This is a genomic window from Clostridium thailandense, assembly GCF_019207025.1.
Classification (GTDB): Bacteria; Bacillota; Clostridia; order Clostridiales; family Clostridiaceae; genus Clostridium_AM; species Clostridium_AM thailandense.
In genome coordinates, this window is record NZ_JAEEGC010000101.1 from 1 (window position 1) to 48224 (window position 48224).

Sequence of the window (48224 nt, forward strand, 5' to 3'; positions counted from 1 at the left end):
GACTATGGGTGTCTATATAGACAAACAATGAGAATACTTAATTTATAGTTCGGTATACAAATCCATATTTATGTCAAGAATTTAGCAGAGGTGATATTATGGCAGTAAAAATAAATGCTGCTACCTTTACTGGAATAGAAGGAGTAATGGTTTCTGTAGAGGTTGATATTGAGAGAGGACTACCTTGCTTTAATATTGTAGGACTTGCAGACACATCTGTTAAGGAATCAAAAGAGAGAGTTAGAGCAGCTATAGTAAATTCTGGTTTTGAATTTCCTATAAATAGAATAATAATTAATCTTGCTCCAGCTGATGTAAAAAAGGTAGGCTCATTATTTGATTTACCTATTGCTATAGGAATATTGATGGCCACAGAGCAAATAAGTTTTGAAGATTCAGACGATTTCTTGATAATTGGAGAATTATCTCTCTCTGGAGATTTAAAAGGAGTTAAAGGAGTATTACCTATTGCAATGGAAAGTAAAAACAACGATTTAAAGAATTTTATTATTCCTTTTGATAATTCAGAAGAATCCTCCATTGTAAATGAAGTGAATATTTATCCTTTTCAAAATTTGAGAGAAGTAATTTCTTATATTAAATATAGAGATTTAATGCCATATTCTTCTAAGCAATTAAAATACGACAGTGAAAGTAAAGTGGATTTTCAAGATGTAATAGGTCAAGAAAGCTGTAAAAGAGCTGTGGAAGTTGCGGCTGCAGGAAATCACAATATGCTAATGGTTGGACCTCCAGGAAGTGGAAAAACTATGATAGCACAGAGAATAGCAACTATTTTACCGCCATTAAGTTATGAAGAGGCTTTAGAGGTGACTAAAATTTATAGTGTTTCTGGAAATTTAGAAAAAAACATAGGACTTATGTACAAAAGACCTTTTAGAAGTCCCCATCATACAGTTACTTCTACAGCATTAATAGGTGGAGGAACCAATTTAACGCCTGGAGAAGTATCCTTAGCACAAAATGGAGTATTGTTTTTAGATGAGGTTCTAGAATTTAAAAGGAGTGTTTTGGAAGTTTTAAGGCAGCCTATGGAGGATGGAAATGTTAAGATAAGTAGGTTATCAGGAACAGTTACTTATCCAAGCAATTTTATGACTATTATTTCCACTAATCCTTGCAAATGTGGTTTCTATGGCTCTCCGCGAACCTGTACTTGTAGTGAATATGAAAGAAGGAAATATATAAATAAACTGTCAGGGCCTTTATTAGATAGAATAGATCTATTTACTTTTGTAAGCTCCCTTTCTTTTGATGAGATTAGGAATAAGTCTAAACATAAAGTAGAATCATCAAAAAATATTAGGGAAAGAGTTGAAAAAGCAAGAAAAATACAAAAAGAGAGATTTAAAAATGATAAAATATATTGTAATTCCCAAATGGATAGTAGACTTATAAAAAAACATTGTAAGTTAAATAATAAATCAAGCAGAATAATAGAAAAAATATATAATAGATATTCATTAAGTACAAGGGCATATAGCAGGATATTGAAAGTCTCTAGGACTATAGCAGATTTAGATAATAGGGAAAGTATAGAAGAAAGCCATATAGTAGAAGCTCTTCAATATAGAAAATTTTTGAATGAAGAAATTATTTGAAGTCTATTTTATAATACATAAAAATGTGTTATGAAACAATTTTTTTAGTTTTATTATGCATATAAGTTCATATTTTTAAGATATAAACTTATATGTATAATAAACTGTTATTTTTCAGTGATTTTCTTTTTGGGAACTATTATATCTTCGCTGTTAACGAAACAATTGCAAAAAGAACAATGAAAAGATTTTGTTATAATCTTTACAACATCTCCATTATTATTGGTCTCTTCTCGTTCACATGTACTCTCTATCATATCTCTTAGTAAACCGCATTTAGGGCAAATATCAACAGACATTAAAATTACCTCCTTAGTTCATAAAAGTTAATTTATCTGATTATATTATACAATTTATTACAATAATTATAAAGTATTACATGTATAAAAAATACATATAAGTATAACTTATATGTAACTCAATTGAGATAAACTTTTTGTCTTAAGAAAGCTCAAGGTATAATGGGCTTTCTTTATATATTGGAAAGTTTTTCATAGGTCTCTTTTAATAGAAGAGCATCTTTCTCCAGTATAGGACTTTCACAGATTATACAGCCTTTTATATTAAAGTCTTTTAAGGCTCTTAAGCAAGCAACAAAGTTAAAGTCACTCTCTAAAAAAGGAAGATGATTTCGCTCTCCTTTTTCACTATAATTTATTCCAGATAAGTGAATATGCAAATCTTCTAAGGCTAATTTACCTAATTCAATTTGTATGTATTGTAGAATCTGAGCAAAATCATCGTAACTTTTTAGCTTACCGTTATGTCTTGCATGTATATGAGAAAAATCTATACATAGTTTGCAAGTAGGTATTTCTTTACATAGAGAAACTAATTCTTCAAGACTTCCAAATTGAGTTCCTTTTCCAGTAGTTTCTAGTCTGTAATCTACACCATTAGAGGGCAATTTAAGTAAATTTTCTTTTATAGTTTTATAAGTCTCTTCTTTAGAATCTTTTAGATAAAAACCGGGATGAAAGATTAGGCTTCTGCCATCTACTTTTGAAATTCCATTAGCACCTTTAATTATTCTTTCAATAGATTGTAATTGCTTATCCTCTTCATCTGCATTTAGGTTTATATAATATGAACCGTGAGCAGAAAGATAAAAATCGTTTTCTAACTTTGTTTTTAATATTAAATCCTTATTTTTATCAGTAACGTTAACAGAGCGTACAAATGGAAGTTCCATAGCATCAAGACCAATAGATTTTAGGTACTTAATACCAGAAGAATAGTTAAATTTTTGTGAACCATCGCCAATCGGTATTCCGGATATTCCAAACAATAATTTATCCATTAAAAATCATCCTTTCTAAACTTAAAGGTATAATATTTCAAGATCATTAGGAACAATAATATTACCTTGGAAATACTTGCGGCCTTCTTCAAAATAAAGTTTCTTCTTTTTAAATATATTATTATCTTCAGTATGAATTAAGATTAAATTTTTTGCATTTAATTTAGAGGCATTTTCACAAGCATCTTTAACTGTAGAATGAAACTTTTCATAAGGTTTAAAAGTATTTCTTTGAGAGTATAAGCAAAATGCCTCATGCATTAGATAATCTACATTATAGGTGTAATCATACAATTTGTCATTGTATGGTTCATCGCCTAAAAAGGTAAAGGTTTTTCCGTTAAATAATTTTGTAGCAAAACCAAATTGAAGATGTTTTTTACTTTTAATATCAAAGAAGTTTATGTTATAACCTATTATGTTAACTGAAAAATCATCAGAAATTTCTTCAAAAAGTATTCTATTATCAATATAATCAGTAAATTTTTTTTGAAGTAATAAAGAGGATATGGTTTTAATTATATAAACTACTTCTTTATGACAATAAATATGTAAGTTGCCTTCATAATTTTCATTTAATATCTGCTGAGCAACAGCTCTAATCACCCATATTATTCCAGTTATGTGATCGTTATGACTATGCGATATAAAAACATTATGAATTCTGTTAATAGGTATATTAGTTTTCTCTAAATTTGAAAGTATTGTATTTCCACCACCAACATCTACCAAAAAATGCTCATCATTTTTAGAAAGTGTAAAACATGTGTTGTAGCATTTAGTGACCATTGCAGATCCTGTACCTAATATAACCAGTTTTTCCAATAGTAAAAACTCCTTTCATTTGATAAGACAATGTTAATGCTTTTTTATAAACAAATAATAATATAACATAGAATTAAAGAGAAAACTAGAACATTTATTATATATATAAAACATGTTGGGTAAGATGAATAAAAGTATATGATTCTGACAAGAATTTTACATAATATATCAGTATAAGGAGAAAAAAATGAATATATATGATTTATGGTTTTGCTCAGCAAAATTATCAAGTAAAATAAAAATTGAATTGGTTAAAACTTTCAATACTTTAGAGGAAATATGGTATTACAGTAATTGTGAAAAATCAAACATATATACAAAAAAAGAAGATGAGAAAATTAAATTTCATTTAAAAAAAGCATGGGATAAAGAAAGATTAGAGAGTTTATATGAGCAAATTAAAAACAAAAATATAAGCAGTGTGAATTTTTATGATAATAAGTATCCTAAAAAATTAAAAAATTATTCAGATTCACCTTCAGTGATATTTTACAAAGGAAACATTAAAAAACTTAATGAAAACTTAAATATAGCGATAGTTGGAGCAAGAAATTGCAGTACATATGGAAGAAATGTAGCAAATATGATAAGCAAAGAACTTTCTGAGCACAATATAAACATTATAAGTGGTATGGCAAAAGGAATAGACTCATATGCACATAGAGTGTGCTTAGAATCTAAAGGATACACTTGTGCTGTATTAGGTTGTGGGGTAGATGTAATATATCCCAAGGAAAATAAAAAATTATATAATTACATGTTGGAAGATGGATGCATTATTTCGGAGTTTCTACCAGGGACGCAACCTTTCAGTTATAATTTTCCAATGAGAAATAGAATCATTAGTGGCTTGAGTGATGTAGTGATTGTTGTAGAAGCAGCAGAAAGGAGTGGATCATTAATAACTGCTAGTTTAGCTTTAGAACAAGGTAAAGATGTTGTTGCAGTACCAGGATCTATTTTTTCAGAGCAAAGTAAAGGCACTAATAAATTAATTAGAGATGGAGCATATCCCTTTACAAATTTTTATGATTTATTCCAAATATTTAATATTCAATATGTAGCAGATAATAAAGACAATATTAAGAAAATAAGCGGCTTACAGAGGAAAATTTATGATATTTTAACTAACGAACCTATACATGTAGACGATATATTTAAAAGAACAAATATTGACATAAAACAATTATATGAGGTATTATTTGAATTGCAGCTTGGAAATGAAATATTAAGTCTTCCAGGAAATTATTATGTAAAAGTGGAAAGAAGGGTATGATTAGGTCAATAAATAAGGTATATTTGTTTAGATAAAGAATAGTATTTATTAAATGTAAAGAAAATATATAATTAGTACATAATTAGTTAAAAATAAGGGGGTGCAAACACTTCGGTAGATTTAGTAATTACCGGAGCACGAAATGGGACAAAAATTAGTTATAGTAGAATCACCAGCAAAAGCAAAAACCATAGGAAAGTATTTAGGTAAAAACTATGTAGTGGAAGCATCTATGGGACATGTAAGAGATCTTCCTAAAAGTCAATTAGGAGTTGATATAGAAAATGAATATAATCCTAAATATATAACTATAAGAGGTAAGGGAGAGTTACTTGATAAATTAAAAAAAGAAGCTAAGAAAAGTGAAAAGGTATACTTGGCAACAGACCCTGATAGAGAAGGTGAAGCGATTTCATGGCATTTAGCGCATATATTAAAATTAGATGAACAAGAAAAGTGTAGAATAGAATTTAATGAAATTACTAAAAATGCTATTAAGAATGCTATAAAAGAGCCAAGGCAAATAGATATAGATTTAGTTAATGCACAGCAAGCTAGGAGAGTTTTAGATAGATTAGTTGGTTATAAAATCAGTCCTATACTTTGGAGAAAAGTAAAATGGGGCTTAAGTGCAGGAAGAGTTCAGTCGGTTGCCCTTAGAATGATATGTGATAGAGAAAAGGAAATATTAAATTTTATACCTAAGGAGTATTGGACAGTTGAGTGTTCGCTTTACAAGGAAAATTCTAAGAAAAGTTTTAGCGTTAGGCTTACTACATTAGGAAAAAAGAAAATTGAAATTAGCAGTAAAGAAGAAGTAGATAAAATTATAAAAGAATTGAAATGTGGAGAATTTGTAGTAAAGAGTATAAAGAAAACATCAAAAAACAAAAATCCGCTTCCACCTTTTACTACAAGTACTTTACAGCAAGATTCTTATAAAAAGTTAAATTTTGCTACAAAAAGAACTATGTCAGTTGCACAACAATTATATGAAGGCATGGATGTGAAAGGATATGGAGCAGTAGGTCTTATAACATACATGAGAACGGACTCTGTTAGAATATCAAATGAAGCTCAAGACGTATGTAAAAGTTTCATATCAGAACAATACGGAGATGATTATGTACCTAAAGAAGCTAGAGTGTATAAAGGTAAAAAAAATTCGCAGGATGCGCATGAAGCTATAAGGCCAACGCATGTAGAAATAACACCTGAAATTGCTAAAGCTAACATGAAGGATGAACAGTATAAATTATACACTTTGATTTGGAATAGGTTTGTTGCAAGTCAAATGTCTTCTTGTATAATGGATATTACTTCAATAAATATAGTTAACGGAGAATATGGACTTAAGGCAAGTGGTTCAATTGTAAAGTTTGATGGGTTCATGAAAGTGTATGAATATTCTACTGAAGAAGAAAAGGAAGATATAACTTTACCAAAACTAGAGGAAAATGAAAATCTTATAAAAAAATCTATAGATGGAAAACAACATTTTACTCAACCACCAGCAAAGTTTTCTGAAGCTTCTCTTGTTAAGACTTTGGAGGAAAATGGTATAGGAAGGCCGAGCACTTATGCCCCAATTATATCTACTTTATTAGAAAGAAAGTATGTTGAAAGGGAAAAGAAAACATTAAAGCCAACAGAACTTGGAGAAATAGTAAATACCATATTAAGCGAATACTTTAAACAAATAGTAGATTTAGACTTCACTGTGGAAATGGAAGAAAAATTAGATAATGTAGAAGAAGGAAATGAAAATTGGAAGAAGGTTGTAAATGAGTTTTTTACACCTCTTAAAGATGCTATAGAGATAGCAGAAAAAGAAGTAGCTAAAATTACTATAGAGGATAAAGTTACAGATATAGTATGCGAAAAATGTGGGAGAAATATGGTAATTAAACAAGGGAGATTTGGGGATTTTCTTGCTTGCCCAGGATACCCTGATTGCAAAAATACTAAACCATTAGTGGAAGAATTAGATGTTAAGTGCCCTAAATGTGACGGAAAAGTTTTAGTTAAGAGAAGTAAAAAAGGAAGAAAGTTTTATGGGTGTAGTAATTATCCAGAATGTGATTTTGTAAGTTGGTTTGAGCCATCTGCAGAAAAGTGTTCAGTTTGTGGAAGTTTAATGGTTAAGAAATATAATAAATCTAAAGGTAATTATCTAGAATGTACTAATGATGAGTGCAAGAATAAGGAATATAAAATAAAAAATACAAGTAATGCTTCAGATGATAATAATAATGAATAATAATAGACAGAATGCAAAAAATAATAATAATTGTGTCGAATCTCATAAAATTACTGTTGAAATGTAATTACTATTATGTTATCATATTAAAGAATAAGAAATAATTCTAAATATTTTAAAAAGTCTAAATTGTTAGTATAATCATCTTGCTTATTTTAGAAAACAATAGAAAAAGATATACAGGTCTTATATAGCACTTAATGATTTGAAAATTTGAATTTTATATATGAAAGAAGATGTTTAAGGAGGAATAAAAATGACATCATTATTAAATAAAACAAGAATGTTAAATAAAATACTGCAAAAATCAGGCACAGAACCAGTAGTTTTTGATGATATATGCAAACTATTAAGTGAAGTATTAAATTGCAATGTTTATATAAGCAGTAGAAAAGGAAAAATACTAGGTTATAATTTTTCAACAGGTTTTGAATGTGACGAAGTGAAAGAGAAAGTAATAAATGAAAAGAGATTTCCAGAGCAGTACAATAATAAATTGTTAAATATTCATGAAACATTACCAAATTCAACAACTCACGGTAATTGCGTGTTTGAGGAAGGTAAGTCCTGTGGTATCGAAAACAAACTAACTACAATTGTACCTATTATTGGAAATAGAGAAAGACTAGGAACTTTATTGATTGCTAGATTTGATGAAGCTTTTACAGATGAAGACTTAGTTTTATCTGAATATAGTGCTACAATTATTGGACTTGAAATATTAAGAGCTAAGCATGATGAAATTGAAGAAGAAGCTAGAAAAAAGGCAGTTGTACAGCTTGCAATAGGCACCCTTTCTTATTCGGAATTGGAAGCAGTAGAACATATCTTTAATGAATTAGATGGAAATGAAGGTTTACTAGTAGCTTCTAAAATAGCGGACAAAGTTGGTATTACAAGATCTGTTATAGTTAATGCATTAAGAAAATTTGAGAGTGCTGGAGTTATTGAATCAAGATCTCTAGGAATGAAAGGTACACATATAAGAATACTTAACGAAAAATTACTTGATGAATTAAAGAAAATAAAGTAATCAAAATGGAGAATTATATTAATTCTCCATTTTTGATGTATTGAAATATTCAAATTGTATAGCATAAAATTGTAAATTTTAGATAATAATAATAACTAGAGTATAAGGTTAGTAAATATTTTATGATTATATTACATTAAATAATTTTAAATTTATCTATGTAAAATTGAAAATTATTGTTGAATAGCTTTAACTCATATGATATACTACAAAAGGTAGAAAAATACACACACTACCCAATTTATAAAATGGTGCCAAACAAGGTATTTTATAAATATGACGGTAGTGGAGGAGAAACCTAGGAGGGAAAATATTATGTCAGTTATTTCAATGAAACAATTATTAGAAGCAGGTGTTCATTTTGGACATCAAACAAGAAGATGGAATCCTAAAATGGCTCCATATATCTTCACAGAAAGAAACGGAATCTACATAATAGATTTACAAAAAACTGTTAAAAAAGTTGAAGATGCTTATAATTTCGTAAAATCAGTTTCAGAAGAAGGAAAAGATGTCCTTTTTGTAGGAACTAAAAAGCAAGCACAAGAAGCTATTGGAGAAGAAGCAGTAAGATCAGGAATGCACTTTGTTAATAATAGATGGCTTGGTGGAATGTTAACAAATTTCACAACAATTAAAACAAGAATAAAGAAACTAGAAGAATTAGAAGCTATGGAAGCAGATGGAACTTTTGAAGTTCTTCCAAAGAAAGAAGTTATAAAGCTTAAGAATGAACAAGAAAAATTACAAAAGAACTTAGGCGGAATAAAAGAAATGAACTCAACAAATATAGGAGCATTATTTGTTGTTGATCCAAGAAAAGAAAAAAATGCTATATCAGAAGCTAAAATTCTTGGAATTCCAGTAGTAGCTATTGTTGATACAAACTGTGATCCAGATGAAGTTGATTATGTTATACCAGGAAATGATGATGCAATAAGAGCTGTAAAATTAATAACAGCTAAAATTGCTGATGCTATAATTGAAGGAAGACAAGGCGAACAATTAGCTGAATAATTTAATTAGGGTAGATGAAGATAAATTCTTCATTTACCTTTTAAATTAAGTTTAAATAGGAGGAATTTACTATGATAACTGCACAGATGGTAAAAGAATTAAGAGAAAGAACTGGAGCAGGCATGATGGACTGCAAAAAGGCTTTAAATGAAGTTAATGGAGATACTGAAAAAGCTATAGAATTATTAAGAGAAAAGGGATTAGCAGCTGCGGCTAAAAAAGCTGGAAGAGTAGCAGCTGAGGGATTAGTTAAAACATATGTTTCTGAAGATGGAAAAACTGCTTCAATAGTAGAAGTAAATTGTGAAACAGACTTTGTTTCGGCTAATGAAGCATTTGTTGAATTAGCTGATAATGCTGCAAAACAAGCAGCAAAGTCAAATGCTAAGACTATAGAAGAATTAGTTGGAGAAAAATACATAGCAGATGAAAGCATAACACTTCAAGATGCTGTAACTGCATTAATTGCAAAACTTGGCGAAAACATGAATGTTAGAAGATTCCAAAAATTAGTTGTTGAAAATGGAGCAATTGAAAGCTATATCCATGGTGGCGGAAGAATCGGTGTTCTTGTTAAAGTTGAATGTGAAAAAGAAAGCCCAATTCTAAAAGAAGTTGCTAAAGATGTAGCTATGCAGGTTGCTGCAACTAATCCTTTATTCTTAAATAGAGATGCTGTAGATAATGAATCTCTTGAAAAAGAAAAAGAAATTTACAGAGTTCAAGCTTTAAACGAAGGAAAGCCTGAAAATATAGTTGAAAAAATGGTTGTAGGAAGAGTTCAAAAGTACTACAAAGAAAACTGTTTAGTAGAACAGGTTTGGGTAAGAAATGCAGATTTAACTATTGAAAAATACCTTAAGGAAAAATCAAAAGAAGTTGGAGCTCCAATAACAGTAGCTGCTTTTGTAAGATTTGAAAAAGGCGAAGGAATCGAAAAGAAGGAAGAGAACTTTGCAGAAGAAGTTCAAAAGCAGATGCAAGGTAAATAGTAACTGAAAAGAGGACACTGCGTGTTCTCTTTTTTTAAGGTATAGCCTTAATATATATGTAATTTATGACAATTTGGAGGTATAATATATGTATAATGCTAAATACAAGAGAGTTATGCTAAAGCTTTCAGGCGAAGCATTGGCAGGAGAAAAAGGGTATGGCATAGATTTTGATGTTACTAAAAAGATAGCTATAGAAATAAAAGCATTAGTTGATATGGGTGTAGAAGTAGGTGCTGTAGTTGGTGGAGGAAATATTTGGAGAGGTAGAAGCGGAGAAGATATGGATAGAACTACTGCGGATTATATGGGTATGATGGCTACATGTATAAATGCCCTAGCTCTTCAAGATTCACTTGAAAACATTGGAGTCAATACGAGAGTGCAAACTGCTATAGAAATGAAAGAGGTAGCAGAGCCTTTTATTAGAAGAAGGGCCATGAGACACCTAGAGAAAAATAGAGTTGTAATATTTGGAGCCGGAACTGGAAATCCTTACTTCTCAACAGATACTGCAGCTGCGTTAAGAGCTGCAGAAATTGAAGCAAATGTTATACTTCTTGCAAAAAAAGTTGATGGAGTTTATGATAAAGATCCTCATAAATATAGCGATGCTAAAAAGTTTGATAAATTAAGCTATATTGAAGTGCTAGAAAAAGGACTTCAAGTTATGGATTCTACGGCGACATCATTATGCATGGATAACAACATACCTATTTTAGTATTTGGCTTAGATGATCCAGCAAACATAAGAAAAGCAGTAATAGGAGAATACATTGGTACTTTAGTGAGCAGACAATAAAATAAATTATAAGGAGGTATATTTTCAATGATTAAGGACACTTTAAAATTGGCAGATGAAAAAATGAATAAGACCATTAATGTATTAAAGAAGGAATTAGCTTCAATGAAGGCAGGAAGAGCTAATCCAGCTATGTTAGACAGAATAGAAGCGGAATATTATGGAGCAGTAACACCACTAAATCAATTAGCGAATATATCTGTTCCAGAATCAAGAATATTAGTTATTCAACCATGGGACAAAAGCTCAATAAAGGCTATTGAGAAGGCTATATTAAAGTCAGATCTTGGAATTAATCCTTCAAATGATGGCGAAGTAATAAGACTTGCTATTCCAGAACTTACTGAAGAGACAAGAAAAAATATAGTTAAGAACATAAAAAAACTTGGAGAAGAATCGAAGGTAGCTATAAGAGGAATAAGAAGAGATTGTAATGACAAAATAAAGGTATTGAAGAAAGATGGCGAAGTGTCTGAGGATGAAATTAAAAAAGGTGAAGATGAAATTCAAAAGAAAACAGACAATTTTATTAAAGAAATAGATAAAATGGTTGAAATTAAAGAAAAAGAAATTATGTCAATATAGTTTTAAAAATTTTAAACCTGCGAACTCGCAGGTTTTTATTAACAAGTAAGAAACTTACTATAATTTATGAATGGAGAGTACATATGTTAAATTTTTTCGGTTCAAAGAAAAGTGAAAATGTCGCCGTTGAAGATATACATATAGACTTAAATAATATACCTAAACATATTGCAATAATAATGGATGGAAACGGAAGATGGGCAAAAGAAAGAATGCTTCCGAGAACTATGGGGCATAAAGCAGGGGTTGAAGCTATTAGAGAGATTGTAAAAGAATGTAGTAAATTAGGAATAAAATACTTGACCTTGTATGCTTTTTCTACAGAAAATTGGGTAAGGCCTAACGAAGAAGTGAATGCACTTATGAATTTGTTGGTTCAGTATTTGAGAAATGAATTTAAAGAATTAGATAAAAATAATGTTGTAATAAATCATATAGGTGATATATCTAAGTTGCCTAAAATATGTCAAGATGAATTAATAGATGCCTATAATAACACAAAAGATAATACTGGCTTAACTTTAAATTTAGCCTTAAATTATGGTGGAAGAGATGAACTTCTTCGCGCGTTTAAAAAGATTTACGAAAATATTACTGAAGGAAGACTAAGTAAAGAAGATATAAATGAAAATACCCTATCTAGCTATTTAGACACTAAGGGTATGCCGGATCCAGATATAATAATAAGACCTAGTGGCGAGCAAAGACTTAGCAATTTTTTACTTTGGCAGTGTGCTTATTCTGAGTTTTGGTATTCTAACATAAAGTGGCCTGATTTTAAAAAAGAAGACTTACACAAGGCAATTTATGATTTTCAAAATAGAGATAGAAGATTTGGAGGCGTGAAGTAAAATTATTGCTGGGAGTTGGTTATATGAATAATAGATATATAGGAGCGTTAATTATTGCACCTTTCATAATGTTTTTATTTATAGGTGGAATATATTTAAAATACGGTGTTATGATTCTATCTTTATTTGGCATGTATGAGTTTTATAGAGTAATAAAAGAGAAGAATATTCAAGCGATAAGTATAGCTGGTTATATATTGTGTATAATTTATTATATAACATTAGACAAAACTGTTGATTATAGAATGCATTTTTTCTTTTTGATAATAACTATGTTTATTATTATGTGTATTCCTATATTTGATGTAGAATATAATTTTATTGATATATCTACTACTATAATGGGATTTTTATATGTTGCTGTATTCTTTAGTTTTATTGTTTTAGTAGATAACAAAAATTATGGTAACTACCTAGTATGGCTTATATTCATATCTTCTTGGGTTTGTGATACTGCAGCTTATTATGCAGGAAGGGCTTTTGGGAAAAGAAAATTATGTTCTAAGGTAAGTCCAAAGAAGACCATAGAAGGTTCCATTGGTGGAATGATAGGAAGTACACTAGCTTGTGGAATATTGGGATATTTGATTCATTCTAGAATAGACTTTATACCTATATATCATTTTTTTGCGATTGGAGCAATATGTGGAGTATTTTGTCAATTTGGAGATCTTACAGCTTCTTCTATAAAAAGATATGTTGGAGTCAAAGATTACAGTAATCTCATACCAGGACATGGAGGAATACTAGATAGATTTGATAGTATACTTTTTGCATCGGTGGTAGTTTATTATTACTTAACCTTTATTGTGGGAATTTAATATAAAATTAAAAGGTTCAAAGGCTAACTCGATATGCTTTTGAACTTTTTTCACTTTATTACCAGGAATACTTGAATTTTTATTGAGAAAAATAATTCATATAATATACAATATAAGCAGTATAAGAAATGGAAAAGAATTCACATAAGAGGTGATGTAACGTGTCATGGTTAGATGATTTGTTTGGCGTTGATAGTAATTCCAATGATGAAAATGACTCTAGCGGTAATAATAATAATAATAATAATGATAAAAATATAGCATTAGATATGTTGGTTTCATCAAAAGCTAGCATAGTAACATTAGCCAAAGCGGCGGTTGAAGCTGTAAATCCGCAATTAAGGCAAATACTTAGTTGCCAGTTAACTAATGCTGTTAACGAACACTTTAGGTTATCTGACATAGCAGTAAATAAACAATGGTACAATTCAAATCCAAATTTAGAACAACAGATACAACAAGATGTAAAAGAAGTTCAAAACCTTTCATAAAGTGTTATTATATTTTGAAATTATAACTTATTTTTTTATGAAGTATATTAAATTAGAAAAGGAGCATCAAAAAGCTCCTTCTTCAATTCAAGTCAATATAACTTATATGCTCAACAATATCCCAAAATTCTTCCCAATTTAAACTTAGTTTACTGCAAATTTCAACATCTGAATATCCAGTAGCCATCAAGTTTTTTACTATCTCTACAGTTTCATCTAACATAATCATTGTTGACTTTTAGGTATTTAGATCTTCAAGTCAACAGTTCACCGTCCTTTCTTTTAATTGCATTATTTTTAATAAGTTATTGTTTAAAATACTAAAATTAATATATAGAAGAAAAGTTGAATATAATATTAGAAATTACTAATTTTAAGGAATGTTATATATTGAGCTTAAAATGTAAAAAATTACTTGTAGCTTAACCCTATTATTTATGTTCAGAGTTTTTACTACAAGGGTAAAACATTATTTTAAGTATTTTCTTTTTATAATTACAATAATATTTCTATGTTATCCTATTTATAACCTATTATGCAATAATAATTTACTTAACAATAGTGTACGCCTTAATTAGCATTATATTTCTTTTTATAGGTAATATAGCTGTTTACTTTATTTTGGCAGACAAATATGTTATAGTTAATCATGCTATGGCATTTATATCTTAGAATAAAGTTTCTATTATTAAAGAGAAATTAGAAGATATTAATAAGACTTACAGCTAACAAACAGACCATGGAGACGAGATTTATAAGTAATAGACTTGAAGTTTACCCCTTATTTATTATATTATCTCTTTATATAGGGGTTAAGATCTTTGAATTCATTGGCTTTTTACAAGGACATTATACATAATTATTGTGAAATAAATTTTAAAATACTAAAGCTTAGACAGAATTAGGAGATGTTTAAATGAAAAAAGTTGCAATACTTGGAGCTACGGGTTCTATAGGGAATCAGACCCTTGATGTTATTAGGCAAGATATCGATAGGTTTAGACTCATAGCTATTTCAGCAAATAGCAGTTATGGAAAGGTTATAGAGATAATTAATGAATTTAATCCTTTATATGTAGTACTAACAGAAGAAAAAGCATATGAAGAGGTTAAAAAGTACTGCAGTAGTGCAAATAAAAAAATAGAAATATTATTTGGCATGGAGGGATTAAATACTATAGCAAGTTTATCAGAAATTGATATAGTTGTAACGTCGGTAGTTGGAATGATAGGTCTTGTTCCCACAATTACTGCAATTAAATCTGGGAAAGATATAGCATTAGCTAATAAGGAAACTTTAGTCACAGGAGGAGAAATAGTTATTTCGGAAGCAAAAAAACATAATGTAAAAATACTACCTGTAGATTCTGAACATGGGGCTATTTTTCAATGTCTTCAAGGTAATGAGATTTCATCTGTAGATAAGATATTGCTTACAGCATCAGGAGGACCTTTTAGAGGAAAAAAGGAAGAAGACCTTAGAAATGTTACTGTAGATGAGGCCTTAAAACATCCAAAATGGAATATGGGAAAGAAAATATCAATAGACTCTGCAACGCTAATGAATAAGGGTCTTGAAGTTATAGAGGCTCACTGGTTATTTGATATGGATTATGATGATATTGAAGTAGTGGTTCACCCTCAAAGCATTATACATTCTATGATAGAATATAAAGATGGAAGTATAATTGCGCAATTAGGAAGTACAGATATGAGACTTCCGATACAATATGCTCTCAACTATCCTAAAAGACAAAAGGCTGTTGTAGAAAAATTGGACTTTTATAAAATGGAATGTTTAACTTTTGAAAAACCAGATATGAATACATTTAAACCTTTAAAACTTGCATATGAAGCAGGAAAAATAGGCGGTACAATGCCAGCTGTATTAAATGCTGCAAATGAATGTGCAGTAGATTTGTTTTTAAATAAAAAAATTAAGTTTTTGCAATTAGGTAATATATTAGAGAAATGTATGGATAAGTTTATTGTGAAGTACAGTTATACGTTAGAAGATATATTAGAATTAGACAAAGAAGTAAAAAAATATGTAAATGAGAACTTTGGTAAGTAAGGTTTGATAGGGAGGAATACAGTTGTATATTATAATGGCTATTATAGCATTTGGAGTGTTAATTATAATTCATGAACTAGGTCATTTTACTTTGGCTAAGTTAAATGGTATAAAAGTAGAAGAATTTGCTATAGGAATGGGACCTAAGCTTTTTGGCATAAAAGGGAAGGAAACTGCATATTCAATAAAACTTTTGCCAATAGGTGGATACGTAAAAATGTTAGGAGATGAAGGTGAAAGCACAGATCCTAGAGCATTTAATAATAAGAGGCCTATACAAAAACTTAGTGTAGTAATAGCAGGACCCATAATGAATTTTATACTTGGAATAGCTTTGTTTGGAATTATAGCAGGAGCAAGAGGTTATTTGTCTGCAGAAGTAAGCAAGGTAGTACCTAACCAGCCTGCTGATGTTATGGGCATTAAAGCAGGAGATAAAATAGTAAAAGTAAATAACTCTAAGGTTTTAACCTGGGAAGACTTTGTAACAGGCGTATATATATCTAATGGGGAACCAATAAATATAACGTATGTTAGAGGTAGTGAAACAAAAACTGTAAAAGTTGTACCTATTAAGGATGCTAAGGAGAATAGATATATAGTAGGTATATATCCAACTGCTGTTGAAAAACCTACGATTAAACAATCTATATCTTATGGGTTTATTGAAACTAATTCTTTAGTAAAGCAAACTTTTAGTTTCTTTAAAACTCTTTTTAAAGGAAAGGCATCAATGAATGACGTAGGAGGACCTCTAACTATAATTAAAGTTTCAGGTGCAGCTGCAAAGGCTGGAATATTGAGTTTAACTGCGTTTGCGGCATATATAAGTATTCAATTAGCGATATTTAACATTATACCTTTTCCAGCATTAGATGGAGGGTATATACTATTATTCCTATTTGAAATAGTAACCGGTAAAAAAGTTGATGAAAATAAAGTTGGATTAGTAAATTATGTTGGTTTTGCTATACTAATGACGCTAATGGTATTAGTAACGATTAAAGATATATTACATCCTATAAAATTTTAATGTATATACAAATAAAAGAATAGTAATTAGGGATTTGTTATATTCAATTCCTAATTACCAATTTTTTTAGGGAGATGAAGTAAATGAAAAGATTAAAAACCAAAAAGGTAAAGGTTGGCAATGTATATATAGGTGATGATTCAAAAATAACAGTTCAGTCGATGACAAATACGGATACGAGAAATATAAAAGAGACTGTAACACAGATACGTAGGCTTGAAAAAGCAGGATGTGATATAGTACGATGTGCTGTTCCAGATATGACAGCCTGTGATGCTATAAAGGAAATAGTAAAAGATATAAACATTCCGTTAGTTGCAGATATTCATTTTGATTATAAATTAGCTCTGAAATCTATTGAAAACGGAATAGCGGCTCTTAGAATTAATCCAGGAAACATAGGCAGCATTGATAGAGTAAAAGAGGTGGCAAAGGCTGCTAAGGATAAAAGCATACCTATAAGAATAGGAGTTAACTCTGGCTCCTTAAAGAAAGAAATATTAGATAAATATGGTGGAGTATGCCCAGAGGCGTTAGTAGAAAGTGCTTTAGAACATGTTAGAATATTAGAAAATATAAATTATGATGATATAGTTATATCTATCAAGTCTTCTAATGTTGTTCAAATGATCGAGAGCTATAGAATGATTACCAATACTGTCAATTACCCTTTGCATCTAGGTGTTACGGAGTCTGGTACTATTTGGAGGGGAACGATTAAATCTAGTATAGGTATAGGAACATTATTGAGTGAAGGCATAGGAGATACCATAAGGGTATCGCTAACTGGTGATCCAGTAGAAGAAGTTAGGGTTGGAAAAGAAATTTTAAAATCAATTGGATATCTAAAAGAAGGAATAGAATTTGTATCTTGCCCTACTTGTGGAAGAACAGCAATAAATTTGATTAATATAGCAGAAGAGGTAGAAAAGAGGCTTATAAATTATAATAAAAATATAAAGGTTGCAATAATGGGATGTGTTGTTAATGGTCCAGGAGAAGCAAGGGAAGCAGACATTGGAATAGCAGGTGGAAATGGAGAAGGCTTGATTTTTAAAAAAGGAGAAATAGTTAAAAAGGTTAAAGAGAACCAATTAGTAGAGGAATTAATGAAAGAAATAAACAACATGTAATTAAGATTGAGTGCGAAATAAAAAGAAATATGGATGGATTTTATATAATAGGGAATAATATGAATTAGAAGGATAAGTGGTCTTTTATAATATTAAAACTCTCTTAAAATAAACCAGTTTTCTTTGTTTTATTTTTAGTGTCAAGCCATTTTTTAACTTTTTCTTGAAATAACTTATTCATTATGTTAAAATGAACTTAGTAAATCTACAGAACTTTGTAAAGAGTGGGTACTGGCCCGCTCTTTCTATTTTGAAAAAACGCAGCTTATGTTGCGTTTTTAAATTAGTGTAACATTTTATGCAATTATCTTATTGGATGGCTATTAATTTGAATTAAATTTAGTTCTGTATAATGAATTCTAAGACCTATGGGTATAAAAGCCGCTGATAGTTTTGGATATATATTTGCTAGAAAGTCATTTTTTATTGTAAATTGCAGAATATATAGATAAGGAGGGATTAAAATGAATAAAAATTATTTGATAGATAAGCTTATAGAGTTAGTAAAGCCAATAACGGAGCAGTTAAATTACGAATTATATCATTTAGAATATGTAAAAGAAGGCCAGGATAATTACTTAAGAATATATATAGAAAAAGAAGATGGCAGGATATCATTAGAGGATTGTGAAAAGGTAAGTAGAGCTGTAAGTGATATGCTAGATAGTGAAGATCCAATACCAGATTCATACTATTTAGAAGTCTCATCACCAGGAATAGATAGAATTTTGTATACAGATAAGCATCTGGAAAGATATATTGAAAGTAGTGTTTTAGTCAAAATATCTGGATTGTTAAATGGAAAGAAAAAATTTGAAGGAGAGCTTTTAGGATTTAACTCTGAGGAACTAAAGATAAGATGTGAAGGGGAAGAACTTTCTATACCAAGAGATAAGGTTTCAAGTGTAAGTCTTATATGCAAGCTTTAAGGGAGGGTATATTTAGAAAATGAATCAGGAATTTATAGAAGCCTTAAAAGAGATAGTTAAAGAAAAAGGAATAAGTGAAGATTTATTATTTACAACTATAGAGGATGCATTAGTCGCTGCATACAAAAAGAATTATGCTAACTTTGGGGGAAATAACCAAAACGTTAAAGTTACGATGAATAGAGAAAATGGAGAAATTCACGTTTATTCTCAAAAAAAAGTTGTAGATGAAGTTGTGGATGAAATAAATGAAATAAGTTTAGAAGATGCTAAGGAACTAGATCCAAATTATGATATTGAAGATGTGGTAAGCATTGAGGTAACTCCTAAGAAGTTTGGTAGGGTAGCAGCACAAGCAGCAAAACAAGTGGTTATTCAAAGAATAAAGGAAGAAGAAAGAAGAATCATATATAGCGAATTTGCAGAAAAAGAAGATGACATTATTACAGGTGCTGTTATTAGAAAAGATAAAAATAATGTACTAATTGATTTAGGAAAGACAGAAGCAGTACTTGGTCCTAATGAACAAATGCCAGGAGAAAAATATAATTTTAATGATAAATTAAAACTATACATTGTTGAAGTTAAAAGTACGACAAAAGGACCTCAAATTGTAATTTCAAGAACTCATCCAGGACTTATAAAAAGATTGTTTGAACTCGAAGTTCCTGAAATATTTGATGGTACAGTTGAAATAAAATCTATAGCTAGGGAAGCTGGATCAAGAACTAAAATATCTGTTTTTTCAAACGATGATAACGTAGATCCAATGGGAGCATGCGTAGGACCTAAAGGAGTAAGAGTACAAAATATAGTAAATGAGTTAAAAAGTGAAAAAATTGATATAATAAAATGGAGTAAGTTACCAGAAGAATATATTGCAAATGCTTTGAGTCCAGCAAAGGTTTTAGATGTAACATTAGATGAAGATAGTAAGTTTGCTCAAGTAATAGTAGATGATAATCAACTATCACTAGCTATAGGAAAAGAAGGACAGAATGTTAGGCTAGCAGCAAAACTCACTAGTTGGAAAATCGATATAAAGAGTAAATCACAAGCGGGAGTGGGATTTGAAAATAAAGGAAGTAAGTTGGCTGTAAAAGAATCAACTCTAGATGAACAAAAAATAGAAGAACCAACTGTAGAAGAACCAACTGTAGAAGAAGTATCTTTAGAAGAACCAATTATAAGTGAACAGACTGAAAAAGTGACTGTAAATGAAACAATTGTAAGCAAACCAACTAAGAATAAATCAATTAAAAAGAAATTAATTGAAGATGAAGCAACTCTTGACTCTATAATTGAAGAAATAATAGGTGAAGATTTTTAATTTTAGATGAGGAGGTTTTTGCATGAAGCAAAAAAAGGTGCCACAAAGAATGTGTACAGGATGCATGGAAATGAAGCCTAAGAAGGAACTTATAAGGGTTGTAAGAGGTACTGAAGGAGATATTTCTGTAGATATTACTGGTAAGAAAAATGGTAGAGGAGCCTATGTATGTAGAAACATTGAGTGCTTAGAGAAAGCATTTAAAGCCAAAAGATTACAAAAAAACCTGGAAGCTCAAATAAGTGAAGAAATTTATAAAAGATTGAGAGATGAAATACAGCATGAAGGATAAATTTCTCCAGTTTTTAGGTTTAACTAAGCGTGCAGGAAAACTCCTAGAAGGTTATAATAAGTGTGAGGATGCAGTAAAAAGAAATAAAGTTTATTTGGTAATATTATCTAATGATGCATCTGATAATACAGTTGATAAATTTACAAAATACGGTGAAAAATATAAAATTCCTGTTTTGAAATATTACGATAAAGAGGAATTGGGTAGTGCCTTAGGAACAGAAGAGATAAAAGTACTAGGAGTTATAGATTATAAAATGAGTGAACGGCTAGCTTGTATATATAACGACATTAAAAAAATTTAGTCTCGGGGGTGAATCCTATGTCAAAAATAAGAGTTTATGAATTAGCCAAAGAGCTAGGAATATCTAGTAAAGATTTGATTAGTATTCTACTAGATGAATTTAGTGTAGAAGTAAAAAATCATATGAGCGTAATAGAAGAAGAAGATGCAGAATTAATAAAAGAGTTATTTGCTGAAAAGAAGAAAGAAGAGGTTGCTTCAGATTCAGAACCAGACTTAGATGAAAAATATGAGGCTTTAGTCGAAGCACATGCGTCGAAGTCTATTAAAATAAGCAAAAATAAAATTAAGGGTAAAGGTAAGATCGAAAATATGACAAATGAAGAAAATGTGAATATCGTAAATAATGAGAAAATAATTGAAATTGAAGAGACAATTACAGTAAAAGAATTGGCTGAGAAGTTAAATGAATCTTCAATAGAAGTAATAAAACAGTTAATATTTATGGGAGTAATGGCTGCTATAAATCAGGAAATAGATTTTGAAACTGCTGAAAAGCTAGGTGAAAAATTTGAAGCTATTATTGTAAAAAAAGAAAGTGATAATTCAGCAGTAGAAGAATTGGATGAAGAGGATGAGGAAGAAACAAATACAGAAAGCAGACCTCCGATTATAACTGTTATGGGTCATGTTGACCATGGTAAAACATCTTTATTGGATGCAATAAGAAAAGCAAAAGTTACTGAAACAGAAGCTGGAGGAATTACACAACATATTGGTGCCTATACTGTAACTATAAATGGACAAAAAATTACATTCCTTGATACTCCAGGACATGAAGCCTTTACAGCAATGAGAGCAAGAGGAGCACAAATTACTGATATAGTTATCCTTGTAGTAGCTGCTGATGATGGAATAATGCCTCAAACTGTAGAAGCTATAAATCACTGTAAAGCAGCAAACGTTCCAATGGTAGTAGCTATAAACAAAATGGATAAAGCAGGTGCTAATCCAGATAGAGTTAAACAGGAATTAACTGAGCATGGATTAGTAGCTGAGGATTGGGGCGGAGATGTAATTACTGTTCCAGTTTCAGCACGTTCTAAAGAAGGAATTGATACACTTCTTGAAATGGTTCTTTTAACTGCTGAAATGCAGGAGTTGAAGGCAAATTCTAACAGAAATGCTAGAGGAACAGTAGTAGAAGCTAAGCTTGACAAAGGAAGAGGAGCTGTTGCTACGTTACTTGTCCAAAATGGTACACTACATGTGGGTGATTCTATAATTGTAGGAACTACATATGGAAGAATTAGAGCTATGTTTGATGACAAGGGAAAGAAAATTAAAGCAGCTGGTCCATCAATACCAGTTGAAATACTTGGATTGTCAGAAGTACCTGCAGCAGGGGATAGATTCCACGAAGTAAAAGATGAGAAAACTGCTAGAGAGATGGCTGAAAAGAGAAAAGAAAAAGTAAGAGCTGAATACTTACAATCAACACACAAAGTTTCTCTTGAAGATTTATATAGTCAAATCAAAGAAGGAAAAGTAAAAGAACTAAATATAATTGTTAAAGCGGATGTTCAAGGTTCTGTGGAAGCTGTAAGACAATCACTTCAAAAGTTATCCACAGATGAAGTTAAGGTTAGAGTACTTCACGGAGCTGTTGGTGCTATATCTGAAACAGATGTAACACTAGCATCAGCCTCAAATGCTATAATCATAGGATTTAACGTAAGGCCTAATGATAATGCAGTTGTTGCTGCAGAAAAAGAATCCGTTGATATGAAAACTTATAGAGTTATATATAACGCGATAGACGATATTAGAGCTGCTATGGTAGGAATGCTTGAACCAGATTATAAAGAAGTAATTCTTGGTAAAGCAGAGATTAGACAGACATACAAGATTTCTAATGTTGGAACTATAGCAGGTTGTTATGTATTGGATGGAAAGTTAACAAGAAACAGCAGTGTAAGGATTATAAGAGATGGTATAGTTATATTTGAATCAGAACTTGCGTCTTTAAAGAGATTTAAAGATGATGCAAAAGAAGTTGCATCTGGCTATGAATGTGGTCTTTCTATTGAAAAATTTAATGACATAAAAGAGGGTGACATAGTAGAAGCTTATACTATGGAAGAAATTAAAAAGAAAGAACTATAATTTGGAATTGAGAATTAAGCTATAACTAAATGTTATCAGCATGACAAATAATGAGGTGAGTTATATGGCTAAATATAGAGGTAATAGAATAAATGAAGAAGTTAGAAAAGAAGTAAGTAATATAATTCAAAATGAAATAAGAGATCCAAGACTTACTGCTATGATAAGTGTTACAAAAGTTGATGTAACAAAAGACTTAAGATATGCTAAAGTTTATATAAGTTTATTTGGAAATGAAGATTCTAAAAAAAGTACTTTAGATGCTTTAAAAAGTTCTGTCGGCTTTATAAGAAGAGAAGTAGGTCATAGAATAAGCCTAAGGTATACTCCAGAGGTTATAATCGAATTAGATAACACTATAGAGCATGGTATGCATATAGATGCCCTATTAGAACAAATCAAGGAGAAAGAGAATCATGATAATGAATAAAGTTTTAGAAAAAATAAAGGAAAGTAATAGGATAGCTATTACTTTCCATGCTTCTCCTGATGGTGATTCTTTAGGAACAAGTTTAGCGTTGTTTCAAGGATTGCGTAAAATAGGAAAAGAAGTTTATATTCTTTCTAAAGAAGAAATACCTAAAGATTTTAGATTTTTAGCTTATTCAGAAGTTATTACTGGAAAAAGTTTTGAAGTTACTCCAGATACTGAATGTGTAATAGTTTTAGATTGCGGCGATGTCAAAAGAATTAATGCTAATATAAATTTTGAAGATAGAAGCTATACTCTAATAAATCTAGATCATCACATGTCAAATGAGCTTTACGGCGATTTGAATTACGTGGATACTAATGCATCAGCTATGTCAGAGATAATTTATCAAATGCTTCGTATCATGGGTATAAAGATAGATAAAGATATGGCAGCATGTCTTTATACATCACTAATTACAGATACTGGATCTTTTAGACATTCAGGAACTACAAGCGTAACACACACAATAGCAGGAGACTTAATTAATACTGGGATTGACTTTAGTGAAATTCATAGGATTATTTTTGATAACAAAAAGTTTGAAAGAATTAAGTTATATGGAAAAGTTATCAATAATATGGAAGTTATTAAAGATAAAATATGTATAATGACACTAACCAAAGATATGATTTCGGAATTAGGTATAGATACAAGCGCTGATACATCTGATATTATAGTTTTTGGTATGGAAATAGATACAGTTGAAGTTGCTGCCCTTATAAAGGAAACAGAGAATGGTGCGAAAGTAAGTTTGAGATCAAAGTCTATTATAGATGTAAGAAAAGTAGCAGAAAGATTTGGTGGAGGAGGCCACATAAAAGCATCTGGCCTTTCCATGGAAAATAAAACAGTGGATGAAGCAAAAAGTATAATAATTAGGGAATTAGAAAAAGAGTTGATATAATATGGATGGAATATTAAATATAAATAAACCTACAGGAATGACTTCTTTTGATGTAGTAAGAAAAGTAAAAAATATAGCTAAAACTAAGAAGGTAGGACATACTGGAACGCTTGATCCTGAGGCTTCTGGGGTACTGCCAATATGTATAGGTAGGGCTACAAAACTTGTTGATTATATAATGAATGATTATAAAATATACAAAGCAGAACTTAAACTTGGAGTCATTACAGATACTTATGACAGAGAAGGTAAAATATTAAAAACATCACAAATAAATGTGTCTAAAGAGCAGGTTGAAAGCATAATAAATAGTTTTATAGGTGAGATTGAGCAGGTTCCACCTATGTTTTCTGCTTTAAAAGTAAACGGTCAAAGGTTATATTCATTGGCGAGACAGGGAATTGAAGTAGAGAGGAAAGCTAGAAAAATTAATATATACGATATAGATATATTAGATATTAATATACCTAACATAATATTTGAAGTTAAGTGTTCTAAAGGAACTTACATAAGGAGTCTTTGTTACGATATTGGTGAAAGATTAGAATGTGGTGGAACAATGTGGAATCTTCAAAGGATCAAAACGGGAGCATTCAATATTTTAAATTCTGTAGAGCTTGAGACACTAAATAGTGATAATATATCCGATTATTTGATTCCAATGGATAGAGCTTTAGATGAATATCCAAAGCTTCATCTAGAGGAGAAATATGAAAAGCTTTTGTTTAATGGAGTAACTATAAAGGATTATTCTATATTAAAGGATATTGAAAAAGATATACTATACAGAGTGTATGTAAAAGACAATGAATTTATAGGCATAGGACTAAAGAATGATGTTGGGTTCAAAATTGTAAAACTACTTATTCAGGGGTAATTAAATATGATTGTAATGGAAGATAGTTTTAAAAAAATTCTAAAACAAGACACATATATTGCTCTAGGGAGTTTTGATGGACTTCATATAGGGCATATGAGTTTAATTGATAAAACTATAAAATTAGCAAAGAAAAATAATGCTAAAAGTATGGTTTTCACTTTTAAAAATCATCCATTAGCTACTATTAATTCGGATTTAGCTCCAAAACTTATTATGGAAAATGATACCAAGCTTGAGGTTTTAGAAAACTCAGGATTGGATATAATAAACATGGTAGGGTTTAATGAAGAATTTATGAAATTAGGACCGGAAGATTTTGTAATAAATTTAGTAGAGCATTATAGGCCTAAGGGACTAATAGTTGGATTTAATTATAGATTTGGATATAAAAATCTTGGTGATGTAGAATTATTAAAGAAAATGGGAAAGAATTTAGGATTTTCTTTATATGTAATTGATCCTATAAAATTTAAGGGACATATAGTTAGTAGTTCACTTATAAGGAATATTATATGCGATGAAGGAGATATGAAGAAAGTTAATAAGCTTCTCACAAGACCTTTTATGATGCAAGGAAATGTTGTAAAAGGAAAGCAGTTAGGGAGAAAGCTAGGATTTCCAACTGCTAATCTAGATTATGATAAGAGACTTGTAATTCCTCGGGGTGGTGTATACTACACTATAGTTGAATATGATAAGAATATATTTAGAGGAATTACAAATGTAGGATATAATCCAACGGTACATGATAATAAACTTAGCATTGAAACATATATTTTAGATTTAAATGAAGATCTTTATAATAAAAATATAAAGATATACTATATTGATAGAATAAGAGATGAAAAGAAGTTTGATTCGCTGCAAGAATTGATGGATGAATTAAAGAGGAATAAAGCTTTTGCCAAAAAGCAAAAATTAGAACTTAATTTAAAAAATTAATTTACAACATTATTTTTATTTGTTATAATAACATTCGTGAACCTTATTCTAAGAAATTCGACTTGCCGACGGCTTTCTTGGAATAGAGGGGATTAATTTTTGGAGGTGCATATACATGGATAAGGCAATTAAAGATGAAATAATGAAAAAACATGCAAGACATGAAGGAGATACTGGTTCTCCAGAAGTGCAAATAGCACTACTTACTGAGAGAATAAATCACCTAAATGCTCATTTAAAAATCCACAAGAAAGACCACCACTCAAGAAGAGGTCTTTTAATGATGGTTGGTAAAAGAAGAGGTCTTCTTAATTATTTAATAAAGCAAGATATCGAAAGATACCGTGCTATTATAGCAGAATTAAAGTTAAGAAAATAATTTTAGAGCGGCTAATAACCGCTCTATTATTTTAAAAATTTTACATGGAATTAAAATGTAAAATTGGTTCATAATAATAATATTTATAATATACAAATTAATAATTAAAGTTGTATAATAATGTTGATAAATAATGATAATAATAATATTGAAACCTTTGAAGGGAGGTTAATTTATGAGTCAAGTAATGGAAACTACTATTGCTGGAAGAACATTAAAAGTTGAATATGGTAAAGTAGGAATGCTTTCAAATGCTGCTGTACTTGTAAGCTATGGTGATACAGTAATTCTTATAAATGCAAATGCTTCAGATAAACCAAGGGAAGGAATAGATTTTTTTCCTTTAAGTATAGAATACGAAGAGAGATTATATGCGGTGGGTAAAATTCCAGGAGGTTTTATAAAAAGAGAAGGTAGACCTTCTGAAAAAGCAATATTACATGCTAGAGCTATAGATAGACCTATAAGGCCATTATTTCCTAAAGGATACAGAAATGATGTTCAGGTAGTATGTACGGTGCTTTCAGTTGAACAAGATAATTTACCAGATATATTAGCTATGAACGGTGCGTCAATAGCATTAAGTATTTCAAGTATTCCTTTCTCTACCCCAGTGGGAACTGTGTCTGTAGGTCAAATAGATGGCGAATTTATAATAAACCCAACTTTAGTGCAGAGAGAGAAAAGCGTTTTAAATTTAACTGTATGTGCTACTAAAGAAAGAATAATGATGGTTGAAGCTGGAGGACAGGAGATACCAGAAGATGAGATGTACAATGCTATTATTTTTGGATTTGAAGAGTGTAAAAAAATAGTTGCATTCCAAGAAGAAGTAATGGCTAAAATGGGAAAAACAAAAGTTGTTCCAAAGTTATATAAAGTTGATGAAGCAATAGAACAAGAAGTTAGAGATTTCGCATTCAACATGATAAAAGAAGCTATGTACATAACAGATAAAGATACAAGAAATGCAGCAATAGATTCTGCTAAGGAAAAAATTGATGAGCAGTTTGGTGAAAAATATCCAGAGAATGGTTCAGACATAGCTGATATAGTATATGGTGTTCAAAAAGAAATAGTAAGAAATATGATGTTGAATGAAAATAGAAGACCAGATGGAAGAAATTTTGATCAAATAAGAGAAATTAAATGTGATGTATCATTACTCCCAAGAACACATGGTACGGGATTATTCACAAGAGGATTAACGCAAGTAATGACTGTAGCAACACTGGGTGCATTAGGAGATGTTCAAATTATTGATGGACTTGGGTCAGAAGAATCTAAGAGATATATGCATCACTATAACTTCCCATCATATAGTGTTGGTGAAGTTAGACCTTTAAGAGGTCCAGGTAGAAGAGAAATAGGTCATGGTGCATTAGCTGAGAAGGCTCTAGAACCGCTTATTCCAAATGAAGATGAATTTCCGTATACAATTAGACTTGTATCAGAAGTGTTAAGTTCAAATGGATCAACTTCTCAAGCGAGCGTTTGTGGAAGTACCCTTGCATTGCTTGATGCTGGTGTTCCAATAAAGAGACCAGCTGCAGGAATAGCAATGGGACTTATAACTAGCGAAGATTTATCTAAAGAAAAAGTTATAACTGATATACAAGGTATAGAAGATTTCTTTGGTGATATGGACTTTAAGGTTGCAGGAACAGAAGTTGGAATTACTGCAATTCAATTTGACACAAAAATTCATGGATTATCAAATAAATGTATAAGAGAAACTCTAGATAAAGCTAGAGAAGCTAGAATATTTATATTGGGAAAAATGAATGAGTGTATCTCAGCACCAAGAGAAGAAATATCAAAATATGCTCCAAAAACTTATACAATGAATATTGATCCAGATAAAATCAGAGATGTAATAGGACCAGGTGGAAAAGTTATAAATAAGATAATTGCTGAAACTGGTGTTAAGATAGATATAAAAGAAGATGGAAAGATATTTGTAATGTGCGATGATAGTGTATGTGCTAAGAGAGCTCTTAAGATAATAGATGATCTAACTAGAGAGGTTAAAGTTGGAGAGATATATCTTGGAAAAGTAACTAAGATAGCTACTTTTGGAGCATTTGTTGAAATACTTCCTGGTAAAGAAGGATTAGTTCATATATCAAAACTTGACTTTACAAGGGTGAATAAAGTTGAAGATATAGTTTCTGTAGGCGATGAAATATTAGTCAAAGTAACAGAGATTGACAATCAAGGTAGAGTTAATCTTTCAAGAAAAGACGCTATAAAAGATTCTGAGGATAAAGAAGTGAATAATAAAGAATCAGATAATAAAGAATCAGAAGAATAGAAATAGAAGGGCATTGATGTGCCTTTTTATTTTTATATGTATGGATGAAAATTATTAAGTTTTATTAAAATATTAGATATGATCTTTAATGTGTTACTAAGGCCAGGACCTCTGTTTTATATTATTATAAATCAGTTTGCATTTTAATGTAAATGTTATGGTATAATGTTGGTGTATTTACTTTTAATTCCAAAAATAAATATTAATTTTGAGGTGGCGCTAATGTATAATTTATTTAAGTTAAACAATGGGCTAAGAGTAGTTTTAGAGAATATAGACTATGTTAACTCAGTAAGTGTAGGTTTATGGGTAGAAAACGGATCGAGAAATGAAGACAGCATTAATAATGGTATATCTCATTTTATCGAACATATGTTTTTTAAAGGGACGGAAAATAGAACGGCACTTCAAATAGCAGAATGTATAGAGGATGTAGGCGGTCAAATTAATGCTTTTACAGGAAAGGAAGCTACATGTTTTTATATTAAAGCTTTAGATTCTCATTTAGAGCTTGCATTGGATGTAATAGCAGATATGTTATTTAATAGTAAATTTTTAGCTGAAGATATTGAAAGAGAAAAAGGGGTAATTATTGAAGAAATAAAAATGAGTGAAGATTCTCCCGAGGATGTACTTGCAGATCTTCATAGTTCAGCTATTTGGGGAGAGGATTCTTTGTCGCTTCCAATATTGGGAACCGTAGAAACAATAAAATCCTTTAACAGAGAGCAGATAGTTGAATATATATCTTCTCACTATATACCTGAGAATTCTGTTATATCAATTTCTGGAAATTTTGACTGTGCAATTGTAGAAAAGCTTGTAGAAAAGTATTTCGGAAACTGGAATAGTAAAAACAAAAAAGTAACTAATTATTCGAATCCTAGTATTCTTACTAATCATTTATATAAGAAAAAAAGCATAGAACAGCTTCATTTAAGCTTAGGAATACCAGGTATTGAGTCAGGAAAGGACAATTTATATGCATTACTTCTTTTAAGTAATGTACTAGGAGGAGGAGCTTCGTCTATATTGTTTCAAAAAATAAGGGAAGAAAAAGGATTATGTTATTCTGTTTATTCATATATATCATCCTTTAGAAATACGGGCATTGTAAGTATATATACAAGTTTAAATCCCCAATATGCAGCAGATGCATTGAGTATGATAAAAGATGAATTAGACAAGTTTATTAAAACTAGTATAAGTGACGAAAAAATTCATAAAGCAAAGGAACAACTCAAGGGAAGTTATATACTAGGACTTGAAAGCACTAGTAGTAGAATGTTTAACAATGGAAAATCAGTATTGTTCTTGAATAGAATTAATAATCCTAAAGATATAATAGAAAAGATAAACAACATAGATAAGTATAAGCTAAATGAAGTTATGAAAAATACTTTTGAAAAAGGTATTTTAAATGCAGCTTTTGTAGGTGAAGAAGTGAATTTAGAGCTTCTAAGTAACATTATTAATAAAGATTTTGTATCATTTAAAAATTCAAGATCAGAACTAATATAACTGTAATAACTTCCTAATGTAATTCATAATATTTAAAATAAGTAGTAAATATGAAGTGAAATTTAAGCAAATTTAGTTTTCTTATTTAAATTTAAAAAATTAAATTTGCACTTTAAATATATTAGGGAGGGATTCTTAAATGGATGATAATGTTAAGCTATATAGTGAGATGGAAAAGTATGAAATAATAAATGTAAACGATGGAGATAGATTTAATTGTTTAGGAAATAATGATATAGTAATTGATGAAGAAGGTAATTTGAAACTGTTAGTTCTAAATGATAATAAATCTAAGTTTGGATTATTTTCTAAAAGTGAATTTATAGAAGTGCCTTGGGAATATGTAAAAAAGATAGGATCGAAAACAATAATAATTGATGCAGAAGAAAAAACGTTAAAGAGGTCTCGTTAACACATTAGAGATCTCTCTAATATACTGTTATTAGAAAAAGTGATGGAGGGTAAAAATGAAAATATTAGTACAAAAGTTTGGAGGAACCTCTGTATCTACTGCTGATAGAAGAGAAATGGTAGTTCAAAAAATATTAAAGGCAAAAGGAGAAGGTTTTTCAACTATAGTAGTAGTATCTGCCATGGGGAGAAAAGGTCAACCTTATGCAACAGATACCCTTCTTTCTTTGATAAGTGATGAATATAAGAGAGAGAATACTCTAGGTGTAGATTTACTTATGAGTTGTGGTGAAATTATTAGTACTGTAGTGATGAGTGAAGAGTTGTGTAAAAATGGTTTGAAGGCAGTCCCTTTGACAGGAGGACAAGCGGGTATTATAACAGATGACAATTATAATAATGCCTCTGTTTTAAGGGTAGATTCAGAAAAATTATTAAATATAGTAAAGCAAGGGAAAATACCTGTCGTAGCAGGATTTCAGGGTATAAGTGAAAATGGATTTATAACTACACTTGGTAGAGGAGGTAGTGATGTCACTGCATCCTTACTTGGTGCTGCTTTAAAATCAGAAGAAATTCATATTTATACTGATGTTGATGGAATAATGACTGCAGATCCTAGAATAGTTTCAGATGCGTCATTAATTAAAAAGATAAGCTATAATGAAGTATTTCAATTTGCAGATCAGGGTGCAAAAGTAATTCATCCTAGAGCCGTTGAAATAGCAATGAAATCAAATGTAAAGCTTGTTATAAAAAATACTCTTAATGATTGTGAAGGAACTATAATTACTAGTGGTGCAATTAGAAACACTGAAAATATAATAACTGGAATAACTTCAATGGATAAGAGAGTGCAAGTAACAGTAGAACTTGATAAAAATAAATGCAATGAAAATTATAATACAATTTTAGATGAATTAGCTAAAAATCTAATAAGCATAGATTTAATAAACGTATTTCCTAAGCAAAAAATATTTACCATAGATGGAAAAGACATAAATATATTTAAAGATATAATGGATAAACTTGAACTAAATTACTACTGTGTAGAAGAATGCAGTAAAATTGCAGTAATAGGGAGTAGAATGAGAGGACTTCCAGGTGTTATGGCAAAAATATTAAGAACCTTAACAAAGGCTAATGTGGAAGTTCTTCAAACTGCAGATTCCCATACTACTATTTGGTGTCTTGTAGAAAGTAAAAATTCAGAAAAAGCTATAAATGCTTTGCACAATGAATTTAAATTAGGCTGTTAATAAAACTAAAATGAATATCAGTCCCTTATAATGTACAAAATATGTTTATGCAAGGAGGGAATTGGTATGGAAGAAGAAAAAGAACGAAAAGATATTACAGAAAATAAAGACCTGCAGAATATAAAAGAGTTAGGTACACAAAGTATTCCTAAATCAAAGGATAGAATTCAAATATTACCTATAATAGGACAGATAGAAGGGCATGTGGTACTGCCACCACAAACTAAAAGTACTAGGTATGAGCATGTTATACCTTTATTAGTTGCAATAGAAAATGATCCTAATGTTGAAGGAGTACTTGTAATATTAAATACTGTAGGAGGAGACGTAGAAGCTGGACTCGCGATATCTGAAATGATACGAAGCTTAAGTAAACCTACAGTATCTTTAGTGATTGGTGGTGGGCATTCTATTGGAGTACCGCTTGCTACTTCGGCAGATTATTCCTTTATTTCACCATCAGCTACTATGATTGTTCATCCTATAAGAATGAATGGTCTTGTTATAGGTGCACCTCAAACCTTTGAATACTTCAATAAGATGCAGGAAAGAATTATTGAATTTGTAGTTAGAACTTCACAAATAAGTAGAGACAGAATTCGTAAACTTATGGCACAAACTGATGAGTTACTAAATGATATGGGAACTATATTGATTGGTAAGCAAGCAGTAGATGAAGGATTAATTGATGAAGTTGGTGGAATAAGTGATGCAATTAAAAAGTTAGAAGAGCTTTTGGAGGAAAGAAAAGCAGATAAGACAAAAACAGAAAATAAAGAAAATCAACCATAGGATATTTTCCTATGGTGATTTATATTTATAAGTGGTAAGGCATCTTCAACAAAATAACTAGTCAATCTACTACTAATTTTGTGATATACTGCGTCGACAGAAGCCTTAGATAGGATGAACTATCTGCGAAATCTGACTCTTTGTTTGACGTAAACTATTGGTCACATCTTTGACTTGTTATTTTCTTTTAGATGCCTAAAAGGAAATATATAATTTATGTAGAATACCTACATAGTACATGTTATTATGACTATCTTGAGGTGATTATGATATGGCTAGAAAAACAGAAAAATATGAGTTGAATAGAGATATAAAAGGAATTATTTTGGTTACTTTAGGAATATTAATGATAATTAGTGTTTTTTCATATTCATCTTCCGGTATTATTGGAAGATTTACTAAAAAAATATTAATAGCTGTAATGGGATTGGGAGCCTTTATATTTCCAATATTAATAATGTTTGTAGGATGTTGTTGTATAGCTAAAAAGAATAGAATAAGTTTTAATAAAAAATTTTATGGAATTTTATTATTTATAGTAAACACACTTTTATTCATACAAATGATAGTAATGTCAGATTATTATATAAATGAAGATGTAATTAAAGGTATAAGAAATTTGTATGAAGCTGATAATGTAGTGCATGGAGGAATAATAAGTTTTTTAATAGATGTCCCTCTCTTTAAGTTGTTTGGAAACGTTGGATGTTATGTGATTTTTGCTTCATTATATATAATATGTTTTATACTCATGAGCAAAGTAACCATCTATGACATATTACATAGATTAAAAAGTGTACTAAAAGAAGATGACTATGAACCAGATAGTATTATTGAAGAAAAAGTTAAAGAACCTGATAATGTTCACAATAATAGTGGCGAGAAAGATAGTTTTATAAAAAATATTAATAATAGAATAAAAATATTAGACTTTATGAAGTCTGCAGATAAAAAAGAAGAGGAAAAGCCTGTTAAAAGTGAAATTAAAAATGCTAAGCATCCCATTGAAATTGAGTGTGCTTCAGAAAAATTAGTAGATGATTCGATAAACGAAGAACTAGATAAGCAGATGGTAAATAATAATGTTATTTACAGTCAGAAATATAACTTTCCATCTATAGAATTATTAAAAACAAATGGACAATCTAAATTGAATAAGGAAGATAAGAAGGAGTTAATAAATAATGCTAACAAATTAGAAGAAACATTAAATAGCTTTGGAGTTGAAGCTAAAGTTATTCAAGTTAGTAAAGGACCTTCTGTTACAAGATTTGAACTTCAGCCTAGTCCAGGTGTTAAGGTAAGTAAAATTGTTAATTTGTCTGATGATATAGCATTAGGATTAGCAGCGTCAGGCGTTAGAATTGAGGCCCCTATACCTGGAAAATCTGCTATAGGTATAGAGGTACCAAATAGAGAACTGACGGCTGTATATTTAAGAGAAGTTATAGAATCGCCGGAATTTATTAATTCAAGTAAAAATTTAGCTTGTTCTTTAGGTAAGGATATAGGAGGAAACTGTGTTGTTTGTGATCTTAGTAAAATGCCGCATATGCTTATAGCAGGAGCTACTGGTTCTGGAAAAAGTGTGTGTATAAATACGTTAATTGTAAGTTTACTCTATAAGTATTCTCCAGATAATGTTAAATTATTAATGATAGACCCAAAAGTAGTTGAGCTTAGCGTCTACAACGGAATACCTCATTTATTGATACCAGTTGTTACAGACCCAAAGAAAGCAGCAGGGGCATTAAATTGGGCTGTTCAGGAAATGACAAGAAGATATAGGCTTTTTGCTGACAATAGTGTAAGGAATATTGAAAGTTATAATGAATTATGCGAGAAAGGCATAGTAGAAAATAAGCTTCCTTTTGTAGTTATAATTATCGATGAGTTAGCAGATTTAATGATGGTGTGTCCTAATGATATTGAAGACTATATAGGACGTTTAGCTCAGATGGCAAGAGCTGCAGGTATGCATCTAGTTATCGCTACGCAAAGACCTTCTGTAGATGTCATAACAGGTGTAATTAAGGCTAATATACCTTCACGAATATCCTTTGCAGTATCTTCTCAAATTGATTCAAGAACTATATTGGATACAGCTGGTGCCGAAAAGCTATTGGGGAAAGGAGACATGCTTTTTTATCCTGTTGGTGAAGGAAAACCTATAAGAATTCAAGGTGCATTTATTTCTGAAAGTGAAGTTGAGAATGTGGTAAGCTTTATAAAAGATAATCAAGGGGAACCACAATATGAAGATGATATAATAGACCATATTGATACAAGTTCTAATTCAGAAAGTTTGGAAGCAGATGAATTATTAGATGAAGCTATTAGAATAGTAGTAGAGATTGGACAGGCATCCACATCACTTCTGCAAAGGAGACTTAGAATTGGCTATAATAGGGCAGCTAGAATAATTGATCAAATGGAAGAAAGGGGCATAATATCAAGTAAAGATGGAAGTAAGCCTAGGCAAGTTCTTGTAAATAGAGAAAGCTATGACGGAAAAAATAATTAAATCCTTTGGTTTTAGAATTTTTTCTTGTAAAATGTAAAAAGTAGATTTAAAATAAAGTATGAGTTTTGGATTTAATTACTTATCTAATTAGGAGGAAAAATAGTGAATAAATTGAAAGTTGGGCTTATAAGTTTAGGCTGTGATAAAAATAGGATTGATTCTGAAATTATCCTAAGTCATATAAATATGGATAATATTATAGTTAATAATCCTAAGGAAGCAGATATTATAATTGTAAATACTTGTGGATTTATTGAATCTGCAAAGCAGGAATCTATAGATACTATACTTGAGATGTCAAAGTATAAGGAAAGATATAATTGTAAGCTGATTGTGGTTACAGGATGTTTAACTCAAAGGTATGGCAAAGAACTTATGGAACTTTTGCCTGAAATAGATATAATGCTAGGAGTAAATGATTATGCCAAGCTAAATGAAAGTATAAAGAACTGTATGGAAAACAAAAACTCTAAATTTTATAGTTGCAACTATAGTGATTCGAGTATAAATGAAGGAAAAAGGATTCTTACTACAGCCCCACATACTGCATATTTGAGGATTTCTGAGGGCTGTGATAACTTTTGCACTTACTGCATAATTCCCAAAATTAGGGGTAAATATAGAAGTAGAAACATAGAAAGTATATTAGAAGAGGCTAAGAGTTTAGCAAGTCAGGGAGTAAAAGAAATCATAGTTGTTGCACAGGATACTACTAGGTATGGCATCGATATATATGGTGAGAGAATGCTTTCAAAGCTTATAAGAGAAATATCTAATATTGAAGAAATACAATGGATAAGAATATTATATTGTTACCCGGAAGAAATTACAGATGAATTAATAAATGAAATAGCGAATAATAATAAAGTATGTAATTACTTAGATATTCCTATACAACACATAAGTGATGATGTATTAAAACTTATGGGCAGAAGAGGAAGAAAAAGAGAAATAATAAACAATTTAAATAAGCTAAGAGATAAAATACATGATATAGCAATAAGAACATCTATAATTGTAGGTTTTCCTGGGGAAAGTGAAGAAAATTTTGATGAATTAAAACATTTTATAAAAGAGATAAGATTTGATAAGCTAGGTGTATTCAAATATTCTCAAGAAGAAGGTACACCAGCAGCGGAAATGGAAAATCAAATAGATGAGGATACAAAGAAAAAGCGTGAAGAGGAGCTAATGCTTATTCAACAAGATATATCAAAAGAAATTAATACTAGTAAAATAAATAGAATTTATGAAGTTCTTATTGAAGGAAAAGAAAAAGAATTATGGTATGGTAGAAGTTATGAGATGGCTCCAGAAATAGATGGATTAATTTATTGTGAAAGTGATAAAAATTTAGCAATAGGAGATATAGTGAAAATTAAGATCACTAATAGCTCTGAATATGATTTAATGGGAGTTGTTATGTAATGAATCTTGCAAATAAACTTACATTACTTAGAATACTTTTAGTTCCGTTTTTTTTAATATTTATTACTATTAAAGATATTCCTTATGGTAAGCCAATTGCAATAGCTATTTTTGTAATTGCTTCTATTACAGACAAATTAGATGGATACATAGCAAGAAGTAGAAATCAAATAACTAGATTTGGTAAGTTTATGGATCCATTAGCTGATAAACTTTTAGTTACAGCTGCTCTAATTTCTCTTGTAGAGTTTCATATTATACCAGCTTGGGCAGCTATGATAATTGTAGCAAGGGAATTTGCAGTAACTGGTCTAAGATCAATTGCAGCAGCAGAAGGCATAGTTATTGCTGCAAGTAATTGGGGAAAAGCTAAAACTGTAACTCAAATAATTGCTATTATAATGGCATTAATAAACTTAAATTATAATCATATATCTCTTGGTATAATCAAAAAGTATATAACTTATCCTCATAGATTTCTAATTATAGCAACAGATGTTGCTATGGCAGTGGCAATAGCTATAACCATAATTTCAGGTGTGGATTATTTTGTTAAAAACAAAGATGTGGTGAGGACTGATAGATAAAAGATTTTGAACGGAATATAAAGTTATTGAAATTGATTGGTTAAATATCTTTAATTTGTCTATAATTAAAGATAGAAAGTTCCTGACTTTCAGGAACTTTTATTTTGCACAAAGATAACTATAAAATTAATTCATTTAGTTGACCGCAAATAGAATATGTTATATAATAATTAGAGAACAGGTGTTCGAATAGAAAGGAAGTGAATTCCATGGGGAATATTAATAGTGAGAAATTAAAAGCTTTAGAAGCAGCTATGGGTCAAATAGAGAAACAATTTGGAAAAGGTTCTATAATGAAACTAGGTGAGCATAGCATATTAAATGTTGATGCCGTATCAACAGGATGTCTTGATCTTGACATAGCGTTAGGTATCGGTGGGGTTCCTAGAGGAAGAGTTATAGAGATATTTGGACCTGAATCTTCAGGTAAAACTACTGTAGCTTTGCATATAGTTGCTGAAGCTCAAAAATCAGGTGGAACAGCAGCATTTATAGATGCAGAGCATGCACTTGACCCTGCATATGCGAAAAACTTAGGAGTAGATATAGAAAACTTAATAGTATCACAACCAGATACAGGAGAGCAGGCGCTAGAAATAGCTGAAGCATTAGTAAGATCAGGAGCAATAGATGTAATAGTTGTAGATTCAGTAGCAGCTTTAGTTCCTAAAGCAGAAATAGAAGGAGAAATGGGAGATTCACATGTTGGATTACAGGCTAGACTTATGTCTCAGGCCTTAAGAAAACTCACTGGATCTATAAATAAATCGAAATGTGTTACTATATTTATAAACCAATTAAGAGAAAAAGTTGGAATTATGTTTGGTAATCCTGAAACAACTCCAGGAGGAAGAGCGTTGAAATTCTATGCTTCAGTAAGAATGGATGTTAGAAGAATAGATTCAATAAAACAAGGTGATGATATCGTTGGTAATAGAACAAAGGTTAAAGTTACTAAAAACAAAGTTGCACCACCTTTTAAACAAGCTGAATTTGACATTATGTATAATCAGGGAATATCAAGGGAAGGTAATGTTCTTGATGTAGGAGTTAGAGAAGAATTAGTACAAAAAAGCGGTGCATGGTTCTCATATAAGGAAACTAGACTAGGACAAGGAAGAGAAAATGCAAAACAATTTTTAAGGGAAAATCCTGAGATTTTATATGAAATAGAAAATAAAATCAGAGAAAAATATGAATTGCCTTTAGCTTCAGTTAAACCTTCAGATAATAGTAAACCAGATAATAAAAAGCAGGAAACAGAAGTTAAAAGCGAATAATTATCTGCAAAATCGCAAGTATTTAAATACTTGCGATTTTATAGCATGAATGTAATTTCTGAATTTAAATATATATTAGTAGGCAAAATAATTAATAGAAAACTATAAACTTGACAATATGAGAAATATAATATAAAATTAAGACAAATTCTGGTTTGTCATTTGCTTAGTAGTTACCAGTTGAATAAATATGACACCTTTTCTATGCTTGCATATTTGACTAAATTATAGATACACAAATAAGCGAAGGAGGTGTTCATGTGAGTGGAATATATATTGAAATTATTTTTGGTATAGTAATAGCAATTGGTTTATTTATTGGATTTTATATAACTAAAAATAAAGCTGATGCTATAAAATCACAGGCTCTTGAAGAGTCTCATAGATTGAAAGAAGAAGCTGAAAGAAATGCTGAATCTAAAAAGAAAGAAGCCATTCTAGAAGCTAAAGAAGAAGTTCATAGATTGAGATCAGATTTTGAGAGGGAATCAAGAGATAGAAGAAACGAGGTACAAAGGCTTGAAAGAAGAATAATTCAGAGAGAAGAATTACTTGATAAAAAGAGTGATACGCTTGAGAAAAGAGAAGATAGCCTAAATAAAAAGCAACAAGAAATTAGTGAATTGCAAGCAAGTATAGAAGAATTGTATGAAAAACAAAGAGAAGAACTTCAAAGATTGTCAGGATTAACATCTGAAGAAGCTAAGGAACTTTTATTGGAAGAAATTAACAAGGAAATTAAACATGAAGCGGCAATAATGATTAAAGAAGTGGAAGCAAAGGCTAAAGAAGAAGCTGACAAAAAAGCACGAGAAATTATAACTTGTGCTATACAACGATGTGCAGCAGATCATGTAGCTGAGACTACAGTTCATGTTGTTGCTCTTCCTAATGATGAAATGAAAGGAAGAATAATTGGAAGAGAAGGTAGGAACATAAGGACATTGGAAACCTTAACAGGTGTGGATTTAATAATAGACGATACACCTGAGGCAGTAATTCTTTCAGGATTTGATCCAATAAGAAGAGAAGTGGCAAGAATAGCTTTAGAAAAGCTGATAATTGATGGAAGAATTCATCCGGCAAGAATTGAGGAAATGGTTGAGAAGGCTAAAAAAGAAGTTGAAAATGATATCAAAGAAGAAGGAGAACAAGCAACTTTTGAAACTGGAGTACATGGTCTTCATTCAGAATTAATAAAATTATTAGGAAGATTAAAATACAGAACCAGTTATGGGCAGAATGTTTTAAAGCATTCTATAGAAGTTTCATATCTAGCTGGTCTCATGGCTTCAGAACTTGGTATTGACCCTACTTTGGCTAAGAGGGCAGGATTACTTCATGACATTGGTAAATCAGTGGATCACGAGGTTGAAGGACCACATGCAATTATAGGAGCAGAAGTTGCAAAGAAATATCGTGAATCTTCAGTAATAGTTAATGCTATTGCTGCTCACCATGGTGATGTAGAGTTTCAATCTTTAGAAGCTGTGCTTGTTCAGGCTGCAGATGCAATATCAGCTGCTAGACCAGGAGCAAGAAGAGAAACATTAGAAGCTTATATTAAGCGTCTAGAGAAATTAGAAGAGATAGCAAATACATGTGAAGGCGTAGAGAAGTCATATGCCATTCAAGCAGGTAGAGAGCTTAGGATTATGATAAAACCAGAAGATGTTGACGATGCAGGGGCTGTTGAAATGGCGAGGAACATAGCTAAGAGAATTGAAAGCGAGCTAGAATATCCAGGCCAGATAAAGGTAAATGTTATAAGAGAAACCCGTGCAATCGAATACGCAAAGTAATTAAACAAGATAGCAATATTCCTTTTAAGTTTTGTAAAATGTGAAACCTTTACAAATTTTAAAAGGAATTTTTAATTTTTTGTAGAATATTATACAGTAAAAATAATAACAAATAGAGTTAATTATAGTATATAGGAGGTTCAGTATGGAAGTATTAAAAGTTTCAGCAAAGTCAAACCCAAATTCGGTGGCAGGAGCTCTAGCAGGAGTATTAAGAGAAAGGGGAGCAGCAGAGATTCAGGCTATAGGTGCAGGTGCTTTAAATCAAGCAATTAAAGCAGTTGCTATTGCGAGAGGATTTGTTGCGCCAAGTGGAATAGATTTAATTTGTATACCAGCATTTACTGACATTGAAATAGATGGTGAGGAAAGAACTGCAATTAAGTTAATAGTGCAGCCAAGATAAACAAATAGAAAAAATAAATATAATTTGTTAAAGGGGACTTGAATTTAGATCGGGTCCTTTTATTTATTATTAAAATATGTTAAATTAAAGGATGTTGACTATATCATAAGCTATGATAAAATGTAAAAGGTATGGATTAAAACAAATTAATATATAAGTTTTAGTTAAACTATAAGGAGGAAACCATGGACGTAAAAGCATTATTACAGTTGATGAGGCCTAAGCAGTGGATTAAGAATTTTTTTGTATTTGCAGCAATAACTTTTTCAGGAAATTTTTTTAATACAAAGATACTATACTTAAATATCGTAACGTTTATTTTATTTTGTTTAACAGCATCTTCTATTTATATATTGAATGATATTGTAGACATTGAAAAAGATAGGTGCCATCCTGACAAGAAAAAAAGGCCACTCCCTAGCGGAAGAGTTTCTTTAAAGGCGGCTATAATATTGGACATACTAATTGTTTTTTGTGTGTCATATTTCTCCTACACAATGTTAAATATAAAAATATTAAGTATATTATTTATCTATTTATTTATTAATGTACTTTATTCTTTCAAATTAAAAAATATAGTTATAATAGATGTAATGATAATAACTTTTGGATTTGTCTTAAGAGTTGAGAGTGGAAGTTTAGCTACAGGAGTTCAAGTTTCTCCATGGTTATTTTTATGTACTATATTATTAGCATTATTTTTAGCACTTAATAAAAGAAAAAGTGAAATAATTACCTTAAAGGATAAAAGTGGATCTCACAGAAAGATATTAGAAGAATACTCTATTGAAATGTTAGATAAAATGCTTATTATAGTAACACCATCTATACTAATGGCATACTGTCTATATACGTTTAGTTCTGTTCAAAGTAAGACTATGATATTTACAATACCTTTTGTATTATACGGAATTTTTAGATATGAGTATCTTGTGGATAAAAAGAACGTTGGTGGAAAGCCAGAAGATGTATTTGGAAAGGATATACCGTTTTTAGTGAATATGGTATTGTGGATAACTGCTATTTTAACCATTATATACTTAAAGTTATAGAAAGGATATTAAATTATATGGAGAATAAAAACGTAAGAATAGATACATATTATAAAATAATATTAATTATTAGTTTGTGCTTATCTATAATGTGGATATTGCTAATAAGAACGAAACCATTTTCAGACTTTGAATACTATTATAATTTAGCAATTGACATAGCTAATGGCATGCCCTGGGGTGATACGTATACATCTGTTGGGTATCCCATAGTTCTTGGTGGGATTTTTAAAATATTTGGTTCAAGTTTAATTTCGGCTCAGATATTTAATTTAATTCTTGCATTTATATCCGATTTTTCTCTTTTGATGATACTCAAAAAATTGGACATAAGTGAAATGCAAAAAAGAGTTATATTTACTATATTTGCATTTATGCCCAATAATATTGTATATAATAGCATGATTGCTACTGAAGTATTATTTACCACAATAATTTTGCTTATAACAAATATTTTTTTAGGAAAAGGCAAATTTAAATACATATGGATAGGAATACTTACCGGACTTAATACGATGATAAAACCTTTTTTTATAGTGTTTTTCTTTGCAATATTTATCGTTGAGATATTAAAAGAAAGGAAACTAATAAAGCCTTTAAAGAATTCTTTTATAGTTTTAGTTATATGTTGTATAGTAATTTCACCATGGATTTATAGAAATACTAAGCTTATGGGGCAGTTTACATTTGTATCAAACAATGGGGGAATAGTTTTATATATTAACAACAATTCGCAAAATAATAAAGGCAGATGGATGGCTGCTAGTGATGTTGAAAATTCTATAGTAAAAAAACCAGAGTATGAAAAAGCAAACATGACCGAAAAAAATAAGATGCTTGGGACAGCTGCTAAAAAGTGGATCAGAAATCATCCAAAGGAATTTGTTGTTCTGGGATTTAAAAGACTTTATAATACATATCTTTGGGGTGATGATGTATTATACAGCACATATGGAAGCAATTTAAGTGAAAATGTTAAAGAAATAATTTTTACTGTATCCAATGATATTAGGAGTATATTATTTGTGCCTGCTATAATATATATATTAGTTTACAGCTTTCTAATTTTAAAAGCTATTATTTTTGGAGCAACCAACCAGTTAAATAGATTTACATTATATACTGTAATAGTATTTTTTATGTTTACTTCAGTATATTTTGTTACGGAAGGACAAGGTAGATATGCTTTCCCTGAAATATTTATAATGATATATTGTTTTTCTCAGTTTATTAAAACTTCAATCTTGAAAATAAAGGAGTTATTCTTATGATATGGCTAATTTTAACATCAGTTTTTTTAGGTGCCGTGGGACAAGTTTTGGTTAAGTATGGAGCAGTAAATCTTCAGTTGAATTTTGCTGCAAAATATATAATTCCAAGTATATTAGATATAATGAAGAATGTTCCTGTAATGCTTGGAATTATATCCTATGGCTTAAGTTTTTTGATTTGGATAAAAGTTTTAAGTAAAGTTGAGTTAAGTTATGCATATCCTATGGTTAGTATAGGATATATATTGATTATGTTTTTTTCCTATTTTATATTTAAAGAAAACATTTCATTTATGAGATTAATAGGAGTAATTTTTATTATAATAGGAGTTATATTAGTTGCAAAAAGTTAAAAATATATTATATAATTGATAATTAAGTGAAATGGTGATATATTGTAGTAAATAGATTTTGTTATATTTTGAGAAAATGGGTGATATAATGCTATATGCAGATTTACACATTCACTCTAACTATTCTGATGGTAAATTTTCACCAGAAAAAATAGTTGACCTATCAAAAAGAAAAAATATAAAATATATTTCTATAACAGATCATGATACAATTGATTCTCAATATATAGTTAATGATACAAGCATAAAAAATATAAATATAATTCCGGGTTTGGAGATAAGTTCTCAATACAAGGATTCAGAAATTCACATTTTAGCATATTTTATTGATTTAGAAAATAAAAATTTAAAAAATAGTCTAAATAATATTAAATACAGCAGGCAAGAACGAGTAAGACGGATAATAAGTAAGTTGAATGATTTGAATATAGATATAAATATTGAGGACATAGATAAAGAAGATTACAATAAATCTATAGGAAGACCTCATATTGCAAAAGTTCTTGTCGATAAAGGATTAGTAGGAAGTATTAAAGAAGCATTTCAAAAATATCTAATGAAAAACAGACCTGCATTCGTTGAAAGATGTAAGATAGATTATAAAGAAGCTTTAAAGCTTATATTAGATGCAAAAGGTGTACCAATATTGGCGCACCCAGGAGAAATATATAGAAATATAAATATAGAAAGTATAATAAAAGATTTAAAGATGTACGGTTTAAAAGGTATAGAAGTGTTTCATCCATCACATTCTCCCAAAACTATAAACAATTTTTATAATTTAGCTAAAAAGTATTCAATGGCAATTACTGGAGGGAGTGATTGTCATGGTAATAAAATGAATGGAGAATATATGTTAGGTACTATTGGTATAAATGAAACTTTAACTCATAAATTTTTAAAATCAAATTATAAGAACTTACGGGATATGGAGGAAGCAAAATGATATTATCAAAAAAAGCAAAGCAAATACAGCCATCTATTACTTTAGCAATAACAGCTAAAGCCAAAGCGATGAAAGCGGAAGGAATTGACGTTATAGGTTTTGGCGCAGGCGAACCAGATTTTAATACTCCGGAAAACATTCAAAATGCAGCAATTGATGCTATTAGAAAGGGTTATACCAAGTATACTCCAGCATCAGGTACTATAGAGCTCAAGAAAGCAATTGTAGATAAATTCAATAAGGATAATAATTTAAAGTATGAAACATCACAGATTATAGTATCTTCAGGTGCTAAACAGAGTTTAGCAAATACATTTTCAGCCACATTAAATCCAGGGGATGAGGTTATTGTTCCGATACCTTATTGGGTAAGCTATCCAGAGTTAATCAAATTAGCAGATGGTGTTCCAGTATTCGTTGAAACAAATGAAGAAAATAGCTTTAAGTACACTATAGAAGCTTTAAGAAATGCTATGACAGAAAAGACGAAAATGATATTACTAAATAGTCCAAACAATCCGACAGGTACTGTATATACTGAGGAAGAACTTAAGGCAATAGCAGAGCTTGCCAAAGAAAAAGATATATTAATTTTATCGGATGAAATTTATGAAAAATTAATATATGGAGATACTAAGCATATAAGTATTGCAAGTTTATCACAAGATGCTTACAATAGAACTATTGTTATCAATGGTGTTTCAAAGACATATTCTATGACTGGCTGGAGAATAGGATATGCGGCGGCTAGTGAAGAAATAGTTAAGTTAATGTCAAATATACAAAGTCATACAACTTCTAATCCTAATTCTATTGCTCAATATGCATCTGTAGCGGCTTTAGAGGGTGACGAGGAACAAATGAATAAGATGGTTACAGAGTTTAAACGTAGAAGAGAGTATATGGTTAACAAAATAAATTTGATAGATGGATTATCTTGCATGAATCCAGAAGGTGCATTTTATGTAATGATGAATATATCAAAGATTTTTGGGAAAAAATGTAATAAAAATGAAATCAAAGATTCAATAAGTTTTTCAGAGCAATTATTAGATAAAGAAAAGGTAGCTGTTATACCAGGGATAGGCTTTGGAGTGGATAACTACGTAAGATTGTCCTACGCTACTTCTATGGAGAATATTGAAAGAGGATTAGATAGGATAGAGAAGTTTGTAAAAGAATTAGAATAAAAAGTGTAATTTCAAAAGAAATTTTAATACGATAATATAAAGTTTAATAAAATTTATATTCATGAAATCTTTTACATGAAAAAATAACCATTGAAACCAGTCGGAAAAATGTTATAATAATAAGGAAAGTTTGTCATATATTATTATATTATAAAATTGAGGTGAATTTGATGGTATCTAAAGAAGTTACTGTAAAAAGTGCTACTGGTTTACATGCAAGACCAGCAACTTTATTAGTAAAAAAGGCTTCTTCTTTCAAATCAGATATAAGTATAGAATTTGATGGAAAGAAAGCTAATGTAAAAAGCTTAATAGGTGTGTTATCACTAGGTGTAACTAAAAATTCGACAGTAAAAGTTGTGGCATCAGGAGATGATGAAGCTTTAGCTGCTGAAGAAGTATCTAAGCTAATTGAATCATTAGAAGAATAAGAGAATTTCATATAAATAAAAGGCTCATAAATATGAGCCTTTTATTTATTGTTTAAATGGTTTCTTCATTTTAAATATAAGCATTAGCATGTCCACACTAGCTGCCCCAACAAGGATGTATATAATTCTTCCTAATAAGTTTACAGGTTCTCCGAGAAGAGTTCCTATCAAATTAAAATTTAATAATCCTATAAATCCCCAATTAAGTGACCCTATGATTACAAGAACTAAAGAAATTTTATCTAGTAGATTAAACTTATACATAAATACCTCCAAGACCCTATAGTTTTATTCTAATAAATTATATTACTTTAATTAAAAAATAGAACAGTTTGTAAACAATTCTATTAATAAAATTGTTTAGATTTAGAAAGACTTAAAATATATCAAAAAAGAAAAAATACGAACAAAACATATATGAAACAGATCTGATATATGTTATAATGTGAATGAAATTATTAAAAATAAAAAATATGTACGTGTGGAGGTTCTTTTAACTATGAGAGATATATACAATACGCCGTTGAATACAAGATATGCTTCAAAGGAAATGAGTTACTTATTTTCAGATGATATGAAATTTAAGACTTGGAGAAAGTTATGGGTTGCATTAGCAGAATGTGAAAAAGAATTAGGACTTAATATCACTGAAGAACAAATAAATGAATTAAAAAGTAATATAGATAACATAAATTATGAAATAGCTGAAAAAAGAGAAAAAGAAGTACGTCATGATGTTATGAGTCATGTTTATGCTTATGGAGTGCAGTGCCCAAGTGCGAAGGGAATAATACATTTAGGGGCAACTAGTTGCTATGTAGGAGACAACACAGATTTAATAATAATGAGAGAAGCTTTATTAATTGTAAAAAAGAAAGTATTAAATGTAATTAATTCTTTATCTAAGTTTGCAATTAAACATAAGGATGTACCTACATTAGGTTTTACTCATCTTCAGCCAGCACAGTTAACAACTGTAGGAAAGAGAGCAACGCTCTGGATTCAGGAACTTTTTTTAGATTTAGAAAATCTAGAGTTTATAATTGATCATATGAGATTTAGAGGGGTAAAAGGAACAACAGGTACTCAAGCTAGCTTTATGGAGTTATTTAATGGTGATGAAGAAAAAGTAAAAAAATTAGATAAAATGGTAACAGAGAAAATGGACTTTAAAGAAGAATTTATGGTAACAGGTCAGACTTATACAAGAAAGTTGGACTCTATTATACTTAATACATTAGCAGAAATTGCTCAAAGCGCTTATAAATTTAGTAATGACTTAAGAATACTTCAGAATATGAAGGAAATGGAAGAGCCTTTTGAAAAGAATCAAATTGGTTCATCAGCTATGGCTTACAAGAGAAATCCTATGAGATCTGAAAGAATTGGAGCGTTAGCAAGATATATAATTGTAAACTCATTAAATCCAGCAATAACTGCTTCTACACAGTGGTTTGAAAGAACACTAGATGACTCAGCTAATAAGAGAATTGCAGTTGCAGAAGCGTTTTTGGCACTAGATGGAGTGCTTAACTTATATATGAATGTATCAAGTAACATGGTAGTTTATCCAAAGGTTATAGCAGCACATGTAAAGAATGAATTACCTTTTATGGCTACTGAAAACATTATTATGGAAGCTGTTAAAAGAGGTGGAGATAGACAAGAACTTCATGAGAGAATAAGACAACATTCTATGGAAGCAGCTAAAATGGTTAAAATGGAAGGTAAAGAAAATGATTTAATTGAAAGAATTATAAAAGATGATTTCTTCAATATGACAGAAGAAGAGATAGTATCATTAATTGATTCTAAGAAATTTATAGGTAGAGCTCCAGGACAGGTAGAAGACTTTATAGATGAACAAATAAGACCTATACTTGAAGTAAATAGAGGATTACTTGGAGAAGAAGCAGAAATCAATGTATAAAATATATAGACACCCACGGCCGACATTTAACTTATACTCCGGGATATGTTTCTAAACTTCAGCACTATAAAA

At 30.1% G+C, this 48224-nt stretch carries 46 protein-coding genes and 2 pseudogenes; 43 read left to right on the top strand and 5 right to left on the bottom strand.

The window, feature by feature from the left end; translation table 11 throughout:
• Positions 1–98 precede the first annotated feature (98 nt).
• Positions 99–1622 (top strand): YifB family Mg chelatase-like AAA ATPase, encoded by a 1524-nt coding sequence (locus tag I6U48_RS18445; RefSeq protein ID WP_218321944.1) that lies wholly within the window; start codon positions 99–101, stop codon positions 1620–1622.
• 107 nt (positions 1623–1729) lie between these two features.
• Here the strand turns inward: I6U48_RS18445 and I6U48_RS18450 are convergent, their stop codons facing one another.
• From I6U48_RS18450 to I6U48_RS18460, 3 genes are all read right to left on the bottom strand, one after another.
• Positions 1730–1921 carry a hypothetical protein gene (locus I6U48_RS18450; RefSeq protein WP_218321990.1) on the bottom strand — a complete coding sequence of 64 codons (192 nt, stop codon included), beginning with the start codon at positions 1919–1921 and terminating at the stop codon, positions 1730–1732.
• Positions 1922–2094: 173 nt separating this feature from the next.
• On the bottom strand, positions 2095–2922 hold the full coding sequence (locus tag I6U48_RS18455) for a TIM barrel protein (protein ID WP_218321945.1): 828 nt from the start codon (positions 2920–2922) through the stop codon (positions 2095–2097).
• A 21-nt stretch (positions 2923–2943) separates the two neighbouring features.
• The gene (locus I6U48_RS18460; protein ID WP_218321946.1) at positions 2944–3747 is read right to left on the bottom strand and encodes an MBL fold metallo-hydrolase; all 804 of its coding nucleotides are present in this window, start codon (positions 3745–3747) and stop codon (positions 2944–2946) included.
• A gap of 187 nt (positions 3748–3934) precedes the next feature.
• Here I6U48_RS18460 and dprA point away from each other — a divergent pair, with 187 nt between their 5' ends.
• From dprA to I6U48_RS18510, 10 genes are all read left to right on the top strand, one after another.
• Positions 3935–5023 carry a DNA-processing protein DprA gene (gene dprA, locus I6U48_RS18465; RefSeq protein ID WP_218321947.1) on the top strand — a complete coding sequence of 363 codons (1089 nt, stop codon included), beginning with the start codon at positions 3935–3937 and terminating at the stop codon, positions 5021–5023.
• Positions 5024–5165: 142 nt separating this feature from the next.
• Positions 5166–7283, top strand: a complete 2118-nt coding sequence (gene topA, locus I6U48_RS18470; protein ID WP_218321948.1) for a type I DNA topoisomerase — start codon at positions 5166–5168, stop codon at positions 7281–7283.
• Positions 7284–7539: 256 nt separating this feature from the next.
• On the top strand, positions 7540–8316 hold the full coding sequence (gene codY / locus I6U48_RS18475; protein ID WP_218321949.1) for a GTP-sensing pleiotropic transcriptional regulator CodY: 777 nt from the start codon (positions 7540–7542) through the stop codon (positions 8314–8316).
• Positions 8317–8631: 315 nt separating this feature from the next.
• On the top strand, positions 8632–9333 hold the full coding sequence (gene rpsB, locus I6U48_RS18480) for a 30S ribosomal protein S2 (RefSeq protein WP_218321950.1): 702 nt from the start codon (positions 8632–8634) through the stop codon (positions 9331–9333).
• Positions 9334–9404: 71 nt separating this feature from the next.
• Positions 9405–10325 carry a translation elongation factor Ts gene (tsf, locus tag I6U48_RS18485; protein WP_218321951.1) on the top strand — a complete coding sequence of 307 codons (921 nt, stop codon included), beginning with the start codon at positions 9405–9407 and terminating at the stop codon, positions 10323–10325.
• Between the two features lie 88 nt (positions 10326–10413).
• Positions 10414–11127: a UMP kinase gene (gene pyrH, locus I6U48_RS18490; protein ID WP_218321952.1), complete on the top strand. Its 714-nt coding sequence runs from the start codon at positions 10414–10416 to the stop codon at positions 11125–11127.
• Positions 11128–11154: 27 nt separating this feature from the next.
• Positions 11155–11712, top strand: coding sequence for a ribosome recycling factor (gene frr, locus I6U48_RS18495; RefSeq protein WP_218321953.1), 558 nt, complete (start codon positions 11155–11157; stop codon positions 11710–11712).
• A gap of 83 nt (positions 11713–11795) precedes the next feature.
• Positions 11796–12563 (top strand): undecaprenyl pyrophosphate synthase, encoded by a 768-nt coding sequence (gene uppS, locus I6U48_RS18500; RefSeq protein WP_218321954.1) that lies wholly within the window; start codon positions 11796–11798, stop codon positions 12561–12563.
• A 23-nt stretch (positions 12564–12586) separates the two neighbouring features.
• Positions 12587–13384, top strand: a complete 798-nt coding sequence (locus I6U48_RS18505; protein ID WP_218321955.1) for a phosphatidate cytidylyltransferase — start codon at positions 12587–12589, stop codon at positions 13382–13384.
• A gap of 161 nt (positions 13385–13545) precedes the next feature.
• A complete protein-coding gene (locus tag I6U48_RS18510) occupies positions 13546–13875 on the top strand; it encodes a spore coat protein (RefSeq protein WP_312891091.1) in 330 nt (109 codons plus the stop codon).
• 82 nt (positions 13876–13957) lie between these two features.
• Here the strand turns inward: I6U48_RS18510 and I6U48_RS18515 are convergent, their stop codons facing one another.
• A complete protein-coding gene (locus I6U48_RS18515; protein WP_218321956.1) occupies positions 13958–14104 on the bottom strand; it encodes a hypothetical protein in 147 nt (48 codons plus the stop codon).
• Positions 14105–14791: 687 nt separating this feature from the next.
• On the opposite strand from I6U48_RS18515, the gene I6U48_RS18520 reads away from it, so the two are divergent.
• The 31 genes and pseudogenes from I6U48_RS18520 to I6U48_RS18665 all read left to right on the top strand — a co-directional run bounded on the left by I6U48_RS18520 (position 14792) and on the right by I6U48_RS18665 (position 46222).
• Entirely contained in the window at positions 14792–15949 is a 1158-nt protein-coding gene (locus tag I6U48_RS18520) for a 1-deoxy-D-xylulose-5-phosphate reductoisomerase (protein ID WP_218321957.1), read from the top strand.
• Positions 15950–15971: 22 nt separating this feature from the next.
• Positions 15972–16982 (top strand): RIP metalloprotease RseP, encoded by a 1011-nt coding sequence (gene rseP / locus I6U48_RS18525; RefSeq protein ID WP_218321958.1) that lies wholly within the window; start codon positions 15972–15974, stop codon positions 16980–16982.
• 83 nt (positions 16983–17065) lie between these two features.
• Positions 17066–18115: a flavodoxin-dependent (E)-4-hydroxy-3-methylbut-2-enyl-diphosphate synthase gene (ispG, locus tag I6U48_RS18530; RefSeq protein WP_218321959.1), complete on the top strand. Its 1050-nt coding sequence runs from the start codon at positions 17066–17068 to the stop codon at positions 18113–18115.
• 464 nt (positions 18116–18579) lie between these two features.
• Positions 18580–19044 (top strand): ribosome maturation factor RimP, encoded by a 465-nt coding sequence (rimP, locus tag I6U48_RS18535; protein WP_218321960.1) that lies wholly within the window; start codon positions 18580–18582, stop codon positions 19042–19044.
• A 19-nt stretch (positions 19045–19063) separates the two neighbouring features.
• Positions 19064–20374, top strand: coding sequence for a transcription termination factor NusA (gene nusA / locus I6U48_RS18540; RefSeq protein ID WP_218321961.1), 1311 nt, complete (start codon positions 19064–19066; stop codon positions 20372–20374).
• Positions 20375–20396: 22 nt separating this feature from the next.
• A complete protein-coding gene (gene rnpM / locus I6U48_RS18545; RefSeq protein WP_218321962.1) occupies positions 20397–20666 on the top strand; it encodes an RNase P modulator RnpM in 270 nt (89 codons plus the stop codon).
• Entirely contained in the window at positions 20656–20970 is a 315-nt protein-coding gene (locus tag I6U48_RS18550; protein WP_218321963.1) for a ribosomal L7Ae/L30e/S12e/Gadd45 family protein, read from the top strand. The genes rnpM and I6U48_RS18550 overlap by 11 nt, the downstream gene beginning before the upstream one ends.
• A 17-nt stretch (positions 20971–20987) precedes the next feature.
• A pseudogene (locus tag I6U48_RS30525) lies at positions 20988–21143 on the top strand (translation initiation factor IF-2 N-terminal domain-containing protein); the annotation flags it as partial.
• Between the two features lie 180 nt (positions 21144–21323).
• Positions 21324–23075 (top strand): annotated as a pseudogene (gene infB / locus I6U48_RS18555) (translation initiation factor IF-2); the annotation flags it as partial.
• A gap of 64 nt (positions 23076–23139) precedes the next feature.
• The gene (rbfA, locus tag I6U48_RS18560) at positions 23140–23505 is read left to right on the top strand and encodes a 30S ribosome-binding factor RbfA (RefSeq protein ID WP_218321965.1); all 366 of its coding nucleotides are present in this window, start codon (positions 23140–23142) and stop codon (positions 23503–23505) included.
• On the top strand, positions 23492–24454 hold the full coding sequence (locus I6U48_RS18565; RefSeq protein WP_218321966.1) for a DHH family phosphoesterase: 963 nt from the start codon (positions 23492–23494) through the stop codon (positions 24452–24454). Before rbfA ends, I6U48_RS18565 begins: the two co-directional genes overlap by 14 nt.
• 1 nt (position 24455) lies before the next feature.
• Positions 24456–25331 carry a tRNA pseudouridine(55) synthase TruB gene (gene truB / locus I6U48_RS18570; protein WP_218321967.1) on the top strand — a complete coding sequence of 292 codons (876 nt, stop codon included), beginning with the start codon at positions 24456–24458 and terminating at the stop codon, positions 25329–25331.
• Positions 25332–25337: 6 nt separating this feature from the next.
• Positions 25338–26276 carry a bifunctional riboflavin kinase/FAD synthetase gene (locus I6U48_RS18575; protein WP_218321968.1) on the top strand — a complete coding sequence of 313 codons (939 nt, stop codon included), beginning with the start codon at positions 25338–25340 and terminating at the stop codon, positions 26274–26276.
• Positions 26277–26391: 115 nt separating this feature from the next.
• Positions 26392–26655, top strand: coding sequence for a 30S ribosomal protein S15 (gene rpsO / locus I6U48_RS18580; protein ID WP_218321969.1), 264 nt, complete (start codon positions 26392–26394; stop codon positions 26653–26655).
• 175 nt (positions 26656–26830) lie between these two features.
• A complete protein-coding gene (locus tag I6U48_RS18585) occupies positions 26831–28969 on the top strand; it encodes a polyribonucleotide nucleotidyltransferase (RefSeq protein ID WP_218321970.1) in 2139 nt (712 codons plus the stop codon).
• Positions 28970–29191: 222 nt separating this feature from the next.
• Positions 29192–30490, top strand: coding sequence for a M16 family metallopeptidase (locus tag I6U48_RS18590; protein ID WP_218321971.1), 1299 nt, complete (start codon positions 29192–29194; stop codon positions 30488–30490).
• Between the two features lie 139 nt (positions 30491–30629).
• Positions 30630–30902 (top strand): YlmC/YmxH family sporulation protein, encoded by a 273-nt coding sequence (locus I6U48_RS18595; protein ID WP_218321972.1) that lies wholly within the window; start codon positions 30630–30632, stop codon positions 30900–30902.
• A gap of 55 nt (positions 30903–30957) precedes the next feature.
• Positions 30958–32160, top strand: coding sequence for an aspartate kinase (dapG, locus tag I6U48_RS18600; protein WP_218321973.1), 1203 nt, complete (start codon positions 30958–30960; stop codon positions 32158–32160).
• A gap of 66 nt (positions 32161–32226) precedes the next feature.
• Entirely contained in the window at positions 32227–32952 is a 726-nt protein-coding gene (locus I6U48_RS18605) for a ClpP family protease (protein WP_218321974.1), read from the top strand.
• 271 nt (positions 32953–33223) lie between these two features.
• On the top strand, positions 33224–35476 hold the full coding sequence (locus I6U48_RS18610; protein WP_218321975.1) for an FtsK/SpoIIIE family DNA translocase: 2253 nt from the start codon (positions 33224–33226) through the stop codon (positions 35474–35476).
• A 102-nt stretch (positions 35477–35578) separates the two neighbouring features.
• Positions 35579–36904, top strand: a complete 1326-nt coding sequence (gene rimO / locus I6U48_RS18615; RefSeq protein ID WP_218321976.1) for a 30S ribosomal protein S12 methylthiotransferase RimO — start codon at positions 35579–35581, stop codon at positions 36902–36904.
• Positions 36904–37491 (top strand): CDP-diacylglycerol--glycerol-3-phosphate 3-phosphatidyltransferase, encoded by a 588-nt coding sequence (gene pgsA / locus I6U48_RS18620; protein ID WP_218321977.1) that lies wholly within the window; start codon positions 36904–36906, stop codon positions 37489–37491. Before rimO ends, pgsA begins: the two co-directional genes overlap by 1 nt.
• A gap of 209 nt (positions 37492–37700) precedes the next feature.
• Positions 37701–38771 carry a recombinase RecA gene (recA, locus tag I6U48_RS18625; protein ID WP_218321978.1) on the top strand — a complete coding sequence of 357 codons (1071 nt, stop codon included), beginning with the start codon at positions 37701–37703 and terminating at the stop codon, positions 38769–38771.
• Between the two features lie 260 nt (positions 38772–39031).
• Positions 39032–40573, top strand: a complete 1542-nt coding sequence (gene rny, locus I6U48_RS18630; RefSeq protein WP_218321979.1) for a ribonuclease Y — start codon at positions 39032–39034, stop codon at positions 40571–40573.
• Positions 40574–40718: 145 nt separating this feature from the next.
• Complete coding sequence (locus I6U48_RS18635; protein ID WP_218321980.1) at positions 40719–40979, top strand: stage V sporulation protein S; 261 nt, start codon at positions 40719–40721, stop codon at positions 40977–40979.
• A gap of 185 nt (positions 40980–41164) precedes the next feature.
• Positions 41165–42031: a decaprenyl-phosphate phosphoribosyltransferase gene (locus I6U48_RS18640; protein WP_218321981.1), complete on the top strand. Its 867-nt coding sequence runs from the start codon at positions 41165–41167 to the stop codon at positions 42029–42031.
• A gap of 17 nt (positions 42032–42048) precedes the next feature.
• Entirely contained in the window at positions 42049–43302 is a 1254-nt protein-coding gene (locus I6U48_RS18645) for a glycosyltransferase family 39 protein (RefSeq protein WP_218321982.1), read from the top strand.
• Positions 43299–43655, top strand: coding sequence for an SMR family transporter (locus I6U48_RS18650; RefSeq protein ID WP_218321983.1), 357 nt, complete (start codon positions 43299–43301; stop codon positions 43653–43655). Before I6U48_RS18645 ends, I6U48_RS18650 begins: the two co-directional genes overlap by 4 nt.
• Before the next feature lie 88 nt (positions 43656–43743).
• Entirely contained in the window at positions 43744–44601 is an 858-nt protein-coding gene (locus I6U48_RS18655) for a PHP domain-containing protein (protein ID WP_218321984.1), read from the top strand.
• Positions 44598–45791 (top strand): pyridoxal phosphate-dependent aminotransferase, encoded by a 1194-nt coding sequence (locus tag I6U48_RS18660; RefSeq protein WP_218321985.1) that lies wholly within the window; start codon positions 44598–44600, stop codon positions 45789–45791. Before I6U48_RS18655 ends, I6U48_RS18660 begins: the two co-directional genes overlap by 4 nt.
• A gap of 170 nt (positions 45792–45961) precedes the next feature.
• On the top strand, positions 45962–46222 hold the full coding sequence (locus I6U48_RS18665; protein ID WP_218321986.1) for an HPr family phosphocarrier protein: 261 nt from the start codon (positions 45962–45964) through the stop codon (positions 46220–46222).
• A 45-nt stretch (positions 46223–46267) separates the two neighbouring features.
• Here I6U48_RS18665 and I6U48_RS18670 read toward each other — a convergent pair whose 3' ends face one another.
• On the bottom strand, positions 46268–46486 hold the full coding sequence (locus I6U48_RS18670; protein ID WP_218321987.1) for a DUF378 domain-containing protein: 219 nt from the start codon (positions 46484–46486) through the stop codon (positions 46268–46270).
• A gap of 235 nt (positions 46487–46721) precedes the next feature.
• Between I6U48_RS18670 and purB the strand changes: the two genes are divergently transcribed.
• Positions 46722–48152, top strand: coding sequence for an adenylosuccinate lyase (purB, locus tag I6U48_RS18675; protein ID WP_218321988.1), 1431 nt, complete (start codon positions 46722–46724; stop codon positions 48150–48152).
• The last annotated feature ends 72 nt before the right edge of the window (positions 48153–48224 follow it).

Bases quoted from the DNA above. Each gene is read 5' to 3' on its own strand.
- I6U48_RS18450 (WP_218321990.1), bottom strand. From the start codon at position 1,921: ATGTCTGTTGATATTTGCCCTAAATGCGGTTTACTAAGAGATATGATA.
- I6U48_RS18635 (WP_218321980.1), top strand. From the start codon at position 40,719: ATGGAAGTATTAAAAGTTTCAGCAAAGTCAAACCCAAATTCGGTGGCA.
- I6U48_RS18665 (WP_218321986.1), top strand. From the start codon at position 45,962: ATGGTATCTAAAGAAGTTACTGTAAAAAGTGCTACTGGTTTACATGCA.
- I6U48_RS18455 (WP_218321945.1), bottom strand. From the start codon at position 2,922: ATGGATAAATTATTGTTTGGAATATCCGGAATACCGATTGGCGATGGT.
- I6U48_RS18575 (WP_218321968.1), top strand. From the start codon at position 25,338: ATGATTGTAATGGAAGATAGTTTTAAAAAAATTCTAAAACAAGACACA.
- I6U48_RS18650 (WP_218321983.1), top strand. From the start codon at position 43,299: ATGATATGGCTAATTTTAACATCAGTTTTTTTAGGTGCCGTGGGACAA.
- I6U48_RS18645 (WP_218321982.1), top strand. From the start codon at position 42,049: ATGGAGAATAAAAACGTAAGAATAGATACATATTATAAAATAATATTA.
- I6U48_RS18655 (WP_218321984.1), top strand. From the start codon at position 43,744: ATGCTATATGCAGATTTACACATTCACTCTAACTATTCTGATGGTAAA.
- dapG (WP_218321973.1), top strand. From the start codon at position 30,958: ATGAAAATATTAGTACAAAAGTTTGGAGGAACCTCTGTATCTACTGCT.
- rpsO (WP_218321969.1), top strand. From the start codon at position 26,392: ATGGATAAGGCAATTAAAGATGAAATAATGAAAAAACATGCAAGACAT.
- I6U48_RS18550 (WP_218321963.1), top strand. From the start codon at position 20,656: ATGAAGGATAAATTTCTCCAGTTTTTAGGTTTAACTAAGCGTGCAGGA.
- rpsB (WP_218321950.1), top strand. From the start codon at position 8,632: ATGTCAGTTATTTCAATGAAACAATTATTAGAAGCAGGTGTTCATTTT.
- I6U48_RS18640 (WP_218321981.1), top strand. From the start codon at position 41,165: ATGGACGTAAAAGCATTATTACAGTTGATGAGGCCTAAGCAGTGGATT.
- ispG (WP_218321959.1), top strand. From the start codon at position 17,066: ATGAAAAGATTAAAAACCAAAAAGGTAAAGGTTGGCAATGTATATATA.
- I6U48_RS18445 (WP_218321944.1), top strand. From the start codon at position 99: ATGGCAGTAAAAATAAATGCTGCTACCTTTACTGGAATAGAAGGAGTA.
- codY (WP_218321949.1), top strand. From the start codon at position 7,540: ATGACATCATTATTAAATAAAACAAGAATGTTAAATAAAATACTGCAA.
- I6U48_RS18520 (WP_218321957.1), top strand. From the start codon at position 14,792: ATGAAAAAAGTTGCAATACTTGGAGCTACGGGTTCTATAGGGAATCAG.
- frr (WP_218321953.1), top strand. From the start codon at position 11,155: ATGATTAAGGACACTTTAAAATTGGCAGATGAAAAAATGAATAAGACC.
- truB (WP_218321967.1), top strand. From the start codon at position 24,456: ATGGATGGAATATTAAATATAAATAAACCTACAGGAATGACTTCTTTT.
- recA (WP_218321978.1), top strand. From the start codon at position 37,701: ATGGGGAATATTAATAGTGAGAAATTAAAAGCTTTAGAAGCAGCTATG.
- I6U48_RS18605 (WP_218321974.1), top strand. From the start codon at position 32,227: ATGGAAGAAGAAAAAGAACGAAAAGATATTACAGAAAATAAAGACCTG.
- pyrH (WP_218321952.1), top strand. From the start codon at position 10,414: ATGTATAATGCTAAATACAAGAGAGTTATGCTAAAGCTTTCAGGCGAA.
- uppS (WP_218321954.1), top strand. From the start codon at position 11,796: ATGTTAAATTTTTTCGGTTCAAAGAAAAGTGAAAATGTCGCCGTTGAA.
- I6U48_RS18505 (WP_218321955.1), top strand. From the start codon at position 12,587: ATGAATAATAGATATATAGGAGCGTTAATTATTGCACCTTTCATAATG.
- nusA (WP_218321961.1), top strand. From the start codon at position 19,064: ATGAATCAGGAATTTATAGAAGCCTTAAAAGAGATAGTTAAAGAAAAA.
- I6U48_RS18610 (WP_218321975.1), top strand. From the start codon at position 33,224: ATGGCTAGAAAAACAGAAAAATATGAGTTGAATAGAGATATAAAAGGA.
- I6U48_RS18595 (WP_218321972.1), top strand. From the start codon at position 30,630: ATGGATGATAATGTTAAGCTATATAGTGAGATGGAAAAGTATGAAATA.
- I6U48_RS18565 (WP_218321966.1), top strand. From the start codon at position 23,492: ATGATAATGAATAAAGTTTTAGAAAAAATAAAGGAAAGTAATAGGATA.
- topA (WP_218321948.1), top strand. From the start codon at position 5,166: ATGGGACAAAAATTAGTTATAGTAGAATCACCAGCAAAAGCAAAAACC.
- dprA (WP_218321947.1), top strand. From the start codon at position 3,935: ATGAATATATATGATTTATGGTTTTGCTCAGCAAAATTATCAAGTAAA.
- I6U48_RS18660 (WP_218321985.1), top strand. From the start codon at position 44,598: ATGATATTATCAAAAAAAGCAAAGCAAATACAGCCATCTATTACTTTA.
- rimP (WP_218321960.1), top strand. From the start codon at position 18,580: ATGAATAAAAATTATTTGATAGATAAGCTTATAGAGTTAGTAAAGCCA.
- I6U48_RS18585 (WP_218321970.1), top strand. From the start codon at position 26,831: ATGAGTCAAGTAATGGAAACTACTATTGCTGGAAGAACATTAAAAGTT.
- tsf (WP_218321951.1), top strand. From the start codon at position 9,405: ATGATAACTGCACAGATGGTAAAAGAATTAAGAGAAAGAACTGGAGCA.
- purB (WP_218321988.1), top strand. From the start codon at position 46,722: ATGAGAGATATATACAATACGCCGTTGAATACAAGATATGCTTCAAAG.
- I6U48_RS18590 (WP_218321971.1), top strand. From the start codon at position 29,192: ATGTATAATTTATTTAAGTTAAACAATGGGCTAAGAGTAGTTTTAGAG.
- rbfA (WP_218321965.1), top strand. From the start codon at position 23,140: ATGGCTAAATATAGAGGTAATAGAATAAATGAAGAAGTTAGAAAAGAA.
- I6U48_RS18670 (WP_218321987.1), bottom strand. From the start codon at position 46,486: ATGTATAAGTTTAATCTACTAGATAAAATTTCTTTAGTTCTTGTAATC.
- pgsA (WP_218321977.1), top strand. From the start codon at position 36,904: ATGAATCTTGCAAATAAACTTACATTACTTAGAATACTTTTAGTTCCG.
- I6U48_RS18515 (WP_218321956.1), bottom strand. From the start codon at position 14,104: ATGATTATGTTAGATGAAACTGTAGAGATAGTAAAAAACTTGATGGCT.
- rnpM (WP_218321962.1), top strand. From the start codon at position 20,397: ATGAAGCAAAAAAAGGTGCCACAAAGAATGTGTACAGGATGCATGGAA.